The 43,322-nt window shown below is 69.6% G+C and carries 45 protein-coding genes and 1 riboswitch; of the genes, 26 read left to right on the top strand and 19 right to left on the bottom strand.

Translation table 11 applies throughout. The features are described 5' to 3' along the window. Window positions 1-139: 139 nt before the first annotated feature. Window positions 140-1,735, bottom strand: coding sequence for an MDR family MFS transporter (locus tag ABZ622_RS35540; RefSeq protein ID WP_360550456.1), 1,596 nt, complete (start codon window positions 1,733-1,735; stop codon window positions 140-142). 66 nt (window positions 1,736-1,801) lie between these two features. Continuing rightward, the gene (locus ABZ622_RS35545; protein WP_360550458.1) at window positions 1,802-2,425 is read right to left on the bottom strand and encodes a TetR family transcriptional regulator; all 624 of its coding nucleotides are present in this window, start codon (window positions 2,423-2,425) and stop codon (window positions 1,802-1,804) included. 131 nt (window positions 2,426-2,556) lie between these two features. On the opposite strand from ABZ622_RS35545, the gene ABZ622_RS35550 reads away from it, so the two are divergent. Next, a complete protein-coding gene (locus tag ABZ622_RS35550) occupies window positions 2,557-3,387 on the top strand; it encodes a sugar nucleotide-binding protein (RefSeq protein WP_360550459.1) in 831 nt (276 codons plus the stop codon). 96 nt (window positions 3,388-3,483) lie between these two features. Here the strand turns inward: ABZ622_RS35550 and ABZ622_RS35555 are convergent, their stop codons facing one another. From ABZ622_RS35555 to ABZ622_RS35570, 4 genes are all read right to left on the bottom strand, one after another. Then, a complete protein-coding gene (locus tag ABZ622_RS35555) occupies window positions 3,484-4,395 on the bottom strand; it encodes an SDR family NAD(P)-dependent oxidoreductase (protein ID WP_360550460.1) in 912 nt (303 codons plus the stop codon). Then, the gene (locus ABZ622_RS35560) at window positions 4,392-6,017 is read right to left on the bottom strand and encodes an NAD(P)/FAD-dependent oxidoreductase (protein WP_360550462.1); all 1,626 of its coding nucleotides are present in this window, start codon (window positions 6,015-6,017) and stop codon (window positions 4,392-4,394) included. Before ABZ622_RS35560 ends, ABZ622_RS35555 begins: the two co-directional genes overlap by 4 nt. A 29-nt stretch (window positions 6,018-6,046) precedes the next feature. Next, window positions 6,047-7,000 carry an alpha/beta hydrolase gene (locus ABZ622_RS35565; protein WP_360550464.1) on the bottom strand — a complete coding sequence of 318 codons (954 nt, stop codon included), beginning with the start codon at window positions 6,998-7,000 and terminating at the stop codon, window positions 6,047-6,049. A 241-nt stretch (window positions 7,001-7,241) separates the two neighbouring features. Further along, entirely contained in the window at window positions 7,242-8,342 is a 1,101-nt protein-coding gene (locus ABZ622_RS35570) for a helix-turn-helix domain-containing protein (RefSeq protein ID WP_360550466.1), read from the bottom strand. Window positions 8,343-8,667: 325 nt separating this feature from the next. Between ABZ622_RS35570 and ABZ622_RS35575 the strand changes: the two genes are divergently transcribed. Further along, window positions 8,668-9,333, top strand: a complete 666-nt coding sequence (locus ABZ622_RS35575) for an HAD-IB family phosphatase (protein ID WP_360550468.1) — start codon at window positions 8,668-8,670, stop codon at window positions 9,331-9,333. Window positions 9,334-9,898: 565 nt separating this feature from the next. Then, window positions 9,899-10,168, top strand: a complete 270-nt coding sequence (locus tag ABZ622_RS35580; RefSeq protein ID WP_360550470.1) for a hypothetical protein — start codon at window positions 9,899-9,901, stop codon at window positions 10,166-10,168. A 48-nt stretch (window positions 10,169-10,216) separates the two neighbouring features. Here ABZ622_RS35580 and ABZ622_RS35585 read toward each other — a convergent pair whose 3' ends face one another. Both ABZ622_RS35585 and ABZ622_RS35590 read right to left on the bottom strand, forming a co-directional pair. Continuing rightward, the gene (locus ABZ622_RS35585; RefSeq protein WP_360550472.1) at window positions 10,217-10,744 is read right to left on the bottom strand and encodes a GNAT family N-acetyltransferase; all 528 of its coding nucleotides are present in this window, start codon (window positions 10,742-10,744) and stop codon (window positions 10,217-10,219) included. A gap of 157 nt (window positions 10,745-10,901) precedes the next feature. Next, window positions 10,902-11,255, bottom strand: coding sequence for a hypothetical protein (locus ABZ622_RS35590; RefSeq protein WP_360550474.1), 354 nt, complete (start codon window positions 11,253-11,255; stop codon window positions 10,902-10,904). Window positions 11,256-11,868: 613 nt separating this feature from the next. On the opposite strand from ABZ622_RS35590, the gene ABZ622_RS35595 reads away from it, so the two are divergent. Together ABZ622_RS35595 and ABZ622_RS35600 are read left to right on the top strand one after the other, a co-directional pair. Then, a complete protein-coding gene (locus ABZ622_RS35595; protein ID WP_360550476.1) occupies window positions 11,869-12,381 on the top strand; it encodes a hypothetical protein in 513 nt (170 codons plus the stop codon). Between the two features lie 11 nt (window positions 12,382-12,392). Next, entirely contained in the window at window positions 12,393-12,776 is a 384-nt protein-coding gene (locus ABZ622_RS35600; RefSeq protein WP_360550478.1) for a hypothetical protein, read from the top strand. A gap of 327 nt (window positions 12,777-13,103) precedes the next feature. Here the strand turns inward: ABZ622_RS35600 and ABZ622_RS35605 are convergent, their stop codons facing one another. Next, window positions 13,104-13,706: a dihydrofolate reductase family protein gene (locus ABZ622_RS35605; RefSeq protein ID WP_360550542.1), complete on the bottom strand. Its 603-nt coding sequence runs from the start codon at window positions 13,704-13,706 to the stop codon at window positions 13,104-13,106. Window positions 13,707-13,874: 168 nt separating this feature from the next. On the opposite strand from ABZ622_RS35605, the gene ABZ622_RS35610 reads away from it, so the two are divergent. Beyond that, window positions 13,875-14,150, top strand: a complete 276-nt coding sequence (locus tag ABZ622_RS35610; protein WP_360550480.1) for a hypothetical protein — start codon at window positions 13,875-13,877, stop codon at window positions 14,148-14,150. A gap of 59 nt (window positions 14,151-14,209) precedes the next feature. Here ABZ622_RS35610 and ABZ622_RS35615 read toward each other — a convergent pair whose 3' ends face one another. Further along, window positions 14,210-14,716 carry a DUF6624 domain-containing protein gene (locus ABZ622_RS35615; protein ID WP_360550482.1) on the bottom strand — a complete coding sequence of 169 codons (507 nt, stop codon included), beginning with the start codon at window positions 14,714-14,716 and terminating at the stop codon, window positions 14,210-14,212. 339 nt (window positions 14,717-15,055) lie between these two features. On the opposite strand from ABZ622_RS35615, the gene ABZ622_RS35620 reads away from it, so the two are divergent. Then, a complete protein-coding gene (locus ABZ622_RS35620) occupies window positions 15,056-15,526 on the top strand; it encodes a GNAT family N-acetyltransferase (protein WP_360550484.1) in 471 nt (156 codons plus the stop codon). Here the strand turns inward: ABZ622_RS35620 and ABZ622_RS35625 are convergent. Further along, the gene (locus tag ABZ622_RS35625; protein ID WP_360550486.1) at window positions 15,481-15,978 is read right to left on the bottom strand and encodes a recombinase family protein; all 498 of its coding nucleotides are present in this window, start codon (window positions 15,976-15,978) and stop codon (window positions 15,481-15,483) included. The genes ABZ622_RS35620 and ABZ622_RS35625 overlap by 46 nt on opposite strands. A gap of 129 nt (window positions 15,979-16,107) precedes the next feature. Between ABZ622_RS35625 and ABZ622_RS35630 the strand changes: the two genes are divergently transcribed. From ABZ622_RS35630 to ABZ622_RS35665, 8 genes are all read left to right on the top strand, one after another. After that, window positions 16,108-16,905: a maleylpyruvate isomerase N-terminal domain-containing protein gene (locus ABZ622_RS35630; RefSeq protein WP_360550488.1), complete on the top strand. Its 798-nt coding sequence runs from the start codon at window positions 16,108-16,110 to the stop codon at window positions 16,903-16,905. Window positions 16,906-17,397: 492 nt separating this feature from the next. Next, on the top strand, window positions 17,398-17,907 hold the full coding sequence (locus ABZ622_RS35635) for a GNAT family N-acetyltransferase (protein ID WP_360550490.1): 510 nt from the start codon (window positions 17,398-17,400) through the stop codon (window positions 17,905-17,907). Between the two features lie 141 nt (window positions 17,908-18,048). After that, window positions 18,049-19,329, top strand: a complete 1,281-nt coding sequence (locus ABZ622_RS35640) for a lipase family protein (RefSeq protein WP_360550492.1) — start codon at window positions 18,049-18,051, stop codon at window positions 19,327-19,329. 193 nt (window positions 19,330-19,522) lie between these two features. After that, window positions 19,523-20,071 (top strand): hypothetical protein, encoded by a 549-nt coding sequence (locus ABZ622_RS35645; protein ID WP_360550494.1) that lies wholly within the window; start codon window positions 19,523-19,525, stop codon window positions 20,069-20,071. 136 nt (window positions 20,072-20,207) lie between these two features. Next, the gene (locus tag ABZ622_RS35650; RefSeq protein WP_360550496.1) at window positions 20,208-20,519 is read left to right on the top strand and encodes a hypothetical protein; all 312 of its coding nucleotides are present in this window, start codon (window positions 20,208-20,210) and stop codon (window positions 20,517-20,519) included. A 201-nt stretch (window positions 20,520-20,720) separates the two neighbouring features. Further along, a complete protein-coding gene (locus ABZ622_RS35655; protein ID WP_360550498.1) occupies window positions 20,721-22,208 on the top strand; it encodes a S1 RNA-binding domain-containing protein in 1,488 nt (495 codons plus the stop codon). 105 nt (window positions 22,209-22,313) lie between these two features. Continuing rightward, window positions 22,314-22,949 carry a winged helix-turn-helix domain-containing protein gene (locus tag ABZ622_RS35660; protein ID WP_360550500.1) on the top strand — a complete coding sequence of 212 codons (636 nt, stop codon included), beginning with the start codon at window positions 22,314-22,316 and terminating at the stop codon, window positions 22,947-22,949. Next, window positions 22,946-24,202, top strand: coding sequence for an MFS transporter (locus tag ABZ622_RS35665; RefSeq protein WP_360550502.1), 1,257 nt, complete (start codon window positions 22,946-22,948; stop codon window positions 24,200-24,202). Before ABZ622_RS35660 ends, ABZ622_RS35665 begins: the two co-directional genes overlap by 4 nt. A 205-nt stretch (window positions 24,203-24,407) precedes the next feature. Here ABZ622_RS35665 and ABZ622_RS35670 read toward each other — a convergent pair whose 3' ends face one another. Then, window positions 24,408-25,400 carry an aminoglycoside phosphotransferase family protein gene (locus tag ABZ622_RS35670; protein ID WP_360550504.1) on the bottom strand — a complete coding sequence of 331 codons (993 nt, stop codon included), beginning with the start codon at window positions 25,398-25,400 and terminating at the stop codon, window positions 24,408-24,410. 251 nt (window positions 25,401-25,651) lie between these two features. Further along, window positions 25,652-25,737, top strand: a riboswitch (ZMP/ZTP riboswitch). 22 nt (window positions 25,738-25,759) lie between these two features. Here ABZ622_RS35670 and ABZ622_RS35675 point away from each other — a divergent pair. Next, entirely contained in the window at window positions 25,760-26,626 is an 867-nt protein-coding gene (locus ABZ622_RS35675) for a bifunctional 5,10-methylenetetrahydrofolate dehydrogenase/5,10-methenyltetrahydrofolate cyclohydrolase (RefSeq protein WP_360550506.1), read from the top strand. A gap of 174 nt (window positions 26,627-26,800) precedes the next feature. Here ABZ622_RS35675 and ABZ622_RS35680 read toward each other — a convergent pair whose 3' ends face one another. Further along, window positions 26,801-27,880, bottom strand: a complete 1,080-nt coding sequence (locus ABZ622_RS35680; RefSeq protein WP_360550508.1) for a protein kinase family protein — start codon at window positions 27,878-27,880, stop codon at window positions 26,801-26,803. 102 nt (window positions 27,881-27,982) lie between these two features. Between ABZ622_RS35680 and ABZ622_RS35685 the strand changes: the two genes are divergently transcribed. From ABZ622_RS35685 to ABZ622_RS35695, 3 genes are all read left to right on the top strand, one after another. Next, window positions 27,983-28,171: a winged helix DNA-binding protein gene (locus tag ABZ622_RS35685; RefSeq protein WP_360550510.1), complete on the top strand. Its 189-nt coding sequence runs from the start codon at window positions 27,983-27,985 to the stop codon at window positions 28,169-28,171. Window positions 28,172-28,672: 501 nt separating this feature from the next. Then, the gene (locus tag ABZ622_RS35690; protein ID WP_360550512.1) at window positions 28,673-29,377 is read left to right on the top strand and encodes an alpha/beta hydrolase; all 705 of its coding nucleotides are present in this window, start codon (window positions 28,673-28,675) and stop codon (window positions 29,375-29,377) included. A gap of 180 nt (window positions 29,378-29,557) precedes the next feature. Continuing rightward, complete coding sequence (locus ABZ622_RS35695) at window positions 29,558-30,523, top strand: nitronate monooxygenase (RefSeq protein WP_360550514.1); 966 nt, start codon at window positions 29,558-29,560, stop codon at window positions 30,521-30,523. A 311-nt stretch (window positions 30,524-30,834) separates the two neighbouring features. Here ABZ622_RS35695 and ABZ622_RS35700 read toward each other — a convergent pair whose 3' ends face one another. Both ABZ622_RS35700 and ABZ622_RS35705 read right to left on the bottom strand, forming a co-directional pair. Then, window positions 30,835-32,076, bottom strand: coding sequence for a DUF4303 domain-containing protein (locus tag ABZ622_RS35700; protein WP_360550516.1), 1,242 nt, complete (start codon window positions 32,074-32,076; stop codon window positions 30,835-30,837). A gap of 227 nt (window positions 32,077-32,303) precedes the next feature. Beyond that, on the bottom strand, window positions 32,304-33,896 hold the full coding sequence (locus tag ABZ622_RS35705) for a hypothetical protein (protein WP_360550518.1): 1,593 nt from the start codon (window positions 33,894-33,896) through the stop codon (window positions 32,304-32,306). A 137-nt stretch (window positions 33,897-34,033) separates the two neighbouring features. Here ABZ622_RS35705 and ABZ622_RS35710 point away from each other — a divergent pair, with 137 nt between their 5' ends. The 4 genes from ABZ622_RS35710 to ABZ622_RS35725 all read left to right on the top strand — a co-directional run bounded on the left by ABZ622_RS35710 (window position 34,034) and on the right by ABZ622_RS35725 (window position 37,169). Then, window positions 34,034-35,197 (top strand): HAMP domain-containing sensor histidine kinase, encoded by a 1,164-nt coding sequence (locus ABZ622_RS35710; protein ID WP_360550520.1) that lies wholly within the window; start codon window positions 34,034-34,036, stop codon window positions 35,195-35,197. Continuing rightward, window positions 35,194-35,865: a response regulator transcription factor gene (locus ABZ622_RS35715; RefSeq protein ID WP_360550522.1), complete on the top strand. Its 672-nt coding sequence runs from the start codon at window positions 35,194-35,196 to the stop codon at window positions 35,863-35,865. The genes ABZ622_RS35710 and ABZ622_RS35715 overlap by 4 nt, the downstream gene beginning before the upstream one ends. A gap of 276 nt (window positions 35,866-36,141) precedes the next feature. Beyond that, window positions 36,142-36,693, top strand: a complete 552-nt coding sequence (locus ABZ622_RS35720) for a DoxX family protein (protein WP_360550524.1) — start codon at window positions 36,142-36,144, stop codon at window positions 36,691-36,693. 239 nt (window positions 36,694-36,932) lie between these two features. Further along, window positions 36,933-37,169 (top strand): hypothetical protein, encoded by a 237-nt coding sequence (locus tag ABZ622_RS35725; protein ID WP_360550526.1) that lies wholly within the window; start codon window positions 36,933-36,935, stop codon window positions 37,167-37,169. Window positions 37,170-37,218: 49 nt separating this feature from the next. On the opposite strand, the gene ABZ622_RS35730 is transcribed toward ABZ622_RS35725, so the two are convergent. Further along, complete coding sequence (locus ABZ622_RS35730; RefSeq protein ID WP_360550528.1) at window positions 37,219-37,641, bottom strand: helix-turn-helix domain-containing protein; 423 nt, start codon at window positions 37,639-37,641, stop codon at window positions 37,219-37,221. A gap of 85 nt (window positions 37,642-37,726) precedes the next feature. On the opposite strand from ABZ622_RS35730, the gene ABZ622_RS35735 reads away from it, so the two are divergent. Both ABZ622_RS35735 and ABZ622_RS35740 read left to right on the top strand, forming a co-directional pair. Further along, window positions 37,727-38,542, top strand: a complete 816-nt coding sequence (locus ABZ622_RS35735; protein WP_360550530.1) for an NAD(P)H-binding protein — start codon at window positions 37,727-37,729, stop codon at window positions 38,540-38,542. Between the two features lie 510 nt (window positions 38,543-39,052). Further along, a complete protein-coding gene (locus ABZ622_RS35740; protein WP_360550532.1) occupies window positions 39,053-39,727 on the top strand; it encodes a hypothetical protein in 675 nt (224 codons plus the stop codon). A gap of 69 nt (window positions 39,728-39,796) precedes the next feature. Here the strand turns inward: ABZ622_RS35740 and ABZ622_RS35745 are convergent, their stop codons facing one another. Next, window positions 39,797-40,534 (bottom strand): class I SAM-dependent methyltransferase, encoded by a 738-nt coding sequence (locus ABZ622_RS35745; RefSeq protein ID WP_360550534.1) that lies wholly within the window; start codon window positions 40,532-40,534, stop codon window positions 39,797-39,799. 224 nt (window positions 40,535-40,758) lie between these two features. Between ABZ622_RS35745 and ABZ622_RS35750 the strand changes: the two genes are divergently transcribed. After that, on the top strand, window positions 40,759-41,403 hold the full coding sequence (locus ABZ622_RS35750; RefSeq protein ID WP_360550536.1) for a hypothetical protein: 645 nt from the start codon (window positions 40,759-40,761) through the stop codon (window positions 41,401-41,403). 203 nt (window positions 41,404-41,606) lie between these two features. Here ABZ622_RS35750 and ABZ622_RS35755 read toward each other — a convergent pair whose 3' ends face one another. After that, the gene (locus ABZ622_RS35755; protein WP_360550538.1) at window positions 41,607-42,197 is read right to left on the bottom strand and encodes a hypothetical protein; all 591 of its coding nucleotides are present in this window, start codon (window positions 42,195-42,197) and stop codon (window positions 41,607-41,609) included. 347 nt (window positions 42,198-42,544) lie between these two features. After that, window positions 42,545-43,063, bottom strand: coding sequence for a DUF402 domain-containing protein (locus ABZ622_RS35760; RefSeq protein ID WP_360550540.1), 519 nt, complete (start codon window positions 43,061-43,063; stop codon window positions 42,545-42,547). Window positions 43,064-43,322: the final 259 nt, after the last annotated feature.

Below are 43,322 nucleotides of genomic sequence, written 5' to 3' on the forward strand. Positions count from 1 at the left end.
TCTTATCTACACACCCTCACCCCCCCTATGTCCCACCCCCCGGCTGTCCCCTCCTCTTCCCCCCCGTGCCGCCCGGCCCCCGGGCCCCCCACCGATCGGCCGATCGGTGCGGGCCAGTGGTCTCGGCGCCCCTCCGGGATCAGTGCGCCGACTCCACCGCGGCGGCGTTCTCCTGCGCGAGCCGTTCCATGCCGCTCTGCGTCTTGAGCGGCTTCTCCTTGATGAACAGCACCGCGATCAGGGCGAGGAACGCGAAGGGGGCTCCGATCAGGAAGACATCCGCGGTCGCGACCCCGTACGCGTGCTCGACGATCTCCCGGGCCGGTTCGGGAAGCTTGGAGAGGTCGGGAACGCCGTGGCCGGCGCCCCCGTTGTCCGCCGCCCCGCCGAAGCCCTTGGCCATCTCGCTCGCCACCCGGTGGCTGAGCACGGCGCCCAGCGCGCTCGTGCCGATCGCTCCACCGAGGCTGCGGAAGAACGACAGCACCGAGGTCGCCGCGCCGAGCTCCGAGGCGGGTACGTCGTTCTGGGCCGCGAGCACCAGGTTCTGCATCAGCATGCCGACGCCCACACCGAGCACCACCATGTAGACGCTGAGCAGCCCGAACGAGGAGTCCGCGCTGATCGTGGACAGCAGACCCATGCCCGCGGTCATGATGATGCCGCCCGCGATCAGGAAGCCCTTCCACTTGCCCCGGGCGGAGATGATCTGCCCGGCGACGGTCGTGGAGACCATCAGACCGAGGATCATCGGCAGGCTCATCAGACCCGCGACGGTCGGCGTCTTGCCGAGCGAGATCTGGAAGTACTGGGAGAGGAACACCGTGCCACCGAACATGGCCACGCCCACCAGCAGGCTCGCCACGGTCGTCAGCGCCACGGTGCGGTTGCCGAAGATGTCCAGCGGGATGATCGGTTCCTGGACCTTGGACTCGACCAGTACCGCGGCGAGCAGCAGGACCACACCGGCGGTGACCAGGACGGCGGTCTGCCACGAGGCCCAGTCGAACCGGTTGCCGGCGAGGGTCACCCACAGCAGCAGTGCGCTGACCCCGCTCATGATGAGGACGGCGCCGAGATAGTCGATCTTCACTTCTCTGCGGACCGTGGGCAGCTTCAGGGTGAGCTGGAGCAGCACGATCGCCAGCAGCGCGAACGGCACACCGATGAAGAAGCACCAGCGCCACCCCAGCCAGGAGGTGTCCACGAGCACACCGCCGATGAGCGGCCCCGCGACGGTGCCGACGGCGAACACGGCGCCGAAGATGCCGGAGTAGCGGCCGAGTTCACGCGGCGGGATGATCGCCGCCATCACGACCTGGGCGAGCGCAGTGAGACCGCCCGCGCCGATGCCCTGCACCACACGGCTCACGATGAGCAGGCCGATGCTGTGCGAGAAGCCGGCGACGAGCGAGCCGACGACGAACATCGAGAGGGACAGCTGGATGAGCAGCTTCTTGTCGTACAGGTCGGACAGCTTGCCCCAGATCGGGACGGTCGCCGTCATCGCCAGGAGCTCGGCCGTGACCACCCAGGTGTACGAGGACTGGGTGCCGTTCAGGTCGGCGATGATCCGGGGAAGTGCGTTGGAGACCACGGTGGAGGCCAGGATGGCCACGAACATGCCGGCCATCAGGCCCGACATGGCCTGGAGTATCTGACGACGCGTCATGGCTGGTGCGGCCCCCTCGGGCGCACCGGCCGTGCCGGCTTCGGGTGTGACGGCAGCGCTCATCGGCTGGCGTTCCTCATTCTTGGTTTCTCGGGTGAACGGCCCCGGTGCGGGGGCCTCGGATGTGCTTCAGTCGTTCAGGCCGGCGGCCAGCGAGGCGAACGCCTCGTGGTAGATGCTCTGGAACGTACGGGTGCGGCCGGAGGCCACCCAGAGCTCGACGGCGGCGCGCACGGCGGCGAGCGCCACGTGTGCGAGGAGCCTGGGGTGGAGATCGGACTCGGGATCCTGGCCGAGGCGCTCGGCCACGGCGGCGATCAGCGCGCGCTCGTCCGCACCCCGGGCGGCCAGGAAGCCGGGCAGCAGCGAGGGGCTCGTCCTGAGCACCGCCATCTGGAGCTCCCAGCGTTCGTGGTCCTCCTCGATGTGGGCGAGCTCCTGGCCGATCGCCTCGCGCAGAGCATTGAGCGCCGTGAGTCCGTCCGGCGCGTTGAGCACCGCCCGGCGGGTCCGCTCGGCGTTGTCCTGGGCGGGGCGGGTGATCGCGTCCTCAAGGCCCGCGAAGTAGTTGAAGAAGGTGCGCACGGATACGCCGACCGCATCGGTGACCGCTTCCACGGTCACGTTCTCGATCCCGCGGTCCGCGGCCATGCGCAGTGCCGCGTCCGCCAGTGCGTTACGCGTCGCGCGCTTCTTGCGCTCGCGCAGCCCGAGGGCCGGGTCGTCGGCGCTGGCGGTGTTGTCGGCACTCATGAAGTGCATGCTATGCAAGTTTGCGTGTTGTGCAAAATTCTATCCGGGGTGTGCGCACGCCCGGCCGGGCCCGCCAGGAGCCGGAATCCGGGTGTCACGGCCGGAGGGAGGATCCTCTACCGTGGCGCGTCATGACACTCCTGGTGGTTGGCGGCAGCGGATTCCTGGGCAGCGAGCTGGTCGGCCGGGCGGTGGCGGCGGGGCACACGACGGCCGCAACCTACGCGACGAGACCCGGCAGCACCGGGGACCTCGCCCGGTACGCCCTCGACCTGCGTGCCCCCGATCGCGTCGAAGCGGTCGTGGCCGAGGTGGAACCACGCGTGATCGTCAACGCGACGAGCGGCGGATCCGACTGGGCGGTCACGGCGGAGGGCCCCGTCCACCTGGCGATGGCCGCGGCGAAGCACGGCAGCCGGCTGATTCACGTATCGAGCGACGCGGTCTTCTCCGGCGCAGACGTCCACTACGACGAATCCCGCCGTCCCGACCCTCTGACTCCCTACGGTGCGGCGAAGGCCGCGGCGGAGACGGGCGTCCGCCTCGTGCACCCGGATGCGGTCATCGCCCGTACCTCGCTGATCATCGGCGACGACCGGAGGTCCGAGCACGTACGCGGGGTGCACGAACTCGTCGCCGGTACCCGTGACGGCGTCCTGTTCACCGACGACATCCGATGCCCGGTGCATGTCGCCGACCTGGCCGCCGCCCTGCTGGAACTCGCGACCGCGGACTCGACGGGCGTTCACCATCTGGCAGGAGCCGACGCCATGAGCCGCCATGAACTGGGCACTCTCATCGCCCGGCGCGACGGGCTCGACGCCTCCCGCCTGCCCTCGGGCCTGCGGGCCGGCAGCGCCCTTCCCGGAGGGCTCGACATCCGCCTCGACAGCCGCGCCACCCAGCACCGGCTCCGTACGACCCTGCGCGGCGCCCGCCGGTTCCTGGCCGGGGAGGCTTGAGCGTGTGTGCAGGGGTGGGGTGGGGGCACGGAGGAAGCCCGCTGCCCCCACCCCACCCCGAGACTCCACTCAGGCGGATCGGGCAGATCGGGCAGTTCAGGGCGTCTCGTGTGCCGAGGCCGGGTACACCACCCCGTCCACGGAGAGGAGCTCGCCGATCCGTTCGGAGAGGTCCTGCGCGAGCAGCGGGCCGCCGTCCGCCGAGCGGATGCCCGGGGTCTCACCCGTCAGGACCCGCCCCACCCGGCCGCGCCCCGCGCTCAGTACCTCGCCCATGACCGGCACCTCGTCCGAGAGCAGCGCGGCCACCACCGGTGCGACCGCCTCGGGCGGCGCCTCCTCCCGCATCCGCTCCAGCACCTCCGGCGGCACGCCCTCGGTCGCCGCCGACATCCGCGACCAGGCCACCGGAGCCACGGCATTGACACGGATGCCGTACGGGGCGCCCTCGGCGGCCAGCGTCCGTGTCAGCCCCACGATCCCCGCCTTGAGCAGGGAGTACGCGGCGTTCCCCGCCATGCCGTATAGACCCGCCGCCGAGGTGATCAGGACGATCCGGCCTCGACCGCGCTCCGCGAAGTGGGGCCAGGCGGCCCGTACCAGTCGCCAGGCGCCGAGGGAGTGAACAGCCGTCATCCGTTCCAGCAGCGCCTCGTCGATGTCGGTGAAGTCCAGCCCCGGCCGGTAGATGCCGGCGTTCGCCACGACCCCGTCGATGGAGCCGAACTCGGCACACGCCAGAGCGATCAGGGATCGTGTTCCCTCGACGCCGCTCGCGTCCTCGGTGCTCGCGACGGCCGTCCCGCCCGCCGCCCGGATCTCCTCGACGACCTGCGCCGCCGGGCCCGCGTCCTGGCTCCCGGTGCCGTCCGTCGCCGTCCCCAGGTCGTTGACTACGACACGGGCGCCGCGCCTCGCGAGGTCCAGGGCGTAGGCCCGGCCGAGGCCGCGGCCCGCGCCGGTGACGACGACGGAGCGCCCGTCCAGTCTCAGTGTGTCCCGCCTCACGCCGACACCACCGTGCCGAGTGCGAAGCCCCGGTAGCCGGACCGCGCGACCTCCTCGCACCGTTCCCGATAGTGGTTGAGCCCACCCGCGTACGGCATGAACACCCTTGCCTTTCCTTCCACGTTGGCGCCCACGTACCAGGAGTTGGCGCGCGGGTAGAGGGTCGTGTCGGCGACCTCGTTGACATGGGCGACCCAGGAGTCCTGTGCCTCGGGCCGCGCCTCGATCCGGTCCACCCCGTCCTCGCGCAGCTGCCGCAGACAGTCCACTATCCAGTCGACGTGCTGCTCGACCGCTCGCACCATGTTGACCAGCACCGACGGGCTCCCGGGTCCGGTGACCGTCAGCAGGTTGGGGAAGCCGGCCACCGCGAGGCCCAGGTAGCTGCGCGGCCCCGAGGCCCACTGTTCCTTCAGGGCCCGGCCGCCCGCCCCGCGGATGTCGATACGGGTGAGCGGCCCGGTCATGGCGTCGTAACCGGTCGCCAGCACCAAAACGTCGGCCGGGTACGTGCCGGCTTCGGTGCGGATGCCGTCCTCGGTGATCTCGACGAGCGGCTCGGCCCGCAGGTCGACGAGGTCGACATTCTCCCGGTTGTACGTGGAGAAGTAGCCCGTGTCGACGCAGATGCGCTTGGTGCCGATGGGGTAGTCCAGCGGGACGAGCTTCCGTGCCGTCTCCGGGTCGTCCACGGCGTCCCGGATCTTCTCGCGGACGAACTCGGCGAGGTGCTCGTTGGCCTTCCCGTCCGTCAGTATGTCGTTGAAGACCGACATGATCTCGGTCCCGCCGATGGCCCACTTGCGTTCGAAGGCGGCCCGGCGTTCCTCCTCGCCCACATCGAGGGCCGAGCGGCCGGTGGAGGCGATGTAGAAGCCGGAGAATCCGGTACGGGCATACGTCCGCAGCTCCTCCAGCTCCATTTTGGCCCGCCAGCTCTCCCGGCCCGACAGTGGCCGATTGCGGGCCGGGAGGCTGTAGTTGGGGGTTCGCTGAAATACCGTCAAGCGGATTGCGTCCGCAGCGAGTTCGGGTACCGCCTGAATGCCGGAGGAGCCGGTGCCGATGACGGCGACGCGCTTGCCGGCCAGGTCGACGCCCCCGTGCGGCCAGCGGCCGGTGTGGTGCACCTCGCCGTCGAAGCTGCCGAGACCGGGCAGGTCGGGCACCCGGGACGCGGACAGGCAGCCCACGGCGGTGACCAGGAACCGCGCCCGGGCACGGCGGCCGTCATCGGTGGTCAGGAGCCATGTCCTGCCCTCCTCCTCCCAGACGGCCGAGGCCACCCGAGTCCCGAAGGAGATCATCGGCCGCAGGTCGAAGCGGTCCGCGACGTGTCCGGCATAGCGCAGGATCTCGGGCTGGGTGGCGAAGCGCTCGGACCAGTCCCACTCCGCGTGCAGTTCGGGGGAGAACGAGTAGCAGTAGTCCAGGCTCTCGACGTCACAGCGGGCTCCTGGATAGCGGTTCCAGTACCACGTCCCGCCGACGTCGTCGCCCGTCTCGAAGGCGTGGCAGCTGAACCCGTGTGCGCGCAGCTGGTAAAGGGCGTAGAGGCCGCCGAACCCGGCGCCGACGACGAGTGCGTCGTACTCCGGTACGGAGGTTGCTGAGTCGGTCATGTGCGGCTCCTTGCGGGGAGTGGGTTTCGTCAGACGGAGAGACCGCGGCGCAGCGCGCCCAGCGCGCCCTCGGTCATGCGGCGGGTCACGGCGCTGTCGGGCACGAAGCCCGCCGCGCCGTGGAAGGTGCCCGGAAAGAGGTGCAGTTCGGTGGGGACGCCGGCCTGCACGAGGCGCTGCGCGTAGTCGAGTCCCTCGTCGCGCAGCGGGTCGAGGTCGCTGACCGCGACGTACGCGGGCGGCAGCCCCGACAGGTCCTCGGCGCGGGCGGGCGCGGCATAGACGGGTACTGGGGCGTCGGGGGCGCGGTCCGCCCCGAGATAGGCCCGCCAGCTGTGTACGGCGTTGGGGCGGTTCCACACGGGTGTGTCGGTGAACTCCCGCATCGAGGGGGTCTCCAGGCGGTCGTCCAGCTCCGGTATGTCCAGCAACTGGAAGCACAGGGCCGGTCCGCCGCGGTCCCTGGCCAGCAGGGCGACAGCGGCGGCCAGACCGCCCCCGGCACTGATCCCCGCGACGGCGATCCGGGCCGGGTCCACCCCCAGATCCGCGGTGTTCCCCGCCAGCCACTCCAGGGCCGCGTAACAGTCCTCGGTGGCGGCCGGATAGGGGTGCTCGGGGGCCAGACGGTAGCGTACGGAGACGACGACGGCGCCGAGTTCGGCCGCCCAGCGCGCGGCGAGGGCCCGATCCCCGTCCCCCTCCTCCAGGATGAACCCGCCGCCGTGCACATAGAGCACGGCGGGCAGCGCGGTCCCGGCCCCCACCGGCCGGAAGACCGCCACCGGAACCCCGGGGGCATCCGGCGCCCCCGGAACGCGGTGCTCGCTCGACTCGACGCCCTCGGGGACGACGAAGGGCGGCGCGGCGGCGCCCATCGCCTCGACGGTGGCCCGCGCGGCGGCGGCATCACCGACATCGAGAGCGGGCAACAGGGCGAGCCACGGGGCGAGTTCGGGATCCACGGGCAGGGGCAGTGACACGAGGGCCTCCGGCGGACGGCACGGAGCGGCCCCGGACGGAGAGACGGGACCGCCCGGGAGAACCGCTGCTGACCTCCGTCAGTCTGTGTCCGCCGCCCCGGCCGGGTCATGAGCCGGGTGGCGCGCGATCCGCCCCCGTCCGCGCCGGTTGGCGGCTTGCGCCGGGGAGGGGGAGGGGACAGTGGCACGGCCGTCCGACGGCCTCCCCCGCCTCCCTGCCGCGCCGCTTGCGCGGTCGGTGCTACGCCGGGTTGTCCCGCAGCCGGCGCAGGGCAAGGGCCAGCGCGAGGCGGAAGCGGCCCACCGTCTCGCCCAGCCCGTAGCCGAGCGCGCCCTCCGCCCGGGCGACCCGGACCGCCACCGAGTTGTGGTGCAGGTGCAGTTCCCGCGCCGCCGCGCGCAGCGAACCCGCCTGCACCAGGACCTCCAGCGTGGTCAGCAGCTCCGTGCCGCTGCCCGGCTCCGCCGCGAGCGCGTCCAGGACGTCCAGGTCCCCGATGCCGGCGATGGCCGGGCCGGACAGCTCCCTCGCGAGCACCTCGAAGGCGCCGAGCGAGGAGTGGTAGATGGCGGGCTCCTCCGCGACCGGGGCCAGCCCCACGTCCGAGCGCGAGGTGCCCGCGAACCGCAGCGCCCGCGACGCACCCTCCCAGGAGCGCGGCGCCTCTGTCGCCGTGACCTCGGGGCCGACCCCGATCCGGAAACCCGCCGGGGCGAGCAGCCGCTCGGGCAGCGGGCCCGCCACGGCCACCGCGTGCACCGGGCCGAGCGTGGCCGTGCGGCGCCGGCCCGCCGGTGGGGTGGGGAGCCGTTCGAGGACTGGAGCCAGCCCCTGCGGGCCGTGCCCGCCGTCGATGGCCAGGACGGTGAACCGGCCGGAAGGCGCGAAACCCAGCAACCGCAGGGCGCGCGCCCTCTCGGGCAGCGGTGCGGTGGAGCTGATGGCGGTCTCCAGCAGCGCCGGGTCGAGCGGCACCGCCTCGCTTCCGCGACGGCTCAGCACGGTGTCGCAGGCCAGCGCCAGCCGCTCCAGGAGCAACCCGTCGAAGGGCTGCGGCCCACCCTGACGTGCCAGCCAGGCACACTGCCCGCCGCGCAGCTCCCGTACGGCCGCGCCCGGAGGAGGCCCGCCCGGCCGGGTACTGCCGTCCGGCCCGGCCGTCAGACCGTCGGGACCGGGCCCGGCCAGACCGACCGGACACTCGGCGACCCGGGCCGCCATCCCCAGTACCCCGTCGAGCCCCAGCCGCTGTTCGACGAGGGTGTCGAAGAAGCCGATGAGCCGCATGGCGCTCTCCGCCCCGGCATTGAGCCCGGCCAGCCGCAGTACGAGTCCCCGCATGTGCCCACCCCGATCTCCCCGTCGCAGAGTGCCGTGATCTTGCGACGAGTGTCGTCCACCGCGGCGGACCGGGGAAGAGGCACGGCCGGCCGGGCCACCAGGCCCGTGCCCGCCGGGTGCTCGTCGGACCGGGGGGAGTGCCGGCCGCCCCGTACGGCGCGAGGCAGTCGGGGCACCCGTGGCCGGCAGTCCGCCCCGGGGATCAGGCACCCGCGCACTGCGGTGACGAGCCGTGGCAGGAGGCCGTACTGCTCGGCCGTGCATCGGGAAGTACGTGGAGCAGTCCCCGATCCGGCATTTCGCGTGAGGGTGGCATCCTTGGTCCGTGTTCTCATCCGATCATGCGGGCGTCGTGTTCTTCGATGTCGACGGCACCCTCGTCCCAGGTACGAGTTCGTCGCTCTTCCTGGCCGGATTCCTGGGCCATAGGGACGAGTTGGTCAAGGCGGAGGACGCCTATGCCTCCGGTGCTCTGGACAACCGGCAAGTCTCCGAGCTGGATGCGGCTGGCTGGGCGGGCGTGCCCGAAGACCTGATCTCTGGTTGGCTCGACGGGCTTCCTCTGGTCTCGGGCATCACAGAGACCGTGGCCTGGTGCCGGCAGAACGGGCTGGTTCCCGTTCTGGCGACCCTCGCCTGGTCACCGGTCGGCGGCTATCTGACCGATCGCTTCGGCTTTCACACGTTCAGCGGTCCTCGGCTGGAGACCACCGCCGACGGCCGGTTCACAGGCCGGGTCGCTCACCACTTCGACGAATACGACAAACGAGATTTCGCCCTCGCCCATGCGCGAGAACTGGGGCTGGTTCCCCGCTGGTGCGGGGCCGTCGGAGACAGCCGTTCCGACCTGCCGCTGTTCGCATCCGTGGAGTTGAGCGTGGCATTCAACGCCTCGGCAGGAGCGCGGGCGGCGGCGACCGTCACCGTGGACGACGACGACCTGCGAGGCGTGCTTCCTGCCCTGAGCCGCTTGGTCACAACCACTCGTTGATGGCCGCTACGAGGACGGTCGTCTCGTAGGCGGACGGCGGGCTCGCCGTATCCCGCGGCCATGGCACGGTGCCTCTTGAGGCGGCTGATGCCGCACTCGACCGCGGGGCGCTCGCGGTGGTCGACCGGGTCGAACCTCAGTGGTCGGCCGCCGCGAGCGCCGAGCCGCCCGCGGTTGCGCGCCCGGTCGACCTTGTCGGGGACGGTGCAGCGGGTCCCCCGGCGGCGCGGGTGGGCGCGGTTCTTGCGAGAGGCGTACGCCTTGTCAGCGCGCACTCGATCGGGACGGACACGCGGCAGGGGCGGCAGCCCGGCGGTATGCGGGGCCTCGGCCGGTTCCGGGTCGTAGCCCGGTGCGACCGTGAACGCGGCACCCGCGCCGACCGCCTGAGCCACGCGGCGCACGGAGGTGACGGCGCCCGCGCCGACCACCTCGCCACGGGCTGGGCCCGCTTCGGCGCGGCACACCCCGCTACCCGCTCGACTGGGAGGCCGTCGAGCGACGGAAGCCGTACCTGTTCGACACCAGTGGCCCGGAAGACGACTGGGACGCCCATATCACCGAGGTGCAGGGCCGCACCGTCTCCCTGTCGGCGGACCTCGTGGCCCTTCTCGACCAGGTCGAGACACGTCTCACCGCCCTGACCGCGGACGAGCCACTGGCTGCGATCCGGGCCGCCGCCACCCTGGAACGCATGACCCGGCGCGCGGCGGCGGATGCCGCGTACAACCTCGACACCGTGGACGGGCCGGACTGGGACAGCGTCGCCCAGGCGCTGGGCGTCAGCCGGCAGACCGCCCGCTCCCGCCTGACCCACTACGCACTCCGCCGCTGACCGGTTGCTGACCGACCGGCGCGCCCCCGTGGCCGTGGAGGTGGACGCTCAGCCCTCGTTGCCGACCTGTAGGGCCTTCTCAAGGAGCGTGAACGATTTGGGTACGCCGCCCGGCTGTTCCTTGCCCGCCTTGTGGCCGACGACCCGGTAGCCGTCGTTCACGTAGTAGGCGCTCAGGGCGGCATTCCCGGCCAGGCAGTCCAGACGGACGAACGCCCGCCCCGCCGCGGACACCCGCTGCTCCGCGGCTCGCAGCAGCCGCCGCCCCGTACCCGGCCGGGCGCCGGCGTGGTCCACCATCAGCCGGTGCACATAGCCGGCCACCGGCGGCTGTGGACCCCAGGCGTCCTCGTCCGCCCACCACAACTCCCAGGCCCCGGCCGGTCGGCCGCCGGCCTCGGCGATCCAGACCTCGCCGCTCGCCATGATCCGGCGGAAGTGGTCCTCGTCCAGCTCGCCGGGCTGCCACTGGCCGGTGATGCCCCGGGCGAGCATCCAGCGGGCGGCGTCGTCGCGCAGCCGGACGAGAACGGGGAGGTCGGTGTCGTCGGCGAGGCGGAAGCGGAGGTCGTTCATGTCGCGATCATCGCACCGCGCGGTACCGGGTCGCGCAGGGCCGGCATCACTGTGCGCTCCCGAGAACATGTGCTGCGAGAACCCCACCGCGTGGGGTGGGCGGAAACGAGTCCCCACGCAGGCCCCCGAGGTGTTCCGAAGCCGACGGCCCGGCGACCTAGCGGAATTCGTGGACGAGCCGGATCTCACCGACTATATGGGCGTTGAACTCGTCGAGCTCCTCGGCCGGCACCCACAGCTCAAGGATCGTCCGCCCACCGGCCTGCTGGACGGGGTAGCGGCGCAGGAACTCCGACTCGACCTCGAAACTAGTGACGAACCCGGCTCCGTCGTGCTTCACGTTCCAGTCCCTGGCGATCCGGATCGCATAGTCCTCGTTGAGAACCGGGTAGAAGATGGGCTGCTCGGGAAGACGGGGCGGCCACGCGCGCCAGTTCAATTCCCGGACCAGATCCAGCTCCTTGGGGCCGGTCGGGCGCCAAAGGGTCGTCGTTGCCTGCCGACTGCTCATGGGAATCGCTCTCTGGACGTCGGAGGCCGCCGGAGCGGCCGATCGGGGGGACCGGACGATACCCGCAGGACGAGGCGGTCGGCCGCGACGTTTCCGTACCCCTCCCGGACCTGCCGCACCTGGCACCCGCTGCCCGACGCCAGGCCGGCAACTCCCGCAGCCGGGGCCCGTTCCGCGCAGCTGGTGGCACGGGCGACGGTGAGCATGCCGCGACGGCACGGGGCGCCGGTGTCGGGAAGCCGGGAGAGGAAGGCCGGGACCGCCCGCCGGTCCAACAGCCCGGCCTTGAACTCGTCGTCCTGCGCAAGGGCTTCGCCCTGGTGCTGACCGCCAAGGCGATCGCGGACGGACTGAAGGCCGCCGATCCGGCGCCGGAGGGTGGAGACACGGCGAGGGCCACCTGATGCGGCACCAGGCCCGGGCATACGCATGGCGCACGGCGCGCGACGCGTGATGTGCGCCTGCCGAGTTCGACTTCGCGCTGCGGCAAATGGCGTAACCGCCGCTGGGACGCGCTCGTGATGATCAATAACCTGACGCCCGGTGCGTGACCGCGCGCCTGTCGGACAGAGAAGGCGAGCGACTCCCAGTGGAACTCCCGATGTTGCAGCGCATGGCCTCGACCACCGCGGCGGCCGCGCTCCTGACGATGCTCACCGGCGCCCCGGCAGGCGCGGACGCCGGCCAATGGCAGAAGGTCGGCGGTGACGCCCGTAGCGGAGTCAGCGGTCTCGCCTATGAAGGCCGCACCGCGGACGGAGAAGGGGTGTACGCGCTGGCCGTGCACGACAACAAGCAGTCCGGGCAGCAGCGCCTTTCCCTGATCACCCACCGGGAGGGATCCGACAGCGTCTCCCCGATCACCTGGGACGGTCCCGAACCCGTCGACCTGGAGGCCATCGAGGCCGTCCCCGGGATGCCCGGGGAGTACCTGGCGCTCGCCAGTCGCGGCATCGTCTACCGCCTGAAGGTCTCCGGCTCCACGGCGGAAGTCGTCGACTACACGCCGCTGCCGGGATCACCGAGGGCGACGATTTCGAGAGCTTTGCACTCGTCGCCCGGGACGGGAAGCTCGCCGCACTGTGGGCCGATCGGGGAGCCGGCGCGGACCGTCCCGCCACGTTGAACGCGTCGCCGTTGTCGTTCGCCCCGTGGGGGCAGCCGCAGTTCGGTGCCGTATCGCGGCGGTCCTACGTTGCGTCGTACCCGACCGCCGAGGGTACCCGGCACATCTCCGACATCTCGGTGACCGGCTCCGGCCGGATCATCGTGAGCTCGGCGGCGGACGCCGGTGACGACGGCCCGTTCGACTCCGCGGTGAGCGACGCGGGCCGGGTGACCGTGTCGGCCGCCGGCCGGGTACGGGTCACGCTCGCGGCGTCCCCGACGGTGCTCGGGACGTTCCCGCACTACAAGATCGAGGCAGTGGAATGCCTGCCCGGCTCTCCCGACGCCCTCCTGGGCACCGATGACGAGAACCTCGGCGGCTACGTACGGACCGTCCCACTCTGCGGAGCCTGACCCCGACGCCGGCACCGGCATTGGCACCGGCACCGGCACCGGCACCGTGTGATGTGACGTCGGCCTTCAGGATCCGTACGGGTCGTGAGGGCCGGCGTTGTCGTACGGGACGGCCGCGGACCGGAGGGTGCCGAGTGAGCAACGCTCGGCCCGCGCCCACGAGCAAGCCGTCGGAGCCCGAAGAGATGAGTTCCGGACGGCGAGTGCGCGGCATCAGGCCCTCCGCCGGTCCCGGGCCCGATCGGTTACAAGCTCTCTCTCCGCTCCGTACCGCGATTCCCGAATTCCCGACTGTTCTTCGGGCCGACAAGGCCCGCTTGCGGGCCGCTACGCGGTGGGGATCCTGCGGGCGTAGGTGAGAAAGGCCACCCCGGACTTCAGGACGGTGTAGTCGGTGAGATCCCAGTTGCAGGGGTCGAACACTGCCTTGTGGGAGAAGAGCGGAATCCCGGAGCCGATTGTCAGCGGGCTCAGCTTGATGATCAGCCCGTCTATCTCGGAATACAGCGCACCGGCCAGCTCGGCACCACCGACCAGCCAGATGTCCTTGCCGTCCTGCTGCTTCAACTGCCGTACGGTCGCTACCGGGTCATCGGCGACGAGTTCCACATCCGGGTCAGGGCTCTCGCTCATCGTCCGGGAGAACACCAGATGCCGCAGGTGGGGATAGGCGTTCGTCAGACCGGCCTTGAGCCCGATCTCGTAGGAGCGCCGTCCTTCGACGACAGTGTCGAAGTGCTTGCCGCCGTCAGTGATGGAGAATGCGGCACGGGCCGGGCCGGGAAGGGTTTCCGGGTACTCGGTGATGAGGTGCTGAATGTAGTCCTCCGGGATCGGCCAGAAGCCGTCCGGATTCGAAGGGTCGGCACCGTCCGGTCCAGCAATGAATCCGTCGAGTGAGGACGCGATGTAGTACACGAGCTTGCGCACGGACGACCTTCCGTTGATCGACTTGGTAGTGGCGATCGGCATGCGGCGCGAAGTGGTGCAAGCCGTACGCTCGATTGTCAGGAGTCTCCGTGATCACTGCGCACTTGTCACGACTACGCATACGACCCCGCGGCCGCGCACCCAGGAGTCAGGGCTAGGGTCGGCCGCATGACCTGGAGCGAGACGGAGTACGTCGAGTATCTTCGGGCCGAGCGGCGTTGCTACGCGTGGCTGATGCAGCGGTACGGCGAGCTGGCATCGGCGGAAGCCTGGGCGGCGGCCTTGGACCGCTACCCGTACGAGCCGAGTGATGCGCCGTACCGCGGACTCATCTTCCATGACGAGGCGTGGCACTGGGCGATGCTCGCGATTCACGGAGATCGGTACACCGTGGAGCGCCCCGAACTGGCCCAGCCGTCAGCCGAGTACAGGGCTCTTGAATGAACGGCGGCGGACGGAGCATTGCGGGCCTGCGGTCACGACCGGGAACGGGGCGCGACGCGTCAGGGCATCGCGAACCTGGCGACGTACTCGTCGAAGGGTTCGATGCCGACCTGCACACGTAGTTCGTCCATGCGTTCGGGCTCTTCGCAGGGCCACGGAACCGGTGCCCCGTCCTTCACACCGGCGATCTGAGTGCCGTAGACCTGCTTGCGGCCCTCATTGACCAGCGTGCGATCGCGCAGAAAAGCCAGTTCACGCCGGCCGGCCGCGCCTGCCGACACCGCTTGTTGCATCAGATGGAGGGCGCGACGCTGGACGTCGAGCTGCCGGTCGGCGTGCTGGGCGATCAGCCACGCCGCGCGTGCGGCCTCCTCGCCCACCAGAGCGGCTGTCGGCCAGCCGTGCTCGTCCATGATCTCGCCGAGCCGGTCACCGTGCCATGCGGTCAGGCGGCGCCACGCCAACTGCTCGGCCGGATCGTCACTGTTCGCAGCGGCCGAGGTCCGGTGATCGGCCGCTGCCATGTCCGTAAGTTCCACCGCCAGCGCGGCACTGTCCTGCGTCACTCTCAACTCCATGGACGGGTAGGTGTGTTGTGCTTCCCGACCGCAACCCTAAAGGTGCATCTCGGGCGCGGAGATCATTCTGGAGAACGGTGACAGGCGCCTCCTCGCACGGGGATAATGGATCTGTGCTCGGGTTGCCGAAGGCGGCAGGACGACACTCTTGCTGTCCCGGCTCCTACGGTTGGTCGACCGATTTCCGGATTCGGGGACGGTGCGCCTGACCTGGCATTGTCGGCGTAGACGGTGGCGGTTGCGCCGGAGGTGTGTCTCTACGACTCCGTCCGCGATGAGGGACGGGGTGTGGCGCGGGCCTCCGATGCGAGCTGACAGCATGGCCGCATGGATACAGTGGACCTGGACGAGTTCGTTGTGCGCCGCGCGAGTGAGTCGGACGCGGACGCGCTGGTTGGGATCGACGTGGTCGCGGTCGAAGGTGACGACGGGCGACAGACGAGCATCCGAAGGTGGTGCCGGCAAGGTCTGGCGCTCGTGGCAGAGGGTGCGTCTGGCCTGCTCGGCTACTGCGTGGTCGAGTACACGTTCTTCGAGCAGGGATTTGTCACGATGCTGATGGTGGCGCCATCCGCCCGTGGCAGAGGCGTTGGCCACCGGTTGTTGGACGCAGCGGCGACCTCGTGCATGACCCCGAAGCTGTTCACCTCGACCAACGTCTCCAATCAGCCGATGCAGCGGCTGCTTCAACGCGCCGGGTGGAGCCCGGTCGGCCTTCTCCACGGCCTCGATGAGGGTGACCCCGAGCTGTTTTATCTCCGCCGGTGGCAGACCACGGCGACGGACCCCGGGACCTGAAGCGGACCGCATGAGTTCATCGTTCGGGTGGGGCTGGGCCCGGAGCCGGTTGCGCAGCTCGATCTCCTCGGCGGTGAGCGGCTCTCCGGGGCGGCGGATGCGTACGGGATGATGGTGAGCTTCCTGGCGATCTCGGGGACGGGGGCGCCCTTGTCCTTCAGCGCGACGGCGAAGGTGAGCATGTCGTCGTCGATGACCTTCGGGCGTCCGCCGTGGTTGCCCTGGGACACGGCGATGACCTGGCCTTCGAGGGGCTCCTCCCGGATGCGGTTGCGCTCGATCTGTCCGACGACGGCGAGCACGGCGAAGAACATGGCGCCTATGCCGTTGGGGTCGTAGATCCCGGTGAGCGAGCCGGTGAGGAGTTCGAGCTGGTTGCCGCCGGCCTGGAGCTCGGCGGACAGCGTCATCAGCTCGGCCGCATTGCGCGCGAGGCGCTTGAACTCGTGCACGGTGAGGATGAGCAGGGTCTCGGGGGCGGCTTTTCCTTCATCGTTTCTCCGTGGTGGTGCGGGCCCGCCCGCGATGGCGGCTGTGAAAATCGCTGTCCGATTGCTGAAAAGCGGTGATAGATAGTCCGGGTGACAACGACACTTGAGTTCCCCGTTCTGCTGCGACTGATCGACGAACGTTCGACCGCCTTCCGCGCCGCGGTCGCCTCCGCGCCCAGCCTCGACGTACAGGTGCCGACCTGCCCCGAGTGGACGCTGTTCGATCTGGCGCAGCACATCGGCGAGGGGCGCCGCGACTGGGCCGCCACCGTCGCCGCAGGGCCTGCTCCGGCCAAGTCCGCAGCGGAGGGCGCCCCCGTTGCGCCCCGGGAGCGCGAGACGCTGCTGGCCTGGTTGGCGGAGTCCACGGAGCAACTGCTGGACGCACTGCGGAAGGCCGGCCCGGATCGCGGTTGCTGGACGTGGTGGGGGACGTCGCAGTCGCCGCAGACCTCCGGTGCCGTAGCTCGGCACCAGCTCCAGCAGATGGCGGTGCACACCTACGACGCCCAGATCACCGTGGGTGCCCCGAAGCCGCTGCTGGCCGAGGTGGCACTCGACGGTGTCGACGAGTTCCTGTCCACCTGTGTCGCAACGACAAGTGCCTGGCCACACAAGCCCGCTATCGTCGACTTCCACGCCTCCGAGGGCCGCTCCTGGCGCCTCTCACTCTCCGCCGACGGCGCACGGACCGCCCGTCTCCCCGGGCCCGGCACCATATCGGCCACCGCTGCCGACCAGGACCTGGACGCGGCCAACGCCTCCGCCCGGGGCACGGCCGACGAGCTGGTCCTCATCCTGCACGACCGTATCCCGATCAACTCCCTGGAGCTCGACGGCGACCGACGTCTCTTCGACCAGCTCAGCGCCTGGGACCCGGATGAGTAGGACGTGACGATGCGCCCCCCGCGCACGCCCCGAGGCATGCCTCCCGTCAACGGCTACAGCCACGCCGCGGTGGCCTCGGGGCCGCTGGGGGAGCAGACCGCCACGGCTGAGAAGCGGCTGACCAAGGGCGGCGGCCCACAAGCCGATCGGCGCGCCTGGTGGGCAGCTGACGCCGTCAGTTCTCCGAGCCGTCCTCGTCGTCGAGGAAGAACCGCTCAGGCTCCGGCCGGGTCGGCTCCTCGTTGAACGTCCCGTACGAAGCAGCCTGCTCGTCGGCCAGGAACTCCACTGGCATGAACCTGCTGCTAACGACTCTCCCAGCCGTTCAACGATCTTCCTCCGAACCCTGGCGCCGGGCCGATCGGCTGTGCTGGAAGCCCGTGATCACCGGCCTGGCGTTAACCGCTGTACCGCTGTACCGCTGCTCCCCGAGGCCGAATTACCTGCTTGCAGGCTGGGCGCCATGGGGCCGATGGTGGCTATATGCATGACATGAACCTTTCGGATGGGGTCGTAGTTCTGTCTCCTCTGCGCCTGGACGATGTGGACGCGCACCTGGCCGGCGAGGACGAGCTCCTGGTCCGGTGGCTCAGTGGGGAACCAGCGACCCGGGCCGGCACCGAGGAGTACTTCCGCCACTGCATCGAGCAATGGGCCACTTGTGGACCGCTGCGTGCGCTCGGGATCCGTACGGCTGCCCGGCGAACCCTGGTGGGTTACATCGACCTGCGATTCGATGTGGCGGGCTTGGAGCCTGGGCAGGTCAACATCTCGTATGTGCTCTATCCGGCCTGGCGGGGACAGGGGCTGGTGACCCGTGCTGTCCGCCTGATCTGCCAGTACGCGGCAGCCGAAGGGGCGACTCAGGTGGTGATCCGGGTGGATCCGGCGAACTACGCGTCGGCGGCGGTCGCCCGACGGTCGGGCTTCACCTATGACAAGCAGCTCCTGGAAGAGGACGGCAACCGAACCGACTGGTACCTCCTCAGCCTCGCCATCTGACCCGGACGAGATCGCCGCGGGCGAGCTCTCGTGCCTCGCCCGCCCTGCAAACCCCTAGGGAAACCCTGTGGGGGCGGCCCTACGCAGAGCGGGCGGCTGGCCTCATGTCCTTGTGGAGCGGCCAACAGGCAGGATCCGCACATGACTTCACAGCGTTCCCACACCCCGGCCCGCCTGCTGATTGCTACGGCAATCCTCGGCAGCAGTGTGGCCCTGACCACACCGGCATCGGCGGCGTCCTCGGCCGGGCACGCCCAAGCCCGGCAGGCTCCGACCCGGCAGGCCTCGATCGCCGACATCCGTATGCGGCCGGCGCAGGCCGGATCCATCATCTCCTCCCGCTGGTTGGCCGATCTGACGGCCCAACAGGTGGCCGCGGAACTACAGGGCAAGGTCGACTCCTCCCAGGTGCGACACGGAGTGACGGCATACCAGGTCGCCTACCGCACCACGAACAGCGCGGGCGAGCCCACCACGGCGAGCCAGCTTCTCGTCCTGCCCAGGACCTTCGGCCGTCATCTGCCGACCGTCGCCTGGTTGCACGGCACCATCGCCTACCGCAAGGACGTCGCGTCGGAGAACCCCGCCTCCAGCGACCGGCTCGCCGCGTACCTGCTCGCATCGACCGGACGCGCGGTGTCGGCGCCCGACTACGTGGGCCTCGGCGCGGGCGAGGGCTTCCACCCGTACGGCGACCCACGGGCCACCGTTGCCGCCACCGTCGACGGGTTGCGGGCGGCACGTGCCTTCGCCCATCGAATCGGCCGGGAGCTCGACCGTAAGGTCCAGGTCAGTGGGTTCTCGCAGGGCGGGCCCGCCACCATGCTGGTCGGCCGCGCCCTCCAGGACGAGGGCGCCGACCAGTACTTCCGGCTCGGAGCGCTCGCCCCGGTAGCCGGGCCGTTCCATCTGTCCGTCTTCGAGGCGGCCGCGGCGGACGACAAGATCGCCAAGTCCGGCCTCTACCTCGCCTACTTCGCAACTGCCTGGAACAAGACCTACGGCCTCTACAGCTCGCCGGGCGAAGCCTTCCGTGCGCCGTACGACCAGATCGTGGAGGGACTCTTCGACGGTGATCACACGACCGAACAGATCGCCGGTGCGTTGCCGCCCGCAGCCAAGGACCTGTTCACCGAGGACTTCCTGGACAGGATCCGCACACCCAGCGGTGTCCTCAAACACCGACTCCACGCGTTGGACACCACGTGTGACTGGAAGCCGAACGTACCCGTGAGCCTCTTCCACGCCCGCGGCGACAAGGACGTCGACATCTCCCACTCCGCGTACTGTGCCCAGCAGTTGACGGACAACGGTGCCGAGTTGCGGCTCACGGACGCCGGTGACTACGACCACAACAACTCGGTGAAGCAGGCTCTTCCGCGCATCGTCCGCTTCTTCGACGAGACCGCTGACGCCGACTGAGACGTCCCGAGCAGGTCCGGGACTCGCCGACGCCTTGAACGTTCCGTATCCGTACCGGTTCAATCGGACACATGACTGGGACCGATGCCGATCTGGAACCCTGGGCCGCACCGCCCAAGAGATTTCATTCCCGCAAGCGCGTCGCCGATGCGTGGGTGTGCGGCCTGGGCTTCAACCCCGCAGCCCGGCGGAAGTGCTGACCAGCCTCTTCGACGTGGGGGAGAAGCCGTTCGTGTACTTCCTGTACCGCGCCGATCTTCCGGCCGGTGTCCTGGACGCGGCGGCCGTCCACCCCACGCGAGGGGTCCGCGGCGGTGCGGCGGAATCGGGGAGACTCTCGCCCGAGCAGTGGAGCCGGCTCCTGGCCTCCACCGCGGAATCGCCGTACCGCAGGGCTCTGGCGGAACTGGCGGCGGAGCAGACGGCGTGCCGGGAGACCGGAGCACGGATCGGTGTCGAGCCGACGCCGGACTCCGATTCCCGGCCTCCTTCGAGTCCGGCCGAGATCGCCGCGATGGCAGCAGCGGTTCCTGACGTCGCCGCAGAGGATATGACCTACGCGGTGTGGTGGATTGCCGCCCTCCACACCGACGCCGACGCGATGCGCCTGCTCTCCGTGTCGCCGAACCTGCGGATCCGCCGCAGCGTGGCCCGCGCCCCGCACCCTTCCGCCGGACGTCGTGGACCTCCTCGCCCACGACGACGACCGCGTCGTACGCCTCTTCCTCACCGAGTCCTGTGAGGACGCCCCGGCGAGCCTGCTCCTGGAAGTGTGGAGCTGGTGGTCCGGCAGCTTCTCCTTCCCGGGACGTCCCCGCAACCATCCGAACTTCCCCCGTCACGACCTCCTCCGCTTCGCCGGGGACCCGGATCCCCGTATGCGCCTTCTGGCGCTCGACGACCCCGCATCGTGCCCCGCTCTCGTGGAACGGTTCAGCCGCGACCCCGACGCGCAAGTGCGCGCCCGTGCCGCAAGTGACCCGCGTCTTCCGCCCGATTCCGCTGTGAGGCTGGCCGCCGATTCCGACCACGGTGTTCAGTACTCGGCCTGGCGGAGCCCTGCCCTGCCGCCGGAAGTCCTGACCACCCTGCTGCTCGATGAGGACAGTGCCGAGGCCGCCGCCCAGAACCCATCGATTCCGGTGACAGCCATGCACCGCATGATCGGCCTGGCCGTGGGGTGTCCGTGATCCGGGGCAGAGAGACGAGACCGACCCACGCTGACGGTGGGGCATGGAGCCCGCCCGGCGAACTTCAGGCCCTACGAGGGTTCCCGTACGCTGCGGACATGAGTGAACGCGTCGGCGGCGTGGGATGCCGCGACATCGGGCGGGGCCTGCCCGGACACCGGCGGAATGCAGCGGCGCCTTCGACGTCCGGCAGGCAGTGACGTGCTGCCCCATGTCCACCGGATCACCAAATACGACCCGGCCGACCGCGACCAGCACGGCCGCTACATCGGTGCCGAAGCCGAGATCAGTGACCACGGGCCGGTCGAAGCCGTGTACCTGATGGCCGTCGCCGCCTTCGCGGAAGACACCGGCGTCGGTCAACTGGCCATCCGTGAACCGGAGATCAGTGGCTTCGCCCACTTCGGTCCGGAGCCGGTGGTCGACGGCCACGGGCTGGCAGGCCTCTTCCCACACGACCTCACCGGATTCCACGACGGCGCGCAGGTGTCGATCGAAGTCGGCCTGGAACTCGTCCGGGCCATGCTGCGAGACAACGGCGCATGGTGCCGCCTGGAGGTCGAAGGAAGATTCTCGGTGCACGTCGGGTGGGACCAGTACCTGTACGTCGGCAGCAGCCGGCCGTGCGAAGCGGCGCTGGCTCGAACCCGCACGCTCGGACTGTTCCCGGAGCGTCTGGACACATCGCCGTACGACTTCGTCGCCGATCAGCAACACGTACAGCGCCCGGCCGATGCCGACTTCTGGGACCGTCTGCGGTGGGTGGTCGGCTCCTACCGCGCGACTCTCCTGGAGGAGACCTACATCGGGAACGCATCGCGCTGGCACCGTCTCACGTGCGACAACATCGAGACCGTACGTGCCCAACTCGCTCCCCGTGCTCAACTGGCGGTCTGGACGGACCTGCTGACCGAGGTCGACGAGGCCGTGGCCGCACTGCCCGACGAGGGCACGGTGGAGATCCTCTGGGAGGACGCGAACGGCCGGATCGCCGGCACGATTGCGGACGAGACGCGGTTCGATGCGGTGATCCGTCGCATCACCGATGCGCGGGCCGCCGCCGTCGTACCCATCACCGGTGACGAGCGGTTCCCGCTCCTCACGGCAGTGCTACCCGACAGCGACGGCATACTCCGCGCCCGCTGGCAGACCGAGCAGACACCCAGCGACCGGGACTGGGGCTTCCTGAAGACCCTGCGGCGCGGTCAATTCGTCACAGGCACCGTGAAGTTGATAGCGGACTTCGGTGTCACATTCGTCGACATCGGCGGCTTCACCGCGATGATCAACATTCCGGAGCTGTCCTGGCGCCCCTTCGACCATCCGACCGACATCGTCGGTGTCGGCCAGGAGATCACGGCCGAAGTGCTCGACGTCGACATGTCCAGGGAGCGAGTTCCGCTGTCACTGAGGGCGGTGCAGGAAGACCCGTGGCCGCAGCTCACACAGCGGATCGGGCAGGTCGTCACCGGCCCCGTCACGAAAGTTCTGCCATTCGGGTTCTTCGTACGCATCGAAGAACGGGAGGACGGCATCGCGGCGCTGGTGCACATCGAAGGGCTGGCCGACACACCTGCTGATCGGCCCGAGGGGGCCGTGCGAGTGGGCGACATTCTCACTGTGAAGATCCTCGACGTCGATCTCACGCGCCGCATCGCCCTCGCGTGTACTCAGCCCCGCCCTCGCTGACGGGTGACGGCTGACAGGTGAATGGGATGTGCCGAGTCCCGGCTCTTTACGCGATTGTTCACAACATCTCTTTCGAAACAACTGTTGTAGGTCTATCTTCGGCGCATGGCTGCTTCCTCCGCTGTATCCGCCGAGTCCTCGGAGCGGGATGTCGAGTCCCCGTATCGGGATGTCGAACTCGATACCTCCGCCCTGCGCGTACTCGCTCACCCGTTACGTCTGAACGTGCTCACCCTGCTGCGTGAGCGTGGCCCGTCCACCGCCACTCGCATCGCCGAGGAACTCGGCATCAACCCCGGCGCGGCGAGCTACCACCTGCGTCGCCTCGCATCGGGCGGACTGATCGTGGACGAGCCGGGCAGGGGCACCGGGCGCGAGCGATGGTGGAAGTCCGTCCACCGACAGTCCATCCACGACCCCGCGACCGCGCCCGTGGAACAGCGCGAGGCCGGCCGCGCGTACACACAGGCAGTCGCCGTGGCCGCCGCCGACCGACTGCGCAGGGCCGCGCAGGAGGTGGCCCTGCTCCCGCAGGAGTGGCTCGAAGCCACCGCGTACAGCGACTTCCTCCTGCACCTGACCCCTGGCGACGCGGACCGGATGAAGGCCGAAATCTTCGAGGTGATCGCACGCTACCGCCACGAATCGGGCGAGGCGCCTGAAGGCTCCGCTCCCGTGGTGCTGCAAGTGCAGGCTTTTCCGGTGCCCGGTACGGCCCTGCCGCCGGCCGGCGACGCGTGAGCGCGCACGGCACAGCCGTTTCCGCACGGCCTGCTCACCGGGACGTCAATGTCCTGCGCTGGCTCTGCGCGTACACGGCCTCGGTCACGGGTGACGTCGTGTACTTCCTCGCCCTGTCCTGGGCTGCGACTCGGTCCGGCGGGCCGTCGCAGGCGGGCATGGTGGTCGCGGCCGGGGCGCTTCCACGGGCGGTGCTGATGCTCGGCGGGGGCGTGGTGGCCGACCGGCTCGGGCCGCGACGGGTCGCTGTGGTCAGCGATGCGGTCCGCTGCGCGGTGATCCTCGCAGTAGCCGTGGCGGTCATGTCGACCTCGCCGGGCGTGTGGCTACTCGTTGCGGTCGCGCTGGTCTTCGGCGTGGTCGACGCGGTGTTCATGCCCGCGGTGGGTGCCCTTCCAGCACGCCTCACATCACCCGAGCAACTCGCCAGGGTCCAGGGGATGCGCGGGCTGTCTATCCGGCTGAGCAACGCCGCCGGCCCGATCCTGGCGGGATCGGTGCTGGCGATCGGCGGCGCGGCCGGTGCGTTCACGGCTGCGGGGGTCCTCTTCGCCGTCTCCCTCGTCGTCCTGCTCACCGTCCGGATCGCCATACCGGGCGAAGTGCCTCGGCGCACCCTTGTCCGGAGTGAGTTGGGTGACGGCCTGCGCTACGTCCGCCGCCACCGGATGCTCGCACCCCTGGTGACGGTGATCGGTCTGAGCGAGATGTGTTTCAGCGGCCCGGTCGCCACCGGCCTGGTGCTCCTGGCGGACGAACGCGGTTGGGGCGCCTCGGGGATGGGCTGGGTCGCGAGTGCGTTCAGCGCCGGAGGAGCGGCCGCGGGATTGCTGCTCACCGTGTCGCCCCGGATCCCGCGTGCCGGGCCGGCGATGTCCGCCGCACTGCTCGTGACCGCTGCGGGCACGGTCGCTCTGGGGCAAGCCCCCTCGCTGCCCGTCGCTGTGCTGTCCGGTGCGCTGATCGGCCTGACGAGCGGTTTCACCACGGTCGTGACGGGTGCTCTGCTCCAGACGGAGACCGACCCCCGATACCTCGGCCGGGTCACCTCGGTCACAACCCTGTGCACCTTGGGCCTCGCCCCCGCACTCTTCCCGGCCGTCGGTGTGACGGTGGCCCTGTGGGGCGCGGGCGTGTTCTTCACCGGATGCGGCGCCATCTGCCTGCTTGCCGCAGTGATCGGCCTGGCTGTCCCCGCGCTACGACGCGCCGAACTCCCACCGCCGGGGCCTGCCGCGCCAGACGGACAGTAACTTCCCTGCAGGGTCCTGGAGTTCACCCGGCAGTCCGGCAGGAACATGGACACACGCACCGAGTCCATTCGGCCTCCCGCCCCGCTCTCCGAGGCCATTCGCCCCGCTGCCCCGCTCTCCGTGTTCGATCTTCCCGCCTGAGCCGCCTGAGCCGCCTGAGCCGAGCAGCGGACGACGGCTCCGCCCTGCTCGGCGCAGCCGCGGGCTACACCGACGGCAGAAGTGCCAGCGCCTGCCTCGCGTTGTGGTTGGCGATCCCCTGCATGAACACACGGCCGGGGAAGTCACCGTCGAGAAGGCGCAGAGGACCGGCCACCAGCGACAGGCGCATCGCGAGCATGTACAGGTCGAGCCGTCGGGGATCGAGACCGGGCCGGTCCAGTACGGCGTACCGCTCGTGGAAGCGGAGCCGGAGGAATACATGCTCCCACTCGACGTCGAAGTACATCAGGTCCTCGATGTCGATCAGGACGGGGCGCCCGTCGGCATCGACCAGGACGTGGTCGGGTCCGAGTTCGCCGTGGATCAGCCCGTACTCCGTGCGAGGGCTCACACGTTCGGCCAGCTGCCTGAGACGGTCGTGCAATGCGGCTTCAGCCCCCGCGATGCTGTCGTCCCGCCCCGCCGCCTCCTTGAGGTCCTCCAGGGCGCGATCGAGGACCCGACGCTCGCACGAGACTTCTGACACGCAGTCACCGCGCTCCAGCAGGTCCACCCTGCCGTAGTTCCGGGCCCGGCTGCGATGCATCACGCCGAGCATCTCGGCGAGCTCGCCGAGTGCTCCCGACGCGCGCTCCGGGTTACTATCGAAGAGGTCTTCGAGCGTGCCACCGGTCACGTCCTCGATCACGGTGACGTCGGCCGGATACCGGCGTCGGCTGTCGTCCGCCAGGAGCACTTGCGGAACCCGCACTCCGAGGTCGTGCAGGGTCCGTTGTGCGGCCAGGAACGGGACAATCCCGGACGCGGGTGCGAAGGGGTCGGCCGGATCGTCCGCCCGCGTGCTCGGCCAGAAGTTCTCATCCTCGGCCCAGCTGCAGACGATCACACTCTCCGTACGGGGGCCATCGAGCCGAACCCGGTACACACCCTTCTTGGTTCCCCCGCGCAACCGGTCCACCGCGACGACGCGGCGTCCCGCGCCCAGCGCATCACGCACAAGTTCCGACAGGTCTTCGATCTCCGCGAATCGGCGCATCCGCAGAAGCTACCCAAGACGACATCGCGCGCACCACTGGATACATTCTTCGAAGTTTCCGTACCTTTCCAGCTGCCGATGAGTAGTAGCGCCCCCTGGCACTGCCCTCTGCTTCGAACGCTGCCAGGAACCCGCTTCGGAACAGGGCAACCCCGCCTTCGGCTTACTTCGGCGCCGAGTGGTGATCCTTCATGAGCCGCATCCATCCGAGACCGTTCACCTGTGTCAGCGCGCAGCGTCCACTACAGTGATGCCTGGACCGTGACTGGCGCTGAGGTGGATTACCACCGGGGAGCGGTCTGACGAGGAGTCGATGCCGTGCGCCTGGGCGAGTGGTCAGCAACGCCTGGAGGGCGACGATGTCCCGGACTCAGACGGCCCAGCTCATGGATGGCAGCAACCTCGCCAGACGCATGATTGAAGAGACAGCTGCCAGCGCGGCGGACATCACGCGGCGGACGGGGACCAGCCCCTGTCTGGCAACGGTGCTGGTGGGGGAGGACCCCGCTTCGGTCACCTATGTCCGTATGAAGCAGGCGCGGTGCGCGAAGGCGGGCATCGAGTCCCGGCACATCGGCTTGCCTGCCGAAACCACTACAGCAGAACTGATCGACGTTCTCGCCGGCCTGTCCGACGATCCGGAAGCACACGGCATCCTGCTCCAGCATCCGTGCGGCCCGCATATCGACGAGCGAGCGGCGTTCGAGGCCATCGCCCCGGAGAAGGACGTAGACGGGGTCACGATGCAGTCCTTCGCCGCGATGAGCTTCGGCCTGCCGGGCTTCACGTCCTGCACGCCGGGCGGGATCATGCGACTTCTGGAGGCGTACGACGTCGAACTCGCCGGCAGGCACGCTGTCGTGGTCGGGCGAAGCCCGATTCTCGGCAAGCCGGTGGGGATGCTCCTGCTCGCCAGGAACGCAACAGTGACGTACTGCCACTCCCGCACGGCGGACCTGTCGTCGACCGTCCGGGAAGCGGACGTGGTGGTGGCTGCCGTGGGGCGGCCACGGTTGATCAGGGGTGAGGACATCAAACCCGGTGCCGTGGTGATCGATGCCGGCTACAACTCGGGCAACACCGGCGACGTGGATTTCGACACGGCTCTCACCCGTGCCCGTCTGATCACTCCGGTGCCCGGTGGCGTCGGGCCGATGACCATCGCCGTCCTGCTTGCACAGACCGCGGAGGCTGCCGCGAACCAGCTCGGAGTCCAGCAGAGCTGAGCTCCTGATCAGCAGCACGATGATGCCTGGCGCCCCAGCGCCGACGCGGAACCCGCCGACCAGCGGGAGATCATCAGTGGTGGCGACATGGAGCAACGCAACCGCAGAGTGACGACGCGCCGATCCGACTGGCCGGTGACAGGCCGGCGTGGGCCGTGTTGCGTTCCCGGCTCATCAGCCGGTTGAACGGTCGCCCTGCTGCCGCGCCCGCTCGATGTCGGCGGCAGGGTACGGGGTCAGTTTGCTCTCGGAGAGCAGCCGACGGTGGAACTCGTCCAGAACAGCGGCTGTCCGGGCATGCCGGTTGATGACCGTGGCTATGGCGGGTGGGACCTCTTCGGATCTTTCGCCCGCGATCCAGTTGCGCAGAAACGCCCCGTGCTCCGTTCCGCCGTGCAGGTGGTCGGGCAGATGATGGCGGATGAGGTGGTTCGCGATGTAGCAGCCGTCGTACGTGAGGTGGTCGGAGAGGAAGTCGGTCTCGGCCCGCGAGAGTTCGAACTCGGAGCTCAGGGCAAGACCGAAGTCCGCGAAGTAGATCGTCCGGCCGTCGGTGAGGACGTTGTTGAAGTGGGCGTCGAAGTGGACGAGCCCTCGGGACCTCATGAAGTCGGCTCCACGCATCAGGGCCTCTTCTGCCCACGCGTACCTCGGACCGTACGCACCTTCTGCTGTGGCGGCTCTGTGGTCGCTGAGCCACTTGCCGAGAGTCTGTGGCACGTGTTCCAGGAAGATCACAAGACTGGACGAGGATCGGCCGATGGCCTCCAGCCGATCACGCACGGCCGAGGAGCCCTCCCAGTGGGCCACCGCACCGTCGATACCGCCGAATTCGTCGGCGCATGCCGGGGGAGGGGAGTCCGGCAGGACCCGCCAGTGGTACATCAGCGGAAAGCCTTCGTACTCGCTGCCCAGTACCCAGCCGGTGGTCAGTGTGTGCACGGCCAGCTCACGCCATGCGCCGAACCCGGTTGAGCCCGCCCCGTACTGGTAGAACGTCGGCAGCTCGAAGACGTTCGCCGTCGACCGTACGTTCTCCGGTCGCAACTCAACGTCCGTCAGAGGGACTCGTTTGACGAAGACTCGGGTTCCGCGGAGATCGATTTCTGCGGACCTGCCGCCGATGCCGGACCCCAGAGGGGTGGCCGAGGCCACGACTCCGCCGAGTCGACGGTCGCTCAGCAACGACAAGTGGGTGGAGACGGATCCGTACGCGGCCAGGCGCGCGGTGTGCCGCGGGTCCGGATGGTCCATGAACGACTCCTCAATGCCCGAACCACAACATCAGCGATCTCACGAGCGTGATCGACCTTACGTAGTGACCTCGCGGCTCTGGAAGGTGTACGACCGCAGTCCATGGCCACCACGATCGGGTCGTTCTCCCGTCTCGGGCTCGTGGAACGTCACGCCGATCCCGAGGACGGCCGCAAGCGGCGCGTCACTCTCACCGACTCCGGCCGTGAACGCGCCGAGGGGGACCGGGAGGCCCGTCGTGCCTGGCTGACCCGTGTCCTGGAGGAGCACCGCACGGAGACCGAGCGGTAGACGGTCGTCCAGGCGATGGCCGTGCTGGAAAGACTGATCGAACCATGAGTGAGGGACCCCCCGCTCCCTCCGGCTCTGCCCTGTTCGCCATGGCTGCATCAATGCGTTCGCCGGGAACGGCCTGGCGCAGATCCTCGCGGCCGGCGATGTCGGCCACCTGGTGCTCGCCGGGATCGCCACCGTGGCGGGGTGCTCCCGACCGCCTGCCTCGCGACCGACCTTGACCACCGACGGACCGTCCTCGCCGACGGGTGCGCCGATCCCGACCATGATCTGCACCGACTCCTCATCGAGAAGATGTTCGCGCGGCATGACGACGTTCCCACTGTCGACGAGTGGGTGAAGTCGCCGCCAGGTGCCAGGCCTGACGGGGCCTCCGGCTGTATCGCGCATCAGTGGGCGGTCACCTACGACATGGGAATCCGGCCTGCTGCGAAGCCGCCATTCTGCTGTCGGCTGACGCCGTCGCGCCTCCGGTGGACAGGGCGACAGGATCGTCGCATGCAGCCCATTTTCGTGCTCGTACACAGCCCGTCCGTAGGCCCATCGACCTGGCAGCCCGTGGCCGAACACCTCACGGCCGCGGGATACGCGGTACGGGTGCCGTCCCTGCTGCACATCGGCACCGGTGCTCCGCCCTTCTGGCCCCGCATCGCCGACGCCGTCCGCGACGACCTGCGGCAGGTCCCGGTCGGCAACCCGGTCACGTTGGTCGCTCACAGCAACGCCGGCTTGTTCCTCCCGGTGATCCGCGCCGGTCTGGATCATCCGGTTGCCGGCTCGATCTTCGTCGATGCCGGGCTCCCGGCCCGGATCGGGCCGACACCCGTGGCCTCTCCCGAATTTCAGGAGTTCCTCCGCCCGATGGCGGTGAACGGCAGGCTGCCGCGCTGGACGGACTGGTGGGACGAGACGGATGTCGCACCCATGTTCTCCGATCCGACGGTGCGACAAACGGTCGTCGAGGAGCAGCCGACCCTGTCGCTGTCCTACTACGAGCAGCGCATCCCGGTCCCCGACGGCTGGGACGACCACCCCTGCTCGTACCTGCTGTTCGGCCCGCCGTACGAGGACTGCTCCGCCGAGGCACACGCACGCGGCTGGCCCGTGGCGCACCTGCCCGGTGCACACCTCCATCAGATCGTCGACCCTGCCGGAACAGCCCGGCACCTCGTGGAACTTGCCGGTTCGACCGGGTCCGCCTGATCTTCCTCGTCGGCCCGATCCGCTTCCGGCGTACGGCCTTGATGCCGTACGCCAGGGGGCCAGGACGCCCCTACGTCCCCTGCGCCCCTACGCCTGTGCACCGGCTTGTTCGACGCGCTGCATCCGTTCGTCGGTTGATTTCGCTGCGACGGGCAGGACGGCAGGGTGAGGATGGAGGTCATGGGACTGGCGACAGCATTCACAGACATTCTCGGTGTGGAGCATCCGATTGCCCTGGCCCCGATGGGTGGTTCGGCCGGTGGAGCACTGGCGGGGGCGGTCTCGCGCGGCGGCGGGCTCGGGCTGCTGGGCGGCGGAGGCGGGGACGAGGACTGGCTGGCCCGGGAGCTGCCCGTCCTGGTCGATGAGGCAGCCGGGAAGCCCTGGGGCATCGGCTTTCTGTCGTGGGCGGTCGACATCGGTGTGGTCGCGCGGGCACTGGACCACGGTCCGACCGCGATGATGTTGTCCTTCGGCGACCCCAGCCCGTTCGTGGAGCACATCCGCAGCGCGGGCGCGGTGCTGATCATCCAGGTCACCGATCTGGAGGAGGCCCGGAGGGCGGTGGATCTGGGTGCCGATGTGATCGTGGCGCAAGGCACCGAATCCGGCGGACACGGGGCCCGGCACGGGCGGTCCACGCTGCCGTTCGTCCCCGTCGTGGTGGACCTCGCGACGTCGACCCCGGTGCTGGCGGCCGGCGGGATCGCCGACGGGCGCGGTGTGGCGGCCGCCCTGGCGCTGGGGGCCGAGGGAGCATTGGTCGGCACCCGCTTCCATGCCACACCCGAGGCGCTGCTCGCTCCCGAGACTGCCCGGGCGATCGTTGAGGGGCGTGGAGAGGACACCGAGCGCAACAGGGTGCTCGACATCGCCCGCAGCTCGCGGTGGCCGACGAAGTACACCGCACGCACCCTTGGCCACCCCTACCTCGATCAATGGCGGGGCCGGGAGGACGAGCTCGCCGCCGACCCTCACGCCCAACAGGCCTACCAGGACGCCGTGGTACGAGGCGAGATCCCCGCACTGCCCCAGTGGGCCGGCGAGGCCATCGACCTGATCAACGACCTGCCGTCCGCGGCCGAACTGGTCGGAACCCTGGCTGCACAGGCCGAGGCCGCACTGTCCCGAGCAGGCAGACGCTGATCGGGGACGGGCGAGTCGTGGCGGGAGCAGCCGTGGGGCGGGCGGCGACTGAACGCGGACAGGCCGCGTCCTCGTCCCGCGTCCTCGTCCCGCGTCCTCGTCCTGCGGACGGCCACCGGGGCCGGTGTCCGGCTCGGCTGAAGCGGTGAATCAACTGGCCTGTCATGTGGTCGAGTCGGACCGCCGGTCCGCGAACGCCTCGGCCTGTACTGGGAGAACGGCTCCCTCACGAAGTGGTGAGGGAGTCCGCCTCCCTCGCCGCCGAGCGGAGTCCGCGCCGCGCACCGCAACGGGCAAGAGCCCGCATACGTTCACTTGCCGAGCGTGGCGGCGGCCTCGCGTACCAGCGGATCCGGGTCGTTCTGGCTCAGGTGCTTCAGCTGCGCGGTGTAGCGGCGGCGCTGCTCCGCGTCGAGTGGTGCGTCGGACAGTACGAGGAGCGCGTGGCGCCGTACGACGGGCAGCGCCGAGGCCAGTGCCGCGAGCGCTGTCCCGGCCTCGTCCGGGCCGATCGAGCAGAGACCCCTGCCCGGGGCGAGCTGTTCGGACACGGCGGGATGCTGGTCCGGGCACACTGCCAGTGCGTTCTCCAGCGGCGAGTAGTCGAGGGGACCATGGGCGCCGTGGTCGCGGAGCGATGTATAGGGTGCGGCGAAGCCCTGCGCTGCCACCCCCGGCGGAATGCTGTCGAGCCGCTTCACCACCAGATCCATCCGGCCCAGACGCGAGAGCGCGGCCGCGGCCCAGGACCGGTCCGGCTCGTCGAGGTGCTTGTTCGTCATGGTTCGCTCCAGTGCGTCGGACACCTCGGCGGACGCGATGCCGATGTCGGCCAGGAGCTTCGCCCAGAGCCACTTGTCGGGCGAACCGTCCAGACGCGCCAGCGCGGCGGGGACGGCGAGCCCACCCAGCGCCCGGAGCGACTGCGTGGCCTGTTCGCAGGACAACGGCGAAGAGCGTGACTCGACGATCGCGACGAGCTCGGCCACCCGCTGCTCCGCAGGCAACGCGGCCAGTCGGTCCGCCTCCCGCTGCTCGGCGTCCAGTTCGGGGAAGTGCTTGCGTACCTGCGCCCTGGTCAGACTCAACGGGATGAGCTCCCACGCCTCGTCCATCGCGACGACGACGAAGTCCTTGCCCACGATCCCGTCTGCCAGCAGTTGCCTCCTCGCCGCCGTGCAGGCCTTGGCGACGGTACGGAGGTAGCGCTGGTGGACCGTATCCCAGTGCCGGCCGTCCCCCGCCGTCGCGGCTGTCTCCAGACGGGAGGCCCACTCCTCCCCGGTCGTTCCCGGGTCGAGCTGCCATGGCCAGTCCGCCGGGCTCCACCGCAGGGCCTGAGCATCGAGCGGGTCCGGCGCGGCGGCTGCGAGTCTCTCCTCGCTCGCCACGCCGACGAGCGTCCAGGCGATGGTGCCACCGGACTCGGCGTAGAACTCATGGACAGCCGCGCCGTAGACGTGCTCCTCGGGATGCTCGGCGCACATGCGTCGGACGAAGCCGACGACCTGGTCCCGTATCGCCGCTTGAAGACCGGCCCAGTCGAAACGCATCCGTGGACCCTACCAAGGGCGTCGAGGCCGGCGATCACGCACCTGGAGGGCCTGCGGGGCACCGGGCGCGATGCCCTCAGCGTGGAACGGGAACGCCCATGGCCTGCAAGGGCGCAGGGCTCTGCGCTCCGGGCGGCCACGACCGCGCCCCGGCTGCCCCAAGCCGGAAACCGCCGATCCCTACGAACCTCCGGCAAAGGGGCACAGCCCGCAGGACCTCCCGGCGATCAGTTTCCGTGCCCCGCCGGCCCCGTCGGCTCACCACCGCGCGGCAGCCGGCTCAGCGCAAGCCCCAGCAGCACCACCACATACGTCGAGAGCACCGCGATCCCGGCCCACCACGGAAGCGGGAAGTACCCGGTCGAGGGCGCGTAGTGGGCGACGACCTGTGGGTATTCGACGAGGGTCTGCTGGGCCGCGAAGCCGGCGGAAGGGGTGAGCCGCAGCAGCCACTGCGACAGGCCGTCGGACAGCAGCGGGAGGGAGGTCATGGCGTACGGGACCACGATCGTCAGTACGGCCACGAGGAGCGCGAGCCAGGCACGCCGGAACAGCACGCCGAGTGTGACCGCGATTACGGCGGACAGCGCGAGCACAGCCGCCGTGCCGGCGACGACCCGCACGCCGGTGAGCGCGGACACCTCGGCGACGCCGGTCCCGTTCCCCTTCAGGATCGCCACGCCGACCGGGACCACTGCACCCACGGCGAGGAGACCGGTGACGAAGGCGACGGCTCCGACGACGACCGCCTTCGCCGTGACCATCCGGCGGGTGACCGGCGTGCCGCGTCCGGGTTCGTGGCGGTCCCGGGAGGCGACGAACCGCACGGCGACCACGAGCACGACGAGCACCCCGAGTACCAGGCCGCCGAGGGTACGTTCCACCGGGCGGCCACCGCCCTCGGTACCTCCCGGCCCGATGTCGCCGGTGCCGGTCACGCTGATCGTGCCGTTCCCCCGCACCGCACCGGACGCCTTGTGGTACTTCTCCCAGTCGGTCCGGTTCATCTCCCCGACGGCGTCGGAGCGCCAACCCCTTCTGGACGGAGCGTTCTTGAGAACGACCTGGTCGAAGGTGCCGCCGGCCTGAGTGAAACGCACCTCCTCCGTGGCGCCGCCGAGGCCGGCCGACCGCAGTGTCAGGTCACCGGGGGACGTGGCGAACAAGCCGACCTGCACGGTCCCGGGCAGACCGGACAACCGCGCCGTGCCGACCTTCGTCCAGCGCCCGCCGTCGGCGGACTCGTAGCCCGTGATGGTGTCGACCGACCGCGTCAGCCGCAGCCAGCGCGGCGACCCGGCCGAAACCCGCCCTCCGCTGCCTGCGATGTCATGACGGAAGTCGTACTGCATCCGCACACCGTGGCTGCCGGTGAGCATCAACGCCGCGTAGGAGGATCCCTGGCGGAGCCCGTCCTTGATGATGATCCCGGCCTTCGCCCACGGCACCAGGCCGGGGACGATCCGGTCATGGTTCGGTGGCGGATATGTGATCGTGCCCGACATGGACGTCATGCGGACCGTGATACTGCCGTTCTCGCCCAGATCGCGATGCAGGAAGTAGAACTGGTCGTTGACCCGGGAGCCGTCCGGTCCAGTCGGCTCGGGCGGGCAGGGGCCGTCGCAGGACGTGTGGTTGCCGAACGCGGGGAGCAGACCGAGCGCGACGACGACCAGCGCCGCAGCCGCCATCGCGACCAGCCGACCCGGACGCCGGAAATCGGTCCACTCCTGTCGGACCTCCCGGAACTGCCCGATCTGCCTGGTCTGCCAGATCTGTCGAATCCGCCGAAGCAGTTCGTTCGTCGTGAGTATCTGCATGGCATCGGTTCTACGGACCGGCCCATGACATGGTCCGAACCGCCGCTGTCATCCCGCTGTTAGGTGTCGTGGGGCAATCTGGTTCCGGCTGCCGGACCCGGGAAGGAAGGCCGCCGGACCCGAGAAGGAAGAGGAACGTGGGAAAGCAATGGAGTGGGACCGTCGGTCGGCGATTCACGATCCTGTACGCGGCCGGGTTCCTCGGGTCCGGAATCGTGCTGCTCGCCCTGACCTACCTGATGTCCGGCAGCCGGGGAACCGGCGTCGCCCCCGAACAGCCCCCGACCGACCGGTCCGATCTCGCCGCCGCCGAACAGCAGATACAGGATCTGGGACGACAACTCGCGGATGTGCACGCGCAGCAGAGCCACCAACTGCTGGTCGGCTCGCTGATCGCACTGGTGGTGATGGCCGGCGTCTCGCTCCTGCTCGGCCGCATCCTCGCCGGCCGAGTCCTGCGCCCGCTGCGGCTGATCACTGCGGCGACACGGCGCATCTCCGCGGAGAACCTGCACCGACGACTGGCCGTGGCCGGACCCGTCGACGAGGTGAAGGAACTCGCCGACACGGTCGACGGCCTTCTGGAACGCCTCGAAGCCTCATTCGTCGCGCAGCGCCGGTTCGTCGGCAACGCCTCGCACGAACTGCGTACGCCACTGGCGACGATGCGGGCCTCGCTGGACGTTGCCGTCGCCAAGCCGGAGCCCGCGGCGCAGACCGTCGCGCTGGCCGGCCGGCTGCGGACCGAGCTCGACCGGGTGGACCACCTGCTGGACGGATTCCTCGTCCTCGCACGGGCCCAGCACGGTGCCCTCGCCGACCGGACCGCCGTGTCGCTGGGCGAACTGGTGCGGGAGGCACTGGCCGCCCGGGCCACCGACATCACCGCGAAGAAGCTGACCGTCGGCGACGAGACGCGACCGGACACCCGGACGTGGGGCAGCGCCGCGCTGCTGTCCCGGATGGTGGAGAACGTGGTCGACAACGCGATTGCGCACAACCAGGAAAGCGGCTGGATACGGATCTCCACCGGACATGACGACACCGAGGCCCACCTCGTCGTCGAAAGTGGCGGGCGTGTCCTGGATCAGGCCCAAGTGGACCGGCTGACAGAGCCGTTCGAGCGGCTCGGCGCCGACCGGACCGGATCGGAACGGAGTTCCGGGCTGGGGCTGTCGGTCGTCGCAGCGGTCATCGAAGCGCACGGCGGCCGCCTCGCCCTGCTGGCCCGGCCCGAAGGCGGGCTGCACGTCGGTGCGAGGCTGCCGACGGCGGCCGGTTCCGGAGAGGCGACACGGTGAGGGTACTGGTGGTGGAGGACGCGCGGGCGCTCGCCGAGGTCGTCGCCGAGGGACTGCGGGATCAGGGAATGGCCGTCGACATCGCGCATGACGGCCTGACCGCCGCTGCCAAACTCGGCCTCAATCCGTACGACGTCGTGGTCCTGGACCGGGACCTGCCCGGCATCCACGGCGACACACTCTGTCAGATGATCACCGAGCGGGACCAACGCGCGATGGTGCTGATGCTGACCGCGGCCGGGACACCCGGCGACCGGGTCAGCGGCCTCACCCTCGGCGCCGACGACTACCTCGCCAAGCCCTTCCATTTCCCGGAGCTGATCCTGCGCATTCGCGCTCTCGCCCGGCGCAGGCCGACCGCCCGGTCCCGCACACTGCGCGCCGCCGACCTCGAACTCGACCCGGTACGCCGGGCCGCCGTCCGAGGCGGCCGTCCGCTGGAGCTGTCGGTGAAGGAGTTCGCCGTCCTGGAGGCGTTGCTCCGTGCCGTCCCCGGCTTTCTGAGCGCCGAGGACCTCCTGGAACAGGTGTGGGACGAGAACGCCGACCCGTTCACCAACACGGTCACCGTCACCATCGGCCGGCTACGCCGCAAACTGGGCGGCCCGCCGGTCATCACGACGACCCCCGGGGTCGGCTATCGCATCACCGAAGCTCCGGCCTCCTGACGCGGCGGGGCGCGCCGGGACCGGGCCGTGCACAACTCCATTCGCCATGCCCCATGTCCCGTGCCCCATGCCGGGGCCGCGCCCGCCTCGGCCGCCTGTCTCCCCGTGTTGCCGGACGTCCTGGCAGGAGTTCCGGTGCAGATCGCTCGGGTCCCGCATCAGTGACGATCATGCCTCCTCGCCCCTGCTGATACCGCGCGCACTCCACCGCTCCGGGGTCGATACCGAATGGGGGAGGAGTAAGGATGGAGAGGCAATACGATTTTGGAGACTCCAATGAAGTTCATCGATGAGAAATTGCGTGCCCCGCCCCGGTCGGCGGCCCGCGTTCCGGAGAAGACTGCGGTATCCGCCGGTGACTGCGGTCTGCTCCTTGTCAGGATCACCTTCGGTCTCCTCATGGCCGGGCACGGAGCCCAAAAACTATTCGGAATATTCGGTGGTGAAGGTCTTGACGCGACGGGCAAGGGTTTCGCCGCTCTGGGTTACCGCCCAGGAACGCTTTATGCCGCCATAGGCGGCGGTTCAGAGTTTCTGGGCGGCCTGGGGCTGGCCCTGGGGCTTTTCACGCCACTGGCGTCGGCTGCCCTGATCGGTGTGATGATCAATGCCATGGCGACCGTAACCGCGGCACACGGCCTGTGGGAAACGCAGGGCGGCGTCGAGTTCAATGTGTGCATCGCAGCGGTGGCCCTGGCCATCGCCGCCATCGGGCCCGGGCGGTACGCCCTCGACAGACTGTTCCGGTGGGGGCGGGGGGGCTGGCCGGAGGCCGCCTTCGCACTATTTGTAGGTGGCATCGGAGCTGCCATCGTGCTGAGCCTTTGAGTTCGGCTTCCTGCTGATGGCCCCCGGTGGTTGTGCGCTGCGCGAAGTCGAGCCCGGGCACGGCCGGCTCAGGTGGTACGAGGAGCCGGAGATGCGTGTGGCGCTGCCGGACCCCTTCCACGAGTTCACGGCCGGGACGGAGCGCACGGTCCTGACCGAGGTGCTCCGCCACTTCGCTCTGCCTCATGCCGCGCAGCCGCTTGTGCCGCGAACCCGGGCTACTGGGAAGACTGGCGGCCATGAGTATCTGGTCCGGCGTCCCAGGCCCCGGCATCAAGGCCCTGAACGGCTTCGACGAGGCGGCCCGCTTCCATGCGGAGGGCGATCCGACGATCAACATGGATGTCGCCACCACTGGCCTTCATGACCACATCCGCCTTGCGCTCTACGATGACGGCGAGATGGACGCGCTCTGTCGCCCGAAGCCGCACGCGCGCTGCGCGACAGGCTCGACGAGGCCTTGCGGCAGCCGCTGAGCGCGTCCCTCGTCGGAGCGGTTCGTACCCGTGGAGAGTTCGCGTTCGGTCAACGCACATCGTGGCCGGGGTGCTTCTGGTCGTAGTCGTGCCGGGCTTCGGCGATGCCTGCTCGGTGCGCCAACGACCATTCGGCGAGCGCCTTGACGAGGTGGGTCAGGCTTGCGCCGGTTTCGGTGAGGCGGTAGTCGACCTGGGACGGAACGGTGGGGTACACCGTGCGGAGGACGAGCCCGTCGCGCTCCAGCCTGCGCACGGTGAGCGTGAGCATGCGCTGAGAGATGCCCTCGATCGCGCGCTGCAGTTCCCGGAAGCGGCGTGGCCCGCCGGCGAGCTCCACGATCACCAGGACCGACCACTTGTCGCCGACCCGGTCCAGCACATCCCGGATACCGCAGTCGGGGTGGTCCTTCTGCCCGCAGGGGTCGAGTTCAGCAGGCCCGGGGGTTACTCCGGTGTGCGTGAGTGACATCGAACTGCCTTCTTGTGGCCGGTGGGCGGACGGGTCAGGATCCCATCGTAGTTACTGAAGAGAACCACGAAGGAGACGGCGACCCATGATCTTGGTGACCGGCGCGAACGGAAATCTCGGCGCACTCACTCTCGCCGCTCTGCATGCCCGCAAGGCGGACGCGACCGGCAGCAGCCGAACGCCCGGCGACGCGACGCGGCTCCTGGACTTCGACAACCCGTCCAGCCTCGACCTGACCGGTTGCACCACCGTCGTGCTGGTCTCCGCGGGCTACGCGGAGGACGACCAGGTGATCCGGCGGCACGCGGCGGTCGTCGAAGCTGCCGTCCGCGACAGTGTCCAGCACATCATCTACACGAGCCTGACCGGCGCCGGTGACCACCTCGGCTTCGCGCTCGCCCACCGTGCGACCGAACAGCTCGTCACGGACAGCGGCCTGAGCTGGACGATCTTGCGCAACGGCTTGTACGCCGAGCTCTTCGGCGCCTTGATGACGTGGGACGGCGATACGCTGGAGTCCGCGTTCGGCGGGGGTGCGGCGGCAGTCGTGGCCCGTGCGGACCTGGCCGACGTGGCGGCGGTCGTCGCAGCCGATCCGGAGCGTCACACCGGACGCGTCTACGACCTTGTCGGCGTGCCGATCACAGCGGCGTCCGTTGCCGATCGTCTTGGAGCGGGCCACCGCACCATCGGGCTGGCAGAGTACCGGCGCAGGCTCCTGGACAGCCCTGGGCTCTTGCCGTTCCAGCCGCCCATGCTTTCCTCGATCGCCACAAGCGTCCGCCATGGTTTCCTCGGCGCCACCAGCACGGACCTTCAGGATCTTCTCGACCACCCTGTACGCGACGCGCTGGCCATCGCCGCCGCGGCGGCCTCCGCAGCGCGGCCGGAGTCCGGCTGAACTCCATGCCGTGCACGCCGACGCGCCGCTGTCATCTGGGGGCCGCCGCCGACTCGTACGCACGGACCTCGTCCTCGACGGCATCCGGGAGCGCCCACCGTAGAGGGGCCACGCCCCCGTGGGGAGCCTTGTCACCCCTGCGATGTGCGCAGTGGGAACACTGCCCGCCCGGCCGCGGTCGGGCCACCTCGGTGAGCCCGGCCGGCCGGGCTCACCGAGGTCGTATGCTCCACAGCACGCCGAACCGTGAAGAGGCGATCGGGCCGGCGATCGCCGTGCTGTCCGAGGTGTCCCGGTGCTTCTGCCGGGACGACCGGTCCGGACCCGGGCCGGACCGAGTCTGCGCAGCGAGTTCCAGCCGTCTGGCTGCTGCCCGGTGAGCCAGTCATGTCGGCCCTGTCGGTATGGGCGAACCGCTTACCTGGCTCACCAACTTTTCTTATAATTCGCACACTTGGGACTGGCAGGGGAGGGTGAATGGTTGCCGGGCTGCCACTCGTGCAAGGTGTGGTGATCGCCTTGTTCTGCTGGTTGATCCACTGGATCTACGTGGGGGTCCGCGGAGCCGTACACCGGTGGAGGCTGCCGGAACCGTCGCTCGCCCCGGGCCAGTTGGAGCTGTGTCAGGGGCAGGCATTCCGTGAGATCTGCCGACGGTCCGCGAACCCGGGCCCGCGGGTCATGATGACGGACTACTTCGCCGAGCGAGGGTGGAACCGGGCAGACGCCATGCGCATCCTCGCCGAGCCGATCAAGCACAAAATGATCAAGATCAAGGGATGGAGGTTCGGCGGGTACGGCGTCACGCGCAAGGGCTGGTCCGAGTACGAGCGCAAGTTCATCTGGACAGGAGGCGAAGGGGTGCACATCTCTTCCACAACGGGCGGCTTCGTCGTGGCGAACGTCAACAGTACGCACGCCGTGGCCCACGGCGGCTACGGCAACCGGGCGAACGCGTCCGACATCCCCCACCAGCAGCTGATCGACGCCCTGCGTACGGACGCAGGCGCCGCAATGTCCGACGAGGGGGTTCGGGCGCGGGAGTACGCCGACGACCTGGCCGCAGCCGTCGACTCGCAGGACGCCGACCGAACAACCCGCATCCTCGGGAGGATCAACGCCCTCCTGTCCACCGCCACGACGGCTTTCACTCTCACCCGCGAACTCCTGCCGCCCAACTCGTAGCGGAACGGATTCCGGGTCGCGGTCTGCGCGACAGCACCTTGTTCCACGGCGAGTGCGTCCGCCGATGCACTACAGCTCGTGGTGTCGACGGGCGAGGTGGACAGTGACGTCGGCGGCGATCTCGACGGTCCGAGGCAGCACCTGCATGATCTGGCCGAACACCTGCTCCCGCTCGAAGTCCGGCAGGACCAGGTAAGCAGAGATCGTCGAGAGCTGGCCGATGTATTCGCGAGCGCTCATCGTCAAACGTCGTTCGATCACGCACTGTTGAACATCGGTGAACCACTCGGACCGCTGGAGCTCCGAACCCGGCCACTGCATGTCACACTCCGGAGGAGTCCCGTCCGGGGACGGGATCCCATCACTCTCCAGAAATGGTGCTCGTGCTGCGCGCACCACCTCCTCCACCGCGGGGTCGGCCAACTGGATCGGCCCCCCGAAGGAGGCGAACACACCGCCCGGCTCCAGCAGTGCGGCCATGCGCGTCCACCGACCCTCCGGGTCCGTCCAGTGCAGCGCTGCTGCCGCATAGACCAGCCCGTACCCCTCACCCGGCCGCAAGTCCTCGAAAGCGGCCCGCACCGTCCTGACGCTCGCCGGAACGTGCTTGCGCAACTCGTCGAGCATGGCCCCGTCAGGCTCGCTCGCGGTGACCGTGACCCCCTGTTGCGCGAACAGACGGGTGGCCTTGCCCGTCCCGGCGCCGATCTCAAGGGCAGACCGAACCGGCCGACCCGCGTACGCCATCACCACATCGCGAAGCTCCACGGGATACCCCGGCCGGAACCGCTCGTAGGCGCCCGCCATCACTCCGAAGCTCCGCGCGCGACCAGTCATGCCGCACATCCTGACACGGGCCGCGACCTCAGTGACCAACCCCCACAAGGCTGCACGCATGGTGACGGGGAGGCGCCACCACGCGGTACAGCCCGGCGCTCGTCCCAAGCATCCGCTGGGACTTCGACGGCTCGTGACCCTGCCACGTCGAACATGGTTGCGGTACGGGTCGGCCGGAACAGTAGACTCCGGGCATGACTGAAGTGCCGCATCCTCCACCACTGTCGAGCCGGTGGCGGGCGAGGCAGTCGGGCTTCGCCTATGCGCCGCAGGATTCCGCGGATCTCCGGCAGAGCCGCCGCCGGGCCGCCTTGTTGACCGCGCCCCTGGTGTTGCTGGCGGTTGTCGGCGTCATCGCCTGCGTCGGCGCGGTGGCCCAGTGGGGTCAGGAACACATTGAGCTCTCCGACCGCTTCGGTGCGACATCGGCCCACCGCCCGGTCGTCGTGCTCGCCGGTGGGCTGGTCCTGCTGATCGCTGCCGGATGCGGAGTGGCCGGCGCGCGGGCCGTGGCCCGACCACGGAAGCCGGCGGTCGAGCTGACGCCGGACGTGGTGCGTTCGAACTGGCTCGGAACAGTGGAGGTGCCCTGGTCCGACGTGGTCGGGGTGCAGGTGACCAACGGGCCGCACCTGCGGCTCGCCCGACAGATGGGCGCCTACCGCGTGGCGGGGAGGCCGCGCCGCGAGGACAACGAAACACTGCTCCGTCTCTACGCGCCGGCGAACGACGTCCTTCCGCTCGTGGAGTGGCTGCGGGCTCATCCCGAAGTGCGTGCGACTGCCCTCGTCCCGGGCACCGGGCTCCTGCCCGCCGAGCACGGCGGCACCGGTTCGTGACCGAGCAGGACCGGCTACGGGGTCGGACGGACAACGGCCCGACCATCTGCGACCGCGTCCTCGGAGCCCCCTGACAGACGCGACGCCGGCCAAACCGTACCTCTGCGCGTACACGAGAGGACGCCTGGCCGACCTGCTGTCCCCGACATGGTGACAGTAGCTGTGACCGGGACGAAGGACAGCGAGCCGGAGCCGGCGGCGGTTCAATCGGAACCGATCGCCGCCTTCCGGGCCCGCGCCCGCTCCCAGGACCACGAACCCGCACCCACCAACAGAGCCGTTCCCAACGCGTACACCGGCAGCCAACGTGTCGTCGTCGACGCGAGGCAGCCGGCCACGGCCTGGCGGCTCTGCACCAGCTGCGCGTGGGCCAGCGCGTCACTGTCACGACCGGCCAGGCTCCCCAGGGCGGCCCGTGTTCTGAGGCTCTCGTACCGGCCCGACTCCACGCACTCGTGCCGGGTGCCCGGCATCGGAAACAGCCAGTCCCAGCGCTGTAGTGCCGGTGCCAACGCCAGTGCCACGCACAGACCCACTACCAGCGAGAACGCGGCCAGACTCCACCCGTAGGCAGCCCGTCGGTCCGGCGTCCACACCGGCACGTGGCCGAAGGACAGGACCACCGCGAGCAGCGTCACACCGAGATAGGCGGAGAACCACTCCCACGAGCCCTGCGCCAGCGAAAACGCCAACACCACGGCAAGCGCGGTCCCCAGAACACCGGCATCGCCGGCCATTCGCTTCTCGCCCACGACCACGGGGCCCCGGACACCGCGACGGCTGCGCACACTCACACGCTCTCTCCTGCCTGCTTCCGGAGCGCCAGCCTCCCGTAGCCGCCCGCTGCGCCCCTTCGACACCACACCGGTGCGCTCTGACCCCACCCGAACGCCACAGTCATGAATTACCCGAGACCGCCTCCCCGCTGCCCTCGGGGGCAGGTGAGACCGGTCCGGCCGTCCGGCCGGTCACGGTCGGGCAGATGCCACCGACGATCGCCGCACCGGACCCGGTGGTGCGAGTGGACACCTACGGCGTTCTGGGCCCGCTGCCGTCGCGCCGAAGCCGTTTCCGAAGAAGGCGGGTGCCACTGACTCATGACGCGCAGCGCACAGTACGCAGGGCGGGCCAGTGCCCCGAACTACCGAACGAGGCCGAGCCAGTAGCGGTACACCGAGGAGAAGGGCTCGACGCCGTTACGCCCGCGGTGGACCGCCTCCAACAACCACTGGCAGGTCTGTCGGGCCTTGCCGGTGACGCTCTCGGGATAGCCGTAGCTCACCTGGTGTTCGGCGAACTCGTCCTCGTCCTCGATACGGGCTTCTCCGCCACGGTGCCGAACGACATCGAGATCGAGGTCCACCATGCGCAGGACGGTCCCGTCCGCGTCCCACTCGGGTGCTGTGCACACGTCGCAGTACACCTCCGGGCCCGGGTCCGCGCAGAACGTGGCCGTCCACCACTCGCCGCGCGGGACCAACATCACGTAGACGAACCGGCTCGTCCAGCCGCCCGTGGCCGAACCGACGGGGACACCCTGCGCCGTGCCCAACCACACACCATGCTCGTCCTCGCCGAGTCGGGTAGCAGTCCACTGCGCACTCAAGCTTCCGTCGTACTTCCGGATGTCGACCAGCACCGCGGCGTTCCCTGTGACCACGTGGGGAGGCTTACCCCACAGTGCCGCAGGAGTATCGGAGGGCGGTGATGGTCGACGGGCAGCAATCGGGTCCGGTTCAGCTTGTATTTAAACCTTTGCCTTTGGTTAGTTGGGCGGGCTGGCCACGGGTTTTGCTGTTCGCCGGACAGCGGAGCGGCCTTTGTTTGATCATGTGTTTCCGCCAAGAGACACATTGATCAACCAAAGGCCGTGATGGACAGTCTGCAAGAACGTGCCGCCCGCGTCGAGGCGTTGGGCG

Source organism: Streptomyces sp. NPDC007164 (assembly GCF_040634135.1).
GTDB lineage: Bacteria > Actinomycetota > Actinomycetes > Streptomycetales > Streptomycetaceae > Streptomyces > Streptomyces sanglieri.

Coding starts and splice junctions, on each gene's coding strand:
- ABZ622_RS35540 (WP_360550456.1), bottom strand. CDS start 1,735: ATGAGCGCTGCCGTCACACCCGAAGCCGGCACGGCCGGTGCGCCCGAG.
- ABZ622_RS35545 (WP_360550458.1), bottom strand. CDS start 2,425: ATGAGTGCCGACAACACCGCCAGCGCCGACGACCCGGCCCTCGGGCTG.
- ABZ622_RS35550 (WP_360550459.1), top strand. CDS start 2,557: ATGACACTCCTGGTGGTTGGCGGCAGCGGATTCCTGGGCAGCGAGCTG.
- ABZ622_RS35560 (WP_360550462.1), bottom strand. CDS start 6,017: ATGACCGACTCAGCAACCTCCGTACCGGAGTACGACGCACTCGTCGTC.
- ABZ622_RS35570 (WP_360550466.1), bottom strand. CDS start 8,342: ATGCGGGGACTCGTACTGCGGCTGGCCGGGCTCAATGCCGGGGCGGAG.
- ABZ622_RS35585 (WP_360550472.1), bottom strand. CDS start 10,744: ATGAACGACCTCCGCTTCCGCCTCGCCGACGACACCGACCTCCCCGTT.
- ABZ622_RS35590 (WP_360550474.1), bottom strand. CDS start 11,255: ATGAGCAGTCGGCAGGCAACGACGACCCTTTGGCGCCCGACCGGCCCC.
- ABZ622_RS35595 (WP_360550476.1), top strand. CDS start 11,869: ATGGCCTCGACCACCGCGGCGGCCGCGCTCCTGACGATGCTCACCGGC.
- ABZ622_RS35610 (WP_360550480.1), top strand. CDS start 13,875: ATGACCTGGAGCGAGACGGAGTACGTCGAGTATCTTCGGGCCGAGCGG.
- ABZ622_RS35620 (WP_360550484.1), top strand. CDS start 15,056: ATGGATACAGTGGACCTGGACGAGTTCGTTGTGCGCCGCGCGAGTGAG.
- ABZ622_RS35635 (WP_360550490.1), top strand. CDS start 17,398: ATGAACCTTTCGGATGGGGTCGTAGTTCTGTCTCCTCTGCGCCTGGAC.
- ABZ622_RS35640 (WP_360550492.1), top strand. CDS start 18,049: ATGACTTCACAGCGTTCCCACACCCCGGCCCGCCTGCTGATTGCTACG.
- ABZ622_RS35650 (WP_360550496.1), top strand. CDS start 20,208: ATGCGCCTTCTGGCGCTCGACGACCCCGCATCGTGCCCCGCTCTCGTG.
- ABZ622_RS35660 (WP_360550500.1), top strand. CDS start 22,314: ATGGCTGCTTCCTCCGCTGTATCCGCCGAGTCCTCGGAGCGGGATGTC.
- ABZ622_RS35670 (WP_360550504.1), bottom strand. CDS start 25,400: ATGCGCCGATTCGCGGAGATCGAAGACCTGTCGGAACTTGTGCGTGAT.
- ABZ622_RS35675 (WP_360550506.1), top strand. CDS start 25,760: ATGTCCCGGACTCAGACGGCCCAGCTCATGGATGGCAGCAACCTCGCC.
- ABZ622_RS35680 (WP_360550508.1), bottom strand. CDS start 27,880: ATGGACCATCCGGACCCGCGGCACACCGCGCGCCTGGCCGCGTACGGA.
- ABZ622_RS35685 (WP_360550510.1), top strand. CDS start 27,983: ATGGCCACCACGATCGGGTCGTTCTCCCGTCTCGGGCTCGTGGAACGT.
- ABZ622_RS35690 (WP_360550512.1), top strand. CDS start 28,673: ATGCAGCCCATTTTCGTGCTCGTACACAGCCCGTCCGTAGGCCCATCG.
- ABZ622_RS35695 (WP_360550514.1), top strand. CDS start 29,558: ATGGGACTGGCGACAGCATTCACAGACATTCTCGGTGTGGAGCATCCG.
- ABZ622_RS35700 (WP_360550516.1), bottom strand. CDS start 32,076: ATGCGTTTCGACTGGGCCGGTCTTCAAGCGGCGATACGGGACCAGGTC.
- ABZ622_RS35705 (WP_360550518.1), bottom strand. CDS start 33,896: ATGCAGATACTCACGACGAACGAACTGCTTCGGCGGATTCGACAGATC.
- ABZ622_RS35720 (WP_360550524.1), top strand. CDS start 36,142: ATGAAGTTCATCGATGAGAAATTGCGTGCCCCGCCCCGGTCGGCGGCC.
- ABZ622_RS35725 (WP_360550526.1), top strand. CDS start 36,933: ATGAGTATCTGGTCCGGCGTCCCAGGCCCCGGCATCAAGGCCCTGAAC.
- ABZ622_RS35730 (WP_360550528.1), bottom strand. CDS start 37,641: ATGTCACTCACGCACACCGGAGTAACCCCCGGGCCTGCTGAACTCGAC.
- ABZ622_RS35735 (WP_360550530.1), top strand. CDS start 37,727: ATGATCTTGGTGACCGGCGCGAACGGAAATCTCGGCGCACTCACTCTC.
- ABZ622_RS35745 (WP_360550534.1), bottom strand. CDS start 40,534: ATGGCGGGCGCCTACGAGCGGTTCCGGCCGGGGTATCCCGTGGAGCTT.
- ABZ622_RS35750 (WP_360550536.1), top strand. CDS start 40,759: ATGACTGAAGTGCCGCATCCTCCACCACTGTCGAGCCGGTGGCGGGCG.